Raw genomic sequence first — 54,422 nt, 5'->3', positions numbered from 1 at the left:
TATAGCTTCAACCTGGATGGTAGTATGATGTATATGACCTTTGCCAGTATTGCCATTGCACAGGTATATGGCATTCACCTGGACCTGGGTACTCAACTTACAATGTTATTGGTGCTGATGCTGACAAGTAAAGGCATTGCGGGCGTACCAAGGGCTTCGCTGGTGGTAGTAACTGCCACTTGCGCCATGTTTGGTATTCCACCCGAAGGCATTGCTTTAATATTACCAATTGACCATTTTTGCGACATGTTCCGTACAATGACCAATGTGGTGGGCAATGCATTGGCCACCAGCGTCGTTAGTAGGTGGGAAGGAGAACTGGGTCCCGAACAGGTGGACAATGTGGCGGCAGCATAAAAATACAAGCAACGAACTGCGAGCTGTGTGTACTGGCAGCTCATAGTTCGCAGCTTTTCTAAATACCTAATCTTCACGTAGTATGAGTTTGCTGGACATGATCTTATTGGATTTTCATTGGAAACAATTACTTAACCCGCAATTTTATATAGAGAATGGCGGCTTGTGGCTGTTGTTGTTTGTGGTATTTGCTGAAACCGGCTTATTTGCCGGCTTCTTTTACCAGGCGACTCCTTATTATTTGTAGCAGGCATCTATGCACATGAAGGGGAAGGTGGAAAGCCTGGTATTACTTATGAATTACTGAATTTATTGGGCATGGGCCAAGTCCGCAATGAATGGCTCGACCTCATCATCCTATGGCTGCTCATTTCATTGATGGGGATATTGGGCAATATGCTAGGTTATTGGACGGGACGAAAAATAGGGCCGGCCATGTATCACTGGAAAGACAATATGCTGTTCAAAAAGCATTACCTGCACCAGGCGCATGATTTTTATGAAAAAGAGGCGGCAGCGCCATTGTGATCGCCCGTTTTCTGCCCATCATCCGCACCTTTGCTCCCATTGTAGCCGGCATTGTACAAATGGATAAAAAGAAATTCACCTATTATAATATAGTAGGTTGCCTGGCCTGGGTATTCAGTATGCTCTTTGCCGGTCACTTCCTCCAGAAATGGATCCTGTCGCAATTCAACTTCGACCTCAAACAACACCTGGAAGTGATTGTGATAGGTATCATATTAGTAACTACTGCTCCTGTATTGTATAAATTGTTCTTTGGGAAAAAGAAAGTAATAGACGACAAACTGCCACCTTCCAACCAAACGCCTGAATAAATTGCCATGCAACAGAAACCTGCTTCTGTTTTTAACATTGCTGTCATTGTAGCTGCCCTGGGATATTTTGTAGACATTTACGATTTGCTGTTATTTACCATTGTCCGGGAACCCAGTCTTGCGGCATTGGGGGTAGACCTTAAGAATACCAAAATGGTCATTGCCGCCAGTACCAAGATTATTAACTGGCAAATGATCGGATTGCTGATCGGTGGTATTGTGTGGGGTGTGTTGGGCGATAAAAGGGACGATTGAGTGTATTGTTTGGCTCTATCTTATTGTATTCAGTAGCCAATTTTCTTACCGGGTTCGTTACTACTACCGATCAGTATGCTTGGGCGCGTTTTGTTGCCGGGCTGGGTCTGGCAGGTGAACTTGGCGCCGGTATTACCCTTGTGAGTGAATTGCTACCTAAAAATAAAAGAGGTATTGGTACCTCCCTTGTTGCCGGTATCGGCTTGTTCGGTGCTGTATTCGCTTACTTTACCTTTCAGTTTACGGATGAGGATTGGCGACTTTGCTATAAAATAGGCGGTGGCCTGGGCATCATACTGCTATTACTCCGTATCAGCGTAGCTGAAAGCGGGATGTTCAATTCTGTCAAAACGCAGGAGAATGTACAAAGGGGCAACCTGCTCATGTTCTTCAATAATGGCGAACGGTTCAAAAAATACATACTAGCTATTCTTATCGGGTTACCTACCTGGTATGTCATTGGCATATTGGTCAACCTCAGCAACCGGTTTGCCAGTGAATTTTATGGGGAAAACCAAATAAAATCGGGCAAGGCCATTATGTATGCCTATGCTGCCATTGCAATAGGAGATATCCTGGTAGGTCTCGTAAGCCAGTACTTTAAAAGCAGGAAGAAGGCTTTGTACCTGTTTTATTTCTTTTCTATTGTATCGGGTATCTTCTTCTTTAGTGGTAGTATCCAGAACGATGCGACCATGTATGCTGCCTGTGCAGCGCTTGGTTTTAGCACCGGCTTCTGGGCCATCTTTGTTACCATGGGGGCCGAGCAGTTTGGGACCAATCTGCGTGCCACTGCGGCTACCACCATCCCCAATATGGTGCGGGGTGCCCTGCCACTGATCAACATGATGTTTAAAGATGTATTCCAGGACTCCTGGAAATGGACGCTCATCCAAAGCGCTATTGTGACCGGCATTATTGTAATGGCTGTATCGCTGGTAGCTGCTTACTTTACGAAAGAGACATTCCATAAGGACCTGGATTATGTAGAAAAATAGTTCGGAAGAGTAGTCCGAAAGTCTGTAAGTCTGAAAGTCCGGAAGTAAAACAGCGCCAAGCGGTTTTGCTTTCGGATTTTCCGTTCCGATAGCTATCGGGACGGACTTTCCGACCTTCCAGGCTTCCTGGTCTTCCCGACTTTTTCGACTTTTCCGACTTTCGGTCTTATTTTCGCATCCATGAAATTCCTCATCATCCGTTTCTCTTCCATCGGTGATATTGTATTGACTACACCGGTTGTACGTTGCCTGAAAAAACAGGTAGTAACGGCTGAAGTACATTACCTCACCAAACCAGCCTTCCGCACCATCGTAGAGACCAATCCCTACATTGATAAGGTGCATTACCTGCAGGACGATTTTAACGCCATGATCGCCTCCCTGCAGGCCGAAGATTTTGATTACGTGATCGACCTGCATCACAACCTGCGAACACTGAAAGTAAAACGTGCCCTGGGCAAACAAGCCTTCTCCTTCAATAAGCTCAACATTCCCAAGTGGCTGCTGACCAATTTCAAGATCAACAAGATGCCCGACATACATATTGTTGACCGCTACCTGGGTACCCTCCAGTCTTTTGGCATACGCAATGATGGGGGCGGGCTGGATTATTTTATTCCGGAGACCGACAAGGTAAAGGAAAGTGATATTCCCACAGCTCATCATGCTGGTTATATCGGCATAGTGATTGGTGCAGCGCTGAATACCAAAAAATATCCGCTGCATAAACTGCAGGCCCTGTGCGCTTCTATTCAGCATCCCATTATATTACTGGGTGGTAAAGAAGATGCAGCCCAGGGTGACGCCATTGCTGCTGCCGACAATGTGAAGATCTACAATGCCTGCGGCAAATTCAACCTCAATGAATCGGCCGACCTGGTACGGCGGTCCAAACTGATCATTACCAACGATACGGGTTTAATGCACATCGCTTCGGCATTCAATAAACCCATTATATCCTTATGGGGCAATACGGTACCGGAATTTGGCATGTATCCCTATATGCCTGCCCGGCAAGGATTGTATGATATCATGGAAGTAAAGGATCTTTCTTGCAGGCCTTGTTCCAAGATAGGTTATAACAAATGCCCTAAGAAGCATTTTAAATGCATGGAACTGATTAAGCCCGAAGAGGTGCTGGAGAAGGTGAATGCAAGATTGGGAAGATCGGTTTAAGGAGCCAATCTGCAATTTGTTACCTGACCAGTTTTACAATCGTAGGAATGGGTAATGCGTTTATCAGTTTTACGGTATTTTCTTCAGAAATATTGACTGTGGTAAACCGTATCAGGGTTTCGCCTACGGGTATGTCTATCTGGATTTCGGTCATCTTATTTTCTCCGATCTGGTCCTTTGTCAATTTACCCTTCAGCCCATGAACTTTGATCAGTTTGTCTTTACCCGTACCATAGGCATTATTGTTAAAGTATTGATTGATGAGTGCAATATTGGGTGAGTTGCCCTTGATCTCCAGGGAGGCATTGGGAAAACCCGCTCCCCAGGTTCTGCTGGTGCTTGATCCTGCAAAGCCTGTATTGCCGGTTATTTCATCAGCCTCTGTTACCACATTGAGGGAATCGAGTTTCGTTGGCAGCATTTTCAATATTTGTTCGGCAATCTCACGCTCAAGTTGCTGCATCATTTGCAACATGGAATAATGCGATTCCTCCAGTTTCCCTGTTTTATAAAGATTGCGTGCTGTATCAAGGTGCGTAGAAAAATTTTGCGCCTGCACAAAAATGCTTGCTGTAATCAAGAAGATCAATAAGCTACCTGTTTTCATACTGCGATTTTAAAAGCGTTATCGTTTAGTTTTCTCCCATTAATTTTACGATTGCATTCACATCAAACGTGTTAACAGCCTGCATAATGGCTTGCTCATTGGCAAAATTAATCCCCTTCCAGGTGATTAGTGAGGTTTGTCCTACGGCTACGCTGACGGTATAACCTTCCGATTTTTCGTATTCTATAATGCCCTTGCGACCTTTTACCTTAATTTCTTTCCAGTTCAAATCTTCATTGTTCGATTGCATATTGCCATCAAAATATGATTTGTACAGCGCGTGTTTTTCATTGGTACTCCCCATGACGATATCCAGTTGCTGGTCGTTCTTATAATATTGCCTTTTGATCACCACATTAGACCATCCCCAGGAACTGCAGGAAACAATGTCCTGTGATGAATCTACCATCAGGCCAGCCACTGTAGCTGGTAAGCTCCTGAGCAACTGTTTTCCCATCTCCATTTCCAGGCACCTCAATGCCTGTTGCAGGGCATACCGTGTATCGCTGAAGCTGCCCACTTTATAAGCACTGTCCATTTCCCGGAACAATTGAGGGACATTGGGGAGTGAAGTATTTTTCAAACCTTCACCTCCCTGGTTTTTAGGCCTGGTACGCTCATTGCTCATAGCAGGTGCGGGTTCTTCACCCAATTCTGATATTTCCGTACTGGCCCGGGCAGTATCCTTTTTGTCCTGTTTTTATCCAGCACTTTACCGGCGGCGGCCGCAACTTTTCCTTAAACTTTTTCAGTAGCTGTGCATCGCTTGTGGAAACCATAGCCAGCAACAGGACCGCCAGCATGACTTGTATTTTTATCATAAAAATGTATTTAGTGGCTAGTCGATTTTTCTGATCCGGATATTGGCTATATAAGCACGACTGTCTTCAGCAAGCTCTGCTATCCACTGCACTGTGTTGTAATTAGCTTCCCCGAAAAAGGCAGGGATATCGAACATCTTTTTGCCATTCAGTACCAGTATAAACTTCCGTTGGGTTTTAGTAATACTCACAGTTACTTTTCCGGAAAGAGAATCCTGCACCATGCTTCTGGTGGACTGAATATTACCAGCTGAATTTCTGATGGCAAGGCTATTGTATCCAATAAAGCTCAGGTCGGTATAAGGACCCTCCGGGGTAAATTGTTCTTTGTTCTTTAGCGATAGAAACCTGAGATAAAAATTAGTGCGCTGGGTTTTGCTTTCCCTGAAAACAATATCAAAATCGAGTGTAAAAGAATTCGGTAACTCATTTTTCAGCTCAGGTGTGTACACGTAACCCTGGACCATTTCAAGCCATTGCCCGCTTTGTCCCTTAACAGTCGCCACTTGTCCGGAACCATTGGTAAGCCAACCTGCTGGAAATTCACCATTTTTTGTCTTTTGAAAATTATCTGTATAGATTGGCTCCTGCTTAGGGCTAGTCACTTTGGGAGGAAGGGTAGTACCAGGATCAACTGTAGTATTGTTAGGTGGGAGAGTAGTGTTTTCGGAGGTGGGTGTGTTGGTAGCAGAAGCGGGGCCAAAGGCACCACTCCAGAGTCTGTTTAAGGCCATATCCCATCCAAAGCTATAGGGTGTACCCAGCGTACCTTCGGGGGTAAGCGGAGTATATTGCCATGCCGCAAGGGTCGATTTCAGGACTACTTTAATGACAGGGTCAGCAGCATTTTTAAAGTGATCCGTCAGTTCAACAATTTGGGGCTCCATCAAGCGTACCATATAGAATTCAGCATTTTGTACCGCGCCATTTTTGCGTACTACAATATCTGCACTTTTGAAGGGCCTTTTACTGAACAGGGCTTCTCTTAATACTTTAAACACCTTATTGGGAACCATCGTGAAAACAAACAAGGAATTATTACCGGGGTCTTGGTCAAAACTCAGGGCTTCAATTTCGTTTAGGTGATGTCTGTCTTTCGATTCGCCCGCTATCAGGACATTATTGTAATCCCTTAACATGATAAAAATTTCGAAGGATTGCCCATAAGCAGTGGCGCCAGATAAAAGCGTGCATAACATGAATACACCTGAAAACAGTAATGGATGCATTTTCATAGCTGCAACCTACATATCTGGAAGGGGCTGCGAAATAGCACTTTAGTTGTAGGAGGAAGGTGTCGGAAGGGTTAATTACCGCTTGTAATACTTGTTAATCGCCTCCGTGCGGTTGCTCACATGCAGTTTTTCATAAATATTGAAACAATGCCGGCGCACTGTTTCGGGGCTGATGCCCATAAAGCTGGCTATTTCTTTATACAAAAGCCCTTTTGCCAGTAATTGTAAGGCCTCCTGTTCCCTTGCTGTGAGGGAATATTCATGATGGTCAGGATTGTTTTTTGAAATGCAGTAACTACTTTCCTCGCCACCTGGCTGCTCATGGGGGCGCCTCCCTGCATGAGTTCCTGTATGGCTTCTATGATCTTATCGGGCGTGGTGGTCTTTAATAAATAGCCATGTGCTCCAGCTTCCAGGGCATGAAACACCTTTTCGTCTTCATCATAGGCTGTACACATCATGCAGAGTATTTGGGGAGCGGCTTTGTGTAGCCTTTGCACCAGTTGAATACCGCTCATGCCAGGCAGGCCAATGTCCACCAGGCCGACCTGTGCACCAAAGGCAGGCAGCTCTTCAAGGGCCTTCTCGCCATTGCTGTAAGCTCCTACACACTCCATGCCAGGCGTTTGTGAAATGAGCAATTGTATCGCTTCCCGGTATGAATCCAGGTCCTCTATAATAGCTACCTTAATCATAAGCTATCAAACATAGGGATAGTATTACATATTTCAACTAACACTTTTGTGTGATAACAAGGTTATCGGGATCATAAAGCAACAGGTTGTTCCTGCACTGCTTTTCAGGTCAAAACGGCCGCCAATCTCTTCCATCCGTTTACCCATATTGAACAATCCATTCCCCTGCCCAGAGGTAAAGGAGGTCGGCAGGCCCTTCCCATCATCCTGAATACTGATCATCAATTCATCCTCAATAGTAATAGTGATGGTTACTTGTTGCGCTCCTGCATGTTTTACAATATTATTCAGCGCTTCTTTTACTAACAAAAACACATGACGCCTGATATTTCCTTTGACAGCAATATCGGGAATTGCCTCTGGTAACACTACCCGGCAGTCAATACCCAACTCATCGAGGAATTGTACAGCATATTGCCGCAGATAAGCTATCAGGTTGGACAGTTTGTCATTATTTACATTGAGGGCCCAAACTATTTCATTCATGCGTTGTACCAGGCCACGGGATGATTCGGAAATTTTACCTAACTGGACACTGCTTTCCCCACCCTGACGGTGCATCATTTCCGTAACAAGCCTGATAGAGGATAATTCTCCACCCAGGTCATCATGTAATTCAGCTGCAATACGCATACGTTCCTTTTCTATAACCAGGTTGCTTTCAATAATCTGCTGCTGCTTGCGCAATTTGCCTTTAACATATTGCCGGATAAAAAGCCAGATCAGCCCACCCGTGGTGACCGTAAGTAGCATAAAGAACCATACTGTTTTAAACCAGGGCGGCCGGATGGTGAATTGAATAGAAAGAGTATGAGGGCTTTCAACACCCGATAGCAGGATTGCTTTAACCTGCAGTTGATAATCGCCAGGTTTTAGTTGTACCAGATTTAATTGATGCTGACCTCAATATTGACCCATTTGTCGGATTCCTTTAATTTATACCAATAATTGATCTCACCCGTGCGGTTATAATCAAGTGCTGCGAAGGTGAGCGATACATTGTTTTGACTGGCGGACAATTCAATATCCGGCCCCGAAAAAAAAGCCTGCACTCACCTCCTTATCATTCACAGTGGCACTGATAACCCGGAGCGGTGGGTGAAATGGCTGGTCTTCTATTTTTAATGGATCAAAAAACAAAGCCCATTCGTGCTTCCAAAAACAGCCATCCGTTTTCACTGGTATAATAAGCATTGGTATTAAATTCTTTGGTGGGTATTCCGTAAGCTGTTGTATAATTGGTAATTCGATGTGTATAGATGTTGAACCGGCTGATGCCATTGTTACTGCTGAGCCATAAATTATCATCCCGCCCCTTTATGGCTGCATATATATAATTGGAGGGTAATCCCTGCTGTTCTGTAAACCAGGTGATAACCTGTGAGGTAATATCCAGTTTGGCTAAGCCTTTTACAGTAGCCAACCATATAACAGTGTCATTAATTGCAAAAATACTGTTTACCCTGGTTGAGAAAGGAATAGCCTTCAACACCTTTATTTCAATACCCGCTACGTCAAAAACAATGATCTCTCCACCGGTGGTAGCCATCACAAATAACTTTCCGGGCATTTTATGAATAGCAGCTACCCCTTGCCTGGTAAAATTAGATAACTGCAAATAAGGTTGACCATTTTTATAGCGGATGATCCATACACCCTCTGAATGTCCCAGCAGGACTTGCCCCGGCCCCGACTGACAAAAGACATACATATTATAGAAGTCTAAGTCACGGTTCTTTAGAAAGTGTTTAAAGGTAGTTGCTTTGTCGGACGAGAAAAAGATACCATAATCAGACCCCGTCCATATTCCTCCCGCATCATCTGTAAACAAGGTATTGGCAGAAACCACTTTTTCATATTCCGGCAGGTAAGTCATTTTCTTTTCTCCGGTGGCAGGGCAATACCGCATCAGCCCTGACTGATTAAAACTTACCAATATGCTGTGGCTGTCTAATTTAGTAATACCATATGCTGAATTGCTGTAGGCATAGCTGGCTGACCGGAAATCAAACTTCAGCATATTGAATTGTTGCAGGTTGGTATTGATCTTGTCAATACCCGTGGGGTCTACATTCATCCAGATATTCTCATCCCGGTCCACATATACCGTAGTAACAATGTTTTCGGCAATGGATTCCTTGTTAATAGGATTCTTGAGGTATTGCCCGGTAAATTGTTTCTTTCTGGAATCGAAAACATATAGCCCAAACCCATCACTACCCAGCCAAAAATTACCTTTGTGATCGGGATAAATAGATACCAGGCTTTTAACGGAATTGTGATTGTTATAAACCTTAAACCGGTATTGAAAAGTATGGTACTCTATAAGCCCTGTATCCGCTACCAGCCAGATCGTTGAATCGTTTTGAGGGTAAACCTCACTGATGTTCATGCCCCTTTTATTGGAGGACGAAAACAGGTTATGTACTGTTTGGGTTTTGATATTGGCCAGGCAGAGCCCTGCCTGCCCACAGATATATACTTTTTCAACCGGCCTGAATGGATGGATCCCATTGTTGGTGCTGGCGAAGGAAAACATATTGCCGTGTACAAATGGTTTTTCCGTAAAAAGGCCAGATGCCGGATCAAAAGTAAACAGATATGTTTTGTTGACAATGATCCATAACAGGTTTTGATCGTCTACGTAAAAGCAATTGTAAAAACCGGTGAGTAATTTCCCCTGCCTGGATACAAAAAAACGCCTGAACTGGTTGATGGAAGGATCATAACGGTTAAGGGATTCATCCGTTCCTATCCATAAATGTCCCTGCTTGTCTTCTACAATTCCCTGGATATTACCTCCGGCCAGCGTGGTAGTATCGTTTGGATCGGGTTTATACACCCTGAAGTGGTAGCCGTCAAAACGGTTTAATCCATCCCAACTGCCAAACCACATAAAACCCCTGCTGTCCTGCAGCATATTGTATATAGTACCCTGGCTGAGGCCATTTTCTGTGGTATAGTGGCTGAATCGTAAGGCAGATTGGCTAAAAGTAACAGGGATAGGACCAGTAATAAACAGGTAAAGAAGGTAGCTTTTTAAAATAGAATACCACTTGAACATGAGTTGATGTCTGTGAAGTTTAGCAGTACCGTTCTACACACTACAAGTATTCGAAAAGTGTAGCCCCTGAAAATAGGAAACTTTTGCGGAAAGAAAAACCCGTAAAATGATAAAACGGCTTAGCTTGCGCCCATGGGCGAAAGAATATATCCTTACCAACAGTTATTTGTTTTTACGAGATCGGTATTTCAGCATATAGGATGTACGGAAGCAGATGCACAGTTGGCCACCAAGGTATTGTTATCGGCCGATCTGCGTGGCGTAGATTCTCATGGCGTAGCACGCCTGAGCGGGTATGTGCGCTTGTGGGAGGCCAAACGGGCCAATACCCAACCCAATATCCTGGTCATCCATGAAACACCCTCTACAGCCGTCGTAGACGGTGATGGCGGACTGGGCCTGGTAGTAGCGCCTTTTGCTATGCAAGTGGCCATCGATAAAGCCAAACAGGTAGGTACGGGCTGGGTGAGTGTACAAAACAGCAACCATTTTGGAATAGCCGGTTACCATGCGATGATGGCGCTGGAGCAGGATATGATCGGTATTGCCATGACCAATGCCAGTCCGCTGGTGGCGCCTACCTTTTCAGTAGAGCGTCTCCTGGGTACCAACCCCATCTGTGTGGCCATACCGGCAGGGGAAGAACCCGCTTTTGTAGCCGACCTGGCCACTACCACAGCTGCCAATGGCAAACTGGAAATATTGCAACGCAAGGGTCAGGAAACGCCTACAGGCTGGGTGCAGGACAAAGCCGGCCATCCTTCCACCAATCCACATGAATTGAAATCGGGCGGGGCTTTACTGCCCTTGGGAGGCGACCGGGAGCATGGCAGCCATAAAGGATATGCCCTGGGTGCTGTTGTAGACATATTCTCGGCAGTATTGAGTGGCGCCAATTATGGTCCCTGGGTGCCGCCTTTCCCGGCTTATGTGCCCATGCCTACCGAAATGCCGGGCAAGGGAATAGGCCACTTTTTGGGGCCATGCGGGTTGATGCTTTTCGCCCGGCGGCCGACTTTAAATTCCACATGGACAAATGGATACGCCGTTTTCGCAGTGCTACACCCGTAGCTACTGAAGAACAGGTACTTATTCCCGGTGATCCTGAACGGGAAATGGAAGCCAACCGCCTGAAAGCGGGCATCCCCTTGCTGAATTCGGTAGCAGAAGACCTGCTGTTACTGGGTGAGAAGTTTGGGGTACAGCTTTGATTTTTAAGACAGTATTTAGGGTTTCAATGGCTTTTTAAAGGTCCGTTGTTAATATATCCACTAGTCAGATAGACTAAAAAGTACGGTCGATTAAATTTCTTGCAAGATATTGCGCGGGAAGCATCCGAAATTCTAAATCGGGAGGCCACATTGCATCTTCCCTTATCTTTGCGCCTGCCTTGCAAATATTATTTTCCCACTAAAACATTCCGCCAGTAGCGGAACAGGAGAGTAAATCATGAAAATTATGAAATTCGGCGGTACCTCGGTAGGTAAGCCGGAGCGTATGCATCAGGTGGCAGAATTGATCACCAAAGATGCAGAACCCAAAATTGTAGTGTTGAGCGCCCTTAGTGGTACTACCAATTCCCTCGTATCTATTGGAGATGCCATGGCTGCCGGCCAGCGTGATGCTGCCAAGGAACAAATTGAAAAGCTGGAAGCACATTACCAGACTTTTATCCGTGATCTGTTAAAGACAGATGCTGCTTTGGAAAAGGCGAAGCGGATCATCAGCGAGCACTTTGAATTTCTGACCATCATTCTCAAAATATCATTCAGTGAAGCGTTGAGCAAGGATATCCTGGCACAGGGCGAACTACTATCTACTAAGCTATTCAGCGTATACCTCGAAGAAAAAGGCATTGACCACGCTTATCTGCCTGCACTGGAGTTCATGAGCATCGATATTCATGATGAGCCGCAAGTACCTGCTATCAGGACTAAACTGATGCCCATCCTGGAGCAAATGAAGGGGAAAAAGCTCTTCATTACACAAGGTTATATTTGCCGCAATGCCCGGGGTGAGGTAGACAACCTGAAACGGGTGGTAGCGATTATACAGCTTCGCTGGTAGCTGCTGCTGTCAATGCTTCCGTATGTGAAATATGGACCGATATTGATGGTATGCACAACAACGACCCCGGGTAGTGAAAAAGACCTTACCCATTGAACAGTTGAGCTTTGAAGAAGCGGCAGAGCTGGCCTACTTCGGCGCCAAAATATTGCATCCTACCTGTATTTGGCCTGCACAACAGCAAAAAGTGCCCGTGAAATTGTTGAATACCATGCAGCCCCAGGCGGCAGGTACGGTCATTACCCAGGAAGCGGGTTCGGTAGGTGTAAAAGCGGTAGCCGCCAAGGATGGTATCATTGCCATCAACATCAAGAGTAGCCGCATGTTGCTGGCCTACGGTTTCCTGCGTAAGATATTTGAAGTGTTTGAGAAATACCGTACCCCCATTGACATGATCACTACTTCTGAGGTAGCGGTTTCGGTAACCATCGACAGTGGTGCGCATCTTAAAGCCATTGTAAAAGAATTGGAACCATTTGGTACCATTGAAGTAGAAGATAACCACACTATTATTTCTGTAGTAGGTAACGAAATTGCTCAAACGCAAAACGTGTTGAGCAAGTTGTTTGAAGCCTTAACCCCTGTTCCTGTAAGGATGGTGAGTTATGGCGGCAGTAAGCACAATGTGTCAATCCTGTTGCCTTCTACTTATAAGACCCAAACCCTGCAATTGCTGAACAAGGGCTTATTCGGACTGGAATAATTGGGTTAAAATTTTGTTACCGGATAATTGAATTTATGGCTTGAGCGTTGATCATTGAGGTATTCAGTATCAACGCTCAATTTTTATTATATGGAGAAAATGACTAAGATCATCCTTACACGTAAGGGAGAATGGTTGAACCGGGCAAGGTCCTATAAAGTACTTATTGATGAACAGAAAACCGGTATTATTAAGAATGACGGTACTGAGGAGTATGTGGTAGAGCCTGGAAAACATAGTATTCGTTGTACCATTGATTGGTGCAGCAGCCCTGTTTTACAATTAGAGGTGGATCGTATACCTGAAAGTGAAGAGCGGTCTTAAGTACTATTGGCCTTTGTTTATTTTGCTGATAGCCGGTTTAGTACTGAATTTTGTATTTGTGGGCAATCCGGTCAGCAGACCCGATTGAGTGTATACCTGCGCATGGTATTGCTTTTACCAGCCTTGCTATATATTATTTATTTTCTTACTGCCGGCAGGAAACGCTACCTGCTGATTGAAAAAGACAAGGATAATCTTTTCGGATAAACTGCCTCCTCCATAACTTGTTTTATTATCTTAGCCGGTATGAAATGTATACCGGCTTTTTTGTGTCTATCCGGGTATAACAGCCCCCATGGGACGCATAGCTGGTAAATTACCTTACCTTATTGTAATTCATTGAGAAATACCTTTACCATTGCTTGTTTTGCAGGACTGCTCTTGATCGTTACCTTATCGGGCATGGCCCAGGGCAGTAACCGTATTACCGGTATTGTGGTGAATGCCACCAACGGCACGCCTATTGCCAGCGCCAGTGTTTTCATCAGCAATACTTCCTCGGGTACGATGAGCAATGCTGCCGGCCATTTTTCCCTGACCGATATTCCCAAAAAGGTTCTTACGAGCTCGTCATATCTTCTGTAGGGTTTACTACCCTGGCTTTCCCCTTTAGCGGCGATTCATTACCCCTGAACCTCACAGTTAAATTAAAACCCAAGGTAACTGAATTGGAATCGGTGGTGGTAGAGCCCTGGGAAAAGATGGTTGGGCTAAATGGGGGCGGGTATTTACGGAGAATTTTATTGGGACTACCAGTGCTTCCCGTCAATGCGCCATCAAAAACTATAAATCACTTAGGTTCCGGTATTCCAGGAAAACGAATACGTTGATAGCAGTTGCAGATGAACCCCTGATCATAGAAAACCGGGCGCTGGGGTATCGTATTAAATACCAACTGGAAGATTTTATCTATAACATGTCGGAGCGAACGCTCTTGTATGTAGGTTATACCTTGTTTGAAGATATGGCTGCCGACCGTAACCGTATACCCCGCAGGTGGGTGGTGGCCCGTAAGCATGCTTACGAAGGCTCAATGATGCATTTTATGCGTTCCTTGTATACCAATAAGTTGGACATGGATGGTTTTGAAGTGCAACGTATGGTGAAAGTTCCCAACATTGAAAAGCAGCGGGTAAAGAAAGAGTATGCTTCTTTGTGGCGAAGGAATATTGGTACGGGCAGCCGGATCGTCATGGGACGGGGAGATTCTGTTTCAGTAGTGGGCGATTCGACTGAATACTATTCCCGCATTCTCCGTCAGCCCGATTTTAAAGATGTGATCAATCCGCTCTTACTGACCGCCGATAGTGTTCTTACCAGGAAAGATTCATCACGCATCCTCCATTTTTCCGATTACCTGCATATTTCTTATAAAAGGGGCTGGAAGAGGAGGAATACCTCCGCAGGTTTGGTGAAATGAGTAAGCCCTGGCATCCCCGTTCTGATATCGTACTTTTAAATAGCACTCCCATCCTGGTAGAGGCTTCAGGTACTTACTTTCCTCCGCAAGAGCTTTTTCACTGGGCTATTGGGCCTGGAGTGAAAAGATTGCACAGATGTTGCCCATTGATTTTGATCCGGAAAAACTCAAATAAACCCAACAGCTACTTGATCCACTTATTGGTTCTCATCCACTGCTCCAGCAGGTCCATCCATTTTACCTCGCTGGTCTTATTATTCATTCCAAAACCGTGACCGCCTTTTTCATAGAGGTAGATCTCTGCAGGTACTTTATTTTTTTGCAGGGTCTCATAAAAACGCTGGCTGTTTTGAACCACCACTGTTTTATCGTCCTTGGCATGCACCAGGAAAGTGGGTGGAGTGTGTTTGGTTATTTGCAACTCATTGGAGTAGGTAGTGATTTTATCTGCAGCGGGGTTTTCGCCCAGTAACCGGGTGCGCGAGCCTTTGTGCGCCAGGCTGTCGGAAAAACTGATCACCGGGTAGATCAGGATCATAAAATCGGGACGTACGGGTGTATTGGAGGCGGCCTTTTTATAGGGTTGCCCGGTCACATAGTTGAATTGAAAATGGGTGCCGGTAGTTGATACCAGGTGTCCGCCTGCCGAAAAGCCCATAATACCTACCCGGTCCTTTTAATACCCCATTCGGCCGCTCTTTCCCGCACTACCAGGAGGGCTTTTTGTGCGTCCTGCAAAGGGCCGATCTCTTTATTGAGCATGGTAGTATCATTGGGTAGGCGGTATTTTAACACAATGGCTGTAACACCTATCTCATTGAATTTGCGGGCTACATCCGATCCCTCATGACTGGCCGCCAGCATGGAATAGCCGCCGCCCGGGCACACGATCACTGCTGTACCAGTAGCTTTTTCTTTAGGCGCCTGGTAAATGGTGAGGGTGGGCCTGGTAACAAAACTGATGCGCAGCTTGCCATCGGCACCCACAACCGAGCTTTCTTTATCTGGAACAGGCTTGGAATTGATGATGCTGTCTGCGTATAATGGAATGGTGATTTGTGACATGGCAGATTGTGCAAAACAGAAAAAGGATAATAAGGCCAGCGTACGTTTCATTTGGTTTGAGTTGTTGATCAAATATAATGCAAAACGGATCAGGAATTAATCCCCCGTTTTTACCTGCCAATCCATTTACTTTTCTTTCACAGAATGTTAAGTTAAAACAGGGGTGCTGGCCATTGACTCATGTAACTTATAGATATACCTTCAAGTCATACAATAAACCAGCGTTTATGAAAAAGCTATACTCTCTTTCAACATTGCTTGTAGTGCTGATTATCTTCACCGGTTGTAGTAAAGATGTTTTCAAACCTTATGATGACCGCATCGAGGGTGTGTGGGAACTGACGGATGTGAACAAGGTAGGCTGGGGTAGTACCAACCTCAACTTTACCGGTGGGCGGTTTACCTTTTACGGAAACGGACAGGTGGAGTATGAAGATGGCTATGGTGGGTTTTATGAAGGCAGATGGGATATCCGCACCCGTAACATCCCTGATTGTTATATTGATGAAAATGGCAACTCATTCTGTGATGGCCGTAATGTACGTACCCTGCAGATCAATGTGACCGACTTTGTAACCCACGACGTACGGTCAGAATATTTTGATGAAATTGTATTTACTGGTACCAACCGTTTCAAAGCTTACCTCTACGATGGTAACAGGACCTATGTGTTTAAGTTCAAGAGGTAGGGCATAACGGTCGAAATGTTAACCATATATACTGAAAGGTGAAGGAGTAATTTTCTTCACCTTTTCGTTTTTTAACGTGGTATATTAATGTTAAGTATGAAATTATTACTTCTTTATTTTAGGAAATCCAGGCCAATAGAAATTAAAAAATTCGAGGTAGGTCATTTTTGAAATAGAGAACAAACAGCACTTACTTCTCATACTTCCTCAACAATCCCTCATACAATCCCTCAATTTGCCTCGTCATAGTAGCGGCGCTGTACGTGGAGCTGATGGTGGCCCTGGCTTCGCGGCCCAGGCGTTCACGCAGAGCGGGATCGGTTAATTGAATAATGGTTTGTGGTAGCGTACTGTCCAATGTTTCTACCGGCAACAACAGCCCATTTACATTATGCCGTATCACTTCAGAAGTGCCGTCTACCTTCGTACCGATAATAGCCTTGCCCATAGCCATGGCTTCCAGCAATCAATAGGCAATCCTTCCCATAAGGAAGGCAATACAAAAATATCAGCCACTGCCAGCACATCCGGCACATCCTGCCTGAAAGGTGCAAAGATCACCTGATCTGCAATACCCAGCTGTTTTACCATCTCCAGCGCTTCCGGTTTTTGATCGCCATCGCCCACCATTAATAAGCGCAGGGAGGGCAATTGCTTCACCGCCTGGGCAAAAGCAGCGAGAAGCTTCAGCGGTTGTTTCTGATGAATAAAACGGGCTACAAACAATACCAGGGTTATATCCTTGGGTACATTCAATTCACTCCGCACATCCTTGAAGGAACGGGCAGGATCGAACTTGTTTTGATCAATGCCATTGTTCACTACTACCGACTCAAACCCTTTGAAGGTCTTTTGACCACTTAGCTGGTTGGAGGCGGATACAGAGATATTGATATCTGATTTTTTGGTGAGCAATTGTTCTCCCATCACCCGCACCTTCTTGATCAGCGGGTTCTGGTCGTCATGGAATGACCAGCCATGGATGGTGTATACCAGCGGCAGCTGTAGTTTTTAGTAGCCCAGAATACGTTGGAGTTAGCACGGGTACCATGGGCATGTACCAGCTGGATATTATTGGCCTCAATAAATGCCTTTACCCTTTTCCACTTGCTGATGTCAAAGGGTTTCTCCGTATAGATCACTTCCGTTTGTATGCCCATTGCTTTCAGCCTGTCAACCATGGGGCCTTCGGTAAAAGAAAGCACTACTGGTTCATAGCGGTCTTTATCCAGGTTTTCTACCAGGCTTAATAAATGACTCTCTCCACCACCGATCTGTCCCTGACGGATGGTTTCCAGGATGCGTATTTTAGGGGAATGGCTCATAACGATTGCGAAAGTAATACAAGCAGCCAAGAGATGAAAGGGTTGAAAGGGAAAAAGAGTAAATCCCCATTCATCGCAGAGCGGGTCATCTGTGTCAATCCGCGTCATCTGTGAGCCCATTTTTCGCACTTCTGCGTGGGCCGGCAAAGAAAAAGCCCCACTTACGTGAGGCTTTCTATTATCAGGTTGTTTGAGCGGGAGGAACCCGGAAAGGGCCATCCACTACACAAAACGAGATTAGATCACGATCATGGCATCGCCATAGCTGAAGAAGCGGTACTTATCTTTGATCGCTTTTTATAAGCTTCCATAGCCAGGTCATAACCGGCAAAAGCGCAGGTCATGATCAGCAGGCTGGTCTTTGGGAGGTGCAGGTTGGTAACCAGCGCATCGGCAATGTTGAACTGATAAGGAGGATGGATGAAAATATTCGTCCAGCCTTCAGAAGGTTTCAACAGTTTTTCTGCGGTATAGGAAGATTCCAGTGCACGCATGGTGGTAGTACCTACAGAACAGATACGGTGACCGCCTTCAATGGCCTTGTTCACGATCTTGCAGGCAGTATCTTCTATACGGTAATACTCGGCGTCCATTTTGTGTTTGCTCAGATCTTCCACCTCAATAGGGCGGAAAGTGCCAAGGCCCGTATGCAGGGTTACTTCGGCAAAACGGATACCTTTAATTTCCAGTCTTTTGATCAGCTCTATGCTGAAGTGCAGGCCGGCAGTGGGAGCCGCTACAGCCCCTTCATGTTTGGCATAAACAGTCTGGAAGCGCTCTTTATCTTCTGCTTCGGGTTTACGTTTAATATATTTTGGCAGGGAGTTTCACCCAGGAATTCCAGCATCTGGCGAAATTCATCGTCTGTACCATCCCACAGAAAACGGATGGTACGACCACGGAAGTGGTATTGTCAATTACTTCGGCTACCAGCTCATCGTTTTCGCCGAAATAGAGTTTATTACCAACGCGGATCTTACGGGCGGGATCAACAATTACATCCCACAGGCGGTTGGGCTTATTTAATTCTCTTAAAAGGAATACTTCAATTTTAGCACCTGTTTTCTCCTTGCGGCCATACATACGAGCGGGAAACACTTTGGTATTGTTGACAACAAAAACATCCTTGTCATCAAAATAATCCATGATGTCGCGGAAGTGCTTGTTTTCAATCTGGCCGGTTTTACGATGTACCACCATCAGGCGGGCATCTTCACGTTTCTTCGTAGGGTGTTGGGCAATGAGATTAAGCGGTAAATCAAATCTGAACTGTGACAGTTTCATGTGAATTATAACAATTTTATTACGGTAGGTAGCCACATGATACCAAGCGGTAGTAAGAGCGGGTACATCGGGGAATTTGCTCCGGACAAACGAGGTCTTACGGCACCAGGTTTGATAGCATGTAAGGCATAAATTTCAAGCGGGCGAAGGTAGTAAAAAGATGTATATGAAAAAATAAAGAATAGGATCACGGCTTTTATGACCAATTGCATGATAAGCCGCACTTTAGGTGAACAAAAATGACCAATTCCCGGGATTTTGAGGCCTATTACCTAAGTTGTAGGTGGTGCCACCCGATTGATGGGCCTGAGTACCGCATCCGGTTAAGCAATAATACCTTTCGGAATGGAGGCAATTAGCTGTTGGGTATAGGCCGACCGGGGATGAAAGTATACCTCATCGGCACTACCCATTTCTTCGATCTTTCCTTTATTCATGACCATTATCCGGTCGCTGATATAACGTACTACCGATAAATCGTGCGAAATAAAGATGATCGTAAACCCGAACTCTTTTTAAGGTCATTCAGCAGGTTCAATACCTGGGCCTGTACACTTACATCCAGGGCCGATACAGATTCATCGCACACCACAAAAGAAGGATTGAGGGCCAGGGTTCTGGCAATAACGATCCGTTGCCGTTGACCACCCGAAAATTCATGGGGTAACGGTCAAAATGCGCCGCATTCAGGTTCACCTTTTCCAACAACTCTACTACCTTATCTTTTCTTTGTTTGCTGGTGGGCAATAATCGATGCACTTTAAGGGGTTCGGCAATCGCCTCTCCAATGGTAAGCCGTGGATTGAGCGAAGAGTAGGGGTCCTGAAAAACGATCTGTATATCCTTACGGAGGGCTTTTAGCTCATCTCGTTTTTTGGCTGTCAGGTCAATCCCATCATAGCGTATGGTGCCTTTAGTAGGCTCTATCAACCGGAGTATCGTTCTGCCCAGGGTTGTTTTACCGCAGCCCGATTCGCCTACCAGTCCCAGCGTTTCCCCCTTGTATACATCAAAACTCACATCATCTACAGCCCTGGTATATTCCAATGCCTTACCCAGGAATGTTTTTTGGAAGGAAACCATACACTAAGCTGGTCTACCTGAAGTAAAGGTTGGAAGCCTGATGGCTGGGATCAGAAGTCTGCGACCTGAAGTCTGAGGTCTGAGGACTGATGCCGGAAGTCTGATTGCCGACTGCCGATTGCCGACTGCCGAGTTCCGAATTGTATTCCTCTGTATGCTGTATTCTCCCTCCAGGAAATCACTCACCACCGGCAATCGCTCTCCTTTCGGATGCAATATCGGCCGGCAGGCTAGTAATCCTTTGGTATAGGGATGTTGGGGATGGCTGAATAGTTGGGCAACGGAACCTTGTTCCACAATATTCCCTTTGTACATAACCACCGCTTTATCGGCAATCTCTGCTACAACACTTAGATCATGGGTGATGAAAATTACACCCATCTGTTCTGTTTCCTGCAACGACTTGATGAGTTGTAAAATGGTTTTCTGTACCGTTACATCGAGGGCCGTTGTGGGTTCATCACAGATCAGCAGATCGGGTTCACAACTCATGGCCATGGCAATCATGACCCGTTGTTTTTGTCCGCCACTCAACTGGTGTGGATAGCGGTGAAATAGCTGGGCCGGATTGGGAAGTTTTACTTTCTCAAACAGCTCTATCGTTTTTTGCGTAGCTTTTTCTTTGGATAGTTTACGGTGGAGGCGAATGGCCTCCATCACCTGGTCGCCACAGGTAAATACCGGGTTGAGCGAGCTCATCGGTTCCTGGAAGATCATGGCCACCTGGTTACCCCGTATGGCGCGCAGTTGCTGCGGCGTTTGAGTAAGGAGGTTAACAGCTGTTTTCCCATCGGGCGAAAAAAGGATATTACCCTGAGTATACCTGGCCGGTGGGGTAGGCAGCAATTGCAGGATCGACAGGGAGGTGACCGATTTGCCGGAACCCGATTCTCCTACAATGGCAACAATTTCACCACGCTGTACTTCCAGGGAAATATTATTCACGGCGGTAGTAGTGCCTATTTCGGTTACGAAATCTACCTGCAGGTTATTGATCTGTAAAAGGGGATGGCCATGTAGGGTACAAATACTTTATCAGAATTTCAAATGTCGTACGGTGAGCCCGTTATTGATCAACTGTTTCAGGGAATCGATGCCTATACGCAGGTGACGTTCCACATAGTTGGCAGTTACCGTTTTATCACTTTCTTCTGTTTTTACGCCCTCTGGTATCATAGGCGAATCGCTCACCAGTAGCAGGGCGCCGGTAGGTATCTTATTGTAAAAGCCTACTGAAAAGATGGTGGCTGTTTCCATATCAATGGCATAGCTGCGGATGCGTTGCAGGTACTCCTTGAAATGCTCATCGTGTTCCCATACCCGGCGGTTGGTGGTATAAACGGTCCCCGTCCAGTAATCTACTCCATAATCCCGTATGGTGGTCGATACTGCTTTTGCAGGGCAAAGGCTGGCAAGGCCGGCACTTCGGGCGGAAAATAATCATTGGAAGTACCTTCTCCCCTGATCGCAGCAATGGGCAGGATCAGATCGCCAATATTGTTGCGTTTTTTAGTCCGCCGCATTTACCCAAAAACAGTACAGCCTCGGGTTCAATAGCTGTGAGGAGGTCCATTACCGTGGCAGCAGTAGGGCTACCCATACCAAAGTTGATAATGGTAATATTTTCGGCCGTAGCACATTGCATCGGTCGGTCGAGTCCAATAATGGGCACCTTATTCCATTCGGCAAACATTTTTACGTAGTTGCTGAAATTGGTCAGCAGGATATACTTGCCAAAGTTTGCCAGGGCTTCTCCCGTATAACGGGGCAACCAGTTTTGAACAATATCTTCTTTTGTCTTCATATTAAGGGTTAAATTTCGTTTATTTTGACTAAGAGACAAAGAGAAAAAGGGCCAGGTATAATGGCTCTTTGGTCCTATTGTCTGGCCTCCAATCCCTTATCTTGCTAAAACCTTCCTCTTTATCTCTTTCCCCCTTTAACCTCTTAGCCCCTATTTCTCTTTTCCCTCTTTAATCTCTTAGCCTTAGATTTGGCGCATGATCCGCATAGAGTATCCACCATTTCCATTCCGTATCCGTGAAGAGGAGGGCAAAGAGTTCATCTTTGATGAACTGCGCAGGCAATGGGTGCGTCTTACTCCGGAAGAATGGGTACGGCAGAATTTTTTACAATACCTGGTGCAAACCATGCGTTATCCTGCTTCTCTCATAGCTATTGAACGGGAGTTGAAGTTGGGGAGCTTAAAAAAGGTTTGATGTATTGGTGTATAACAGGCAACACCAGCCTTGGCTAATGGTAGAATGCAAAGCCATGGAAGTACAACTGGATCAGGATGTATTACAACAGATTTTAAGGTATAATATAGCCATACCCGTTCCTTTTCTGGTGATCACCAACGGGCATTATTGTGCGGGATTTGAAAAACGTGGGCAACAGTTGCAGTTAATGGAGGCACTACCTGTATTTGAAAATTAGCGTTCTTTTAACGCTTAATGTATTTTCTTTAAAGTAACCAATACTGCCTCTATGGCTACACTGCAGGAAAAATTGATGCCCTTACCCGTCATATTAGTGAACTGGCTGCGCAACAAAACCACTTGGGCAAACAGCTACTGGCCCTCATGAATGAACTGGATGAGCTGAAAGCACTGGCGGCGGCTTCCGTTACCACCAGCCATTCGCAGGAATCCATCAAAGAAAAGGTGATTGAATACAAGGAAGTCATCACAGCCCCCTCCTCCAGGCCCGTAAGGCCCGGCGCCGAACCAGGAAAGAAGGAGCCGGTACGCTCCGGTCCCTCCCATAAGGTATTTTCCTTTGAAGAATTTATTGGTAAGAACCTGGCCAGTAAGGTTGGTATCCTGGTTACCCTGGTAGGTATTTTTATTGGCGCCAGGTATGCCATAGAACATCAGCTGGTAAGCCCGGTGGTGCGCATTATAAGTGGTTATGTCTGTGGGGTGGCCCTGATAGCCATTGCTTACCGGTTGAAGAAGAAGTATGAAAGTTACAGCGCTGTTTTAATGGGTGGCGGATTATCGGTACTCTATTTCATTACCTATATAGCCTGGAGTTTTTATACCTTGTTACCACAACTGGCCGCCTTTGGCAGCATGCTGGTCATTTCAGCTGCCATTGTATATGTTGCCTTGTGGTACAACCAGGTCATCATTGCCCACCTGGCTCAGGTAGGCGCTTATGCCATTCCTTTTTTGTTGAGCAATAATTCGGGCCGGTATGATGCTTTATTTACCTATATGCTCATCATTAATGCCGGCGTATTGGTATTATCGTTTTACAAGTATTGGAAATCTTTATACTATACAGCCTATATTGCTTCCTGGCTTATTTATGGCGTCTGGTACTTCACTGGATACGGTGGAGGGCAGCATTTTACCTTATCCTTCGTTTTTCTATGTGCTTTCTTTTTGATGTTCTATACTACCTTCCTGGTGTATAAACTGATCCGCAAGGAACAATACAATATCGGCGATGTATTCCTGCTCCTGACGAATGCTTTTATTTTTTATGGATTGGGTTATAGCCTGTTGAGCGATCACAGTACTATCCAATATTGGCCTGCTTTGTTTACCATAGCCAATGCACTTATCCATCTAATGGCGTGTATCATTATCAAACGGCTGCAACTGGCCGATAGATCGCTCTACTATTTTGTGTTGGGCCTGGTGGTCGTTTTCCTCACCATTGCTATACCGGTGCAGTTAGATGGTAACTGGGTTACCTTGTTGTGGGCGGCCGAAGCTGTGCTGTTGTTTGTGATCGGTCGTACCAGGCAGGCGGAGCTATATGAAAAGTTGGCCATAGGATTGGTGATCCTGGCATTGGGCAGCCTCCTGCAGGATCGTGGGCAATTATCGCAACCTGCTGAAATTGGTTATCCATTCAGGAATATGGTTTTCTATACCAACCTGTTTGTGATAGGAGCATTTGGGGCGATCACCTGGATCAGTTGCCAAAAGAAATGGAAAGTAACCCCGGAGAACAGAACAGGCGTCCATGCTTTTTTGATTTCATAGTACCGGTAATACTGGTCCTGACCAGCTATTATATCCCTTTTCTGGAATTGAGAGACGCGGTGGGCATGGTGCAAACCGACTGGCAGTCAACTGCCGGAGGGGGCTGGACTGCGGAAGGGGCTTTATTGGTGGAAACTTCCTTGTTTCTCTATTCCGCAACCTTTGGCGCCCTGGTATTGTTCATCAATCAACGCTGGATCAGGAGCCGCTGGCTGGCCGTTGCCTCTTTGTTAGGTATTGGTCTGTTGTGCTGTCTTTTCCTTGCAGGCACCTTTCCTTTTTCAATGAGACAACCATTGGCTATTTTAATTATGGAAGCCAATCTCATTTGGGCGCCTGGCATATCGCAATGCGTTATGCTACCATTGGTCTCATCGCCTGGATCATGGTGATGGGAACCCGTGTCGTAAAGCAATACATTACCGAGTCTATCTTACAGCAAGGATGGAACTTATTGCTGTATATTACCACTTTAGGTATCATCAGCTATGAATACATTAACTGGACTGCCATAGCCGGCGGACAAGATCAATACAGAATTGGCCTTAGTGTTGTATGGGGATTGTTTGCCCTGGCCCTGGTGATCAATGGCATCCGCAAAAAACAGAAATATAAGAGATTGGTTGCCATCGCATTATTTGTGGTCACCATAGTAAAGCTGTTCCTCTATGACCTGGCAGAAGCAGGCACACTTACCAAAACCATTTCCTTCATTGCCATGGGCGTGATCTTGCTATTGGTTTCTTACTTATACAATCGGTACAAAGAAGTGCTTTTTGGAAGCAGTGAAACGTGAGACCGCAGACGTGAAACAGCAGATGTGAGACGTGAAATACCTCAATGCTGCGAGCCGTTTGCTTCGAGTAGCTACTTGGGTTGTCTCCTTTTCGTTTTCCTGATTGCCGACTGCCTATTGTCGACTACATCAGCACCTTTCGTTCTTCAGTGGCTGTTCTGACCTCTTTAAAGCCGGCTTTCTTATATACATGCAGGGCATTGGGATGGTCGAGTGAGCAGGTATTGAGCTGGATATGTTGGGGTTGATAGTTCCAGGCTGTTTGTATCACCGTTTGCAGGAAATAATGACCATAACCTTTACCAATAAAAGCTGGGAGCAAGCCAAAGTAAAGTATTTCCACATAGTCTTTTTCCCGCACAAATTCCGCAAAGCCGGCCGGCTGGCTTTCTATGTATAAAGCATAAATATCTACATGGGGGGCATTGATCTTTTCAAACAGGGCTGCGTCCTCCATCATCATACGGTCGAGCCAATACCATTCTTTACCTACACCATAGTAATAACCCCGGTAATCCTGTACGGCAATGGGTTTGGGTTGCAATTCAAAATCCATTTTGAAAGCTGCTGGTATGGTATTTACAGGTTGTTCATGCATTTCCAGGAAGGTCACCTGTACAGGTTGTAATACAACACGAGAATTATCGATGCTCATTGTAATTGTTTTTGACAGTGAAAGCCAATGATCTTATAGCCCTGGTTGAGCCAGAACCGGATGCCTTTATCATTCACTACATAACAATTGAGTTCCGAGGCAATACAGCCTTGGGAGCGACCGTATTCATATACCCAGGCCATCATTTCTTCACCTACTCCTTTATTGCGATATTCAGGCAATACCATCACATTATCTGGCTCAATGTGCTTGCCTACATAGTATTTATTGAGGATCCATAAACCGCAAATGCCAATCAGGCGATCATTATCATATACACCTGCACATTCATAATTGCGTTGCATCATGTCGGCCAGGCGTTCCTGCAGCGTATCTTCAGTAATAGCATTATTCAACAAGCGCAGGAAGGGAATAATGCTGTGGAGTTGATCTTTGGGAATGAGGCTGATCTGGTACATAGGTTATTCTTCTGCATCTCGAAATTAGGGTTTTTATTTTATCCGCCTGTACTTGTTAACAGCTTTGCTGTTACCCCGCCAGGTCAATCTTATACCAACAGGTTAAAGGACACCAGGATGATGGTAAGGGCAATGCAGATGAGGGCCACCAGGAATATGATATCGGCCAGCTGCTCCAGTTTTTCAGATCGCATTTCTTTTTGCGATCGGATCGAGAGAAAAGAAAGGATACAACTGATCACCAGTAAGATAGCCGCCATGCCGGTAATATCATCTATAAACGTGGCACCGCCCGTTTTAGATATCTTGATAGAAGTTAATACAATGAGGCAAAACCCCAGCAGGTTGGAGGACGTATTCAGTATATGTGGTGATTTATGCTGACTCATAATCCTTTCTTGTGCAGTTTGCCGCAAATGTCTTTGAGTTGTTCCAGCTGCTCCAGTTGTTCTACCTGCATATCATACAGTGCCTTGATCTGCTGCTGTTGCAAAAGATCCACCTTTTGTTGCAGACTGCGGATCTCCAACTCTGCTTTCATATTAACCAGGTAGTCATTCTCTGCCCGCTTCCGGTCTTTCTCTTCCTGCCTGTTCTGGCTCATCATGATAATGGGTGCCTGGATGGCAGCAATGCACGACAATACCAGGTTGAGCAGAATAAAAGGATAGGGGTCAAAGTTTTCTTTTTTGCGGGCTTATTATATTGTACAGTATCCAAATAAAAGGATCAGCATAAAAGAGATGATGAATTTCCAGCTGCCGCCAAAACGGGCTACCTTATCTGATATCCGTTGCCCCCGGCTTAGCATATCCGCGGGAGGGTGCAAGAGGTTGTTGATCACCAGCTCTTCTTCTTCAATGGTGGCTGCCACAATATCCTGTAGCTTCTTTAATTGATCATCTTCTACTGTCAGGCGGGTCTTTAATTCATAATTTGCCATAAAGAATCAATTTGTAAATGTTAGGATTTTCTGATCCTGAATTTACGCCGAATATACTGTATGGCCATCTTAATCGCCTGTTAACGGGAAGGGCTGTGCTGTAACAGCTAGTGCAGCCAATCGAGCGCTACTTTGTCCCAGTTAAATGCATTGTAGTTGGTGGTGCTATCTGGGTTCACACCAAAGAAGTTATGTTCTGTGCCAATATAACCTTTGAAGGTGAAGTTGTTTTTATACCGCCGGCTATTGACGACAATGGAGGCAATCCTTCCCATAGGATTACCGCCTGAGTAGATGAGGTGTGTGATCCGGGGAAAAGTGGAAGCCAGTTTAGCCACAATCGTAGCGCCCTCAGAGTGTCCGGCTGCTACCAGTGTAGAACGCAATATCCAAGGTTGTTTTTGCAGGTATTTAATCACTTCGATGTTCCGGTTCACATAATAGTCCAGGTAATTCCGGTCACTGTATGCTTTCGGATAGGAGCCTGTACTGTCTTTGTAAGTGAGATCGGACAGCATGGTCACATCTTTGATCAGGGGAACAGCGGGCTTACTGAATAGCGAGGTGATAATACGTAGTCAGGCTATCCGGCTTGAATGGGAAGGTTCCATACACGCCATCTTTGCTGTCAATGATCAGGGGAACAGGCTGGCTGCCCTGGCAAAACAAGAACAGGGGTTTGGGCTTTTGTTCTTCTCCCTTTTAGATTTGATCAGCAGCTGTACCGTATCACTCTTATACAGCATTTGCAAATGCCGGAAGCCATAATCGGCCGGCGATTTTGTTTGCGTTACGGCTTGCAGGGTATACAGGGATAATAAAAACAGGAAGCAGGTTTTCATGAGCTGAAACATACTTCCTAAATTAATTGCTTTTCCTTCAACTTCCTGTAGTGGCACTAAATATTTCTAATGCGCATATACGCATAAAGAGCGCCTGTACCGGGTATCAGGAAACCTAGAAGGTGCTGGGGTCAATATTGGCAAAGATAGAAGGCGTTGTTGAAGTAGGCACTTGTTTGGATGAAGGATACAACTTTTCAAATACTTCAAAGATGCTGTCTATTTCCTGACTGGTAGGAGCATGCACCGTAATATCGGTATAATTGTTACGGGCATACCTGATCTTAAAGATCACTTGTTTGTAAGTTCTTTTCAGGAAGGAGTTATCATGTTCTTTCCGGTATTCGGTAAAATATTCCTTTTCATTATCAAACCGCCAGGATTCATCGCCCCGGGTGAGGTAATAGAAACTGGTGGGCTCTTCATTTTTTTGTGTGGTGATCACCTTGCTTAGGACCTGTTCAATTTTTCGGCAGGAAAATACGCTTGTGGGTAAAGTTTTGATTTTTCCATATAACAGCAGTTTTAAGGTATCTAAATCTAACTTATTTTTCCCAACTCCGCCATAAAAATCCTATTCACTATAAGGCGAATGGGATCAATGTATTAGATATGACTCGGATCACATCAGCTGGTCACACCCTGGCTTTGCAGGTACTTCCTGAAATTTTTGAGGTGAGTCAAACAGTAGGAGTGATCAATTTGTTTAAGCTGTTCAAACGTGGTGATATCAGTAATGCCCTCATATCTTGCAGTTCGTGAGTAGGTAAATAAGTTTTTATACTCTCGCCAAGCTCCCTTTGTTATGCGCATACGTGCATTATGTCTGTCGGGATTTACATTTCGCTCTATATCAAAATGGGTTTCTCCGATATCAATACCTTTCTTGGAGGCCAAAGCTTTAAGGTAATGAATGGCAACATAAAATAATACAGTGATCTTCCAATCGTAAAAATGGCCGTTAAACTGGGTCTCTATGCAATCGTGGAAGTTTTGGTTATGCGTGGCTTGTTCTAAGTGCTGCTGCATCGAATCTAATCAAGTTTTAGTTCTTCGGAGTAGTTTATTTTTCTACTAGTTCAATGGGTACAAACTGAAAATAAACGGGGTATTTGCTGGAAATATCGAGGAGATCATATTTATCAAAGAAGTCAAAAACCTTATTGCGGTTAGTTATATTGTCATCGTTCAAAACGATAGAATAGTGCAGATCATTCAGAGAAGTTTTACTTCTATAGGCGGCGGTGATAAGTGGTTTCTTAATCCGTAGGAATGAGTTAACGAATTTGTCTATAATATGCTTTACCTGGTCATCAATATTATTGGAAACATGGAATACACTATCAACCGGATTGGACAAAGTGGCTTCTATTTTTTTACTAAGCTCTGTGAGTTCTCCAATCTTCAGGAGTTCATAGCTGCGGTCAACCTCCTCTTTAAACTCTTCCAGTTTATTTTGTAACAGGTATAGAATGCTTTTCAACTGACCAAGTTGCTGTTCTGCAGTTGCTGATATACCTGCTTTCTTTCCATATCCAAACCTACAATAAAATTATTAAAATAAATAATTTATAATATTTTTTAATAAAAACCCATTCGTATAGGCGAATGGATTTCAATGTTATATACACCCGAAACGGGTCAAATACTTTATGGGAATATGCCCAATTCGGCATAGCTGGTAGCCACTTTATTGATGGCTACTAAGTAAGCTGCTGTACGCATATCCGGCACCTGTGGATTGGCTTTCCAGGCATCCATGATTTCGCGGGTAGCGGTGATCATGGTTTCTTCCAGTCCACTACGTACCAGGTCTACTTCATCCGGACCATGCATGATGAACTCACGCTCTTTGGTACCTACCTGCTTGCCGGTAAGGCCTTCAATTTGTCCCAGGATATGGGTATTGAGGTTTTCGGTAAAGCGTTTTTCCATACGGCCATAACGTACGTGGCTAAGGTTTTTCAACCACTCAAAGTAAGATACCGTAACACCACCTGCATTGAGGTACATATCCGGTACTACCAGGATGCCACGTTTGGCGAAAATATCATCGGCTTCGGGTGTTAAAGGACCGTTGGCTGCTTCTCCAATGATCTTTGCTTTTACATTGGGTGCATTGGTGCCATTGATCACATTCTCCAGGGCTGCGGGGATCAATACATCACACTCCATTTCCAGGGCATCAGTATTCTTGGCAAAATTGGTACCATCCTTGAAATTGAGGATGGAGCCTGTTTTTTTACGGTGTTCAAATACGGCATCTACATCCAGTCCGTCATTGTTCCAGATAGAACCTTCAAATTCGGCCAGACCAACGATCTTGGCGCCTGCTTCCTGGAAGAACTTGGCAGAGTGGTAACCCACATTACCCAGCCCCTGTACTACTACGCGCTTGCCTTCCACACCAACACTCATGCCCAGCTTATCCATCTGGTCTTTCATGTTCAGTACTTCGCGTAAGCCATAGAATACACCCAGGCCGGTAGCTTCACGGCGACCGCGAACACCACCCTGGGTAACAGGCTTGCCGGTAACGCAACCCATGGCATCAATTTCGCCGGGGCGCATACTGGTATACGTATCCACGATCCAGGCCATCTCACGCTCACCCGTACCATAATCGGGTGCAGGAACGTCGATGCCGGGGCCGATAAAGTTTTTCTTGATCAGCTCGGAAGTATAACGGCGCGTTATCTTCTCCAGCTCATAAGGCGTGTATTTTTAGGATCGATGGTGATACCCCCTTTAGCACCAGCAAAAGGAACGTTTACAATGGCGCATTTGTAGGTCATCAGTGCTGCCAGGGCCATTACTTCGTCCAGGTTAACACTCATGGCAAAACGGATACCTCCTTTACAAGGCAGCTTATGGTGTGAGTGCTGAACCCGGTAAGCCTTGATCACTTCAATCTTTTCGCCAATCTTCACCGGAAAGTGCATCCGGTATACGGCATTACATTGTTTAATTTGCTCCAGGACTCCGGGGTCCCACTTGGTAAACTGCGCGGCTTTATCAAAACTCTTTTCCACCGCGCCAAAAAAACTGTACTCTGACATGATTAGCAATTTTTATGGTGAATCGTTAAACACAAGATCAGCAAGCATCCATCATTCGGCAATGCTGAACGATCAATGATTGGTTATTATTGGGAACAAGCGTAAATATTTTTAGTTCAATGGATTGCTTAAAAATGGTCAATCCCGAATAGGATCGGGACTGCAGTTATTGGTTATATGGCCATTGACTATTCACAACGCACTATTGTCCTTTTTCCAGCTTCGTTATTTTCCGGTCCAGGCTTATCAAATAAATGATCAATCCCAACAGGATGGTAATGGCTACAGCCAACACCACATAGATCTTTCCACCTGCTCTTAAGCCGGTACCTTGATCAGCTCCAGCACCATTTTCCTGGGCACTGGCCCATACTGCCGGTAGTAGGATAAACAGGGTAATGAGTAATTTCTTCATGCGCATAATTAATGGAAATGTTTTTTCTCTTCCAGTGTTTTCAATCGCAGATACAGGGTGGTGATCCATACGCCCAACAGGGTCCAGGCCACAACAGCTGGCCAGAATACCTTGCGCATCTCGGGGTCAAGGTCCTGCCCGTTCAATCCGGGATTACCTTCTACGCCTTTTCCCCGGGGTGCAGGGATTCTACCAGGCGGGGCAGGATCAGGATCATGGGAATATAGATAAAATAAGCAAATATGTTATAAACAGCCGCCACACGGCCCCGTTTATCAAGATCAGTCATAGAATTGCGGAGTACAAAGTAGGCGAGGTAGATCAATAAGGCGATCGCCACCCCAATTGTTTGGGATCATTGTTCCAGGGCGTACCCCAGGTATAATTGGCCCAGATCATGCCGGTTATCAAGCCAAGAACGCCCAATACCGTACCCGTTTGGGCATACTGCCAGGCATACAGGTCATATTTTGGTTGGGGTTACGCAGATACTTGATGGAATAGACCAGCGAAACTGTGACCAGCACCAACTGCGCAAACCACATAGGTACATGGAAAAAGAGATTCCGGATGGTTTGATAAAGGTTGCCTATTTCAGGTACTTTCACTAAAAACCTGCAGTGAAAGTGTAGAGCAACAAAACGATACAAAGTATTTTCCACCAGTACTGGCGCATATATTTCCGGGCTATTGGTGATAGATATTGGCGATTGAAGGATCGGGGTGAGACTTGCCAACTACCTGAATTAGGGGGCAAAATTAGGGAAAAGAATCAGTCTTTCCAAAGAAACGGGAATAAGATAACAGCCAGTGCTATCACCATGATATCCAGTCCTACCAGCATCAGCACGAGACTGGTTAACCCCGCTTGGATCACATCCGAGAAGGCCGTATTGGAAATGCGCATCAGCAGCAATACCTGCGGAATGATGAGTGGAAAGCCCATAATGGCCATCAGGGCGGCACTTTGCTGCGCCCGTGCAGCAATGGCTGCCAGGAAGGTAAATACCAGGCTCAGGCTGCAGCCGCCCAGGCATACAATGCCTAGAAACCTGAAGGGATTATGTACCGGATTGCCCATGAACAACTGGAAAAGCAATAGACTTACCAGGCTCATGAGTACCATGAGTATCACATTAAAGATCAGCTTGGACAATACAAAGTCACGCGCTCCGGCAATGGTATAAAAGTACAACATCCGCCCCCGGCTCTCGGCCAGGAAGCTTTTAGCCACCGCATTGATACAAATAAAGAGCTGGATCATCCAGAACAGGCCATTCCATACCTTTTCCTCCGGCCCTTCACCCATGGCCATGTACAATACAAAAATGGTAGAAGCCACATACAGCAATATGCCATAAAGGTATATTGCTGCCGGATCTCCAGCAGGAAATCCTTTTTACCAACGCCCAGATATGATTCACTTGTTTACCAGCCATAAAGGATTGCGCGAAAATAAATAGTTCATTGGGTTATTCCATTTACTTTTTCCAGCATCTACCTGTAAAACTATATTAATCATGACCACCAGACTGCTTTTGTTTGCCATCCCGATCATTACCCTCATGGGTCTTTCCTGCCATACCAACACCAGCCCCCGGCCCTGGCAATTACAGCCGCCAGCCGATAGTACCTGGCATTTTGTGGCTCAATCCATCCTGATACCGAATACCCAATATAAGCGGACCGACACAATAACCGTTTCCTTTAACCTCCGTTCAATAAAAGGGCCCGACAGTTTGCTCACTTTTCATCTTAAGGTAGAGGAGTTTAAGCGCCCGGAATCCAATATTGGTATGATCCTACCCTCTAAAAGTGCCGAAGAGTTGGAAAATGAGCTGCAGGAATGGAAGGCATTCAAAGACTCCTGCCTGCAAGTTGTCATCAACGATTCCCTTATGGCAAAGTGGAGTAGCAAGGGCGAGCTGGTGAGCGTGAATGGGGTAGAGCGGATATTGAAGAAAATTGCCCGTACTACCGGGCATGATAGCCGGGATGTATACAGCAACCTGGAGGATATATTCAGTACAAGGGCTATGGAGGACCTGCTTAAACAATGCTTCTTTTACCTTAGTAGCCGGCCCTTGCAGGTGGGCGAAAATTGGGTAAACAACTATACCCTCAAAGCCAAAGCGCCCATGAAATACAGTAACCTGATTACCCTGAAGCAGGTACAGGGCGATACGGTGGAATTGGCCATTAAAACAGCCGTTTCGGCCTGGACGGGAGAAGGCGGGAGGATATTTGCAAAAGGCGATCAATGGGGTAAGGTGCTTGCCAGCCGCACTACCGGTATGCCCTACTATTTTTCAGTAGAGGATACAATGGTCACTAAAACTGATTATTACAATGTAACGAGCCGCCGTGTATTTACCCTGCAGGCACGATAAAAGGTGACACCTAATAAAGGCAAAAGGTGGGCCACCCTGAAGCACTGCTTTGCGGGCAGCAGGGTGACTCACCTTCATGTTGAAAAGGTGACACCTTTGCCCTGCATTGCATGCGAAAGGTATCAACCTTAATCCTTAAGGCTTTTCATAATAACATTTCCGGCACCGGGGTTCATAGGAATCTTTTGCTCCCAGCAATAATTGGGAAGCTTCCGGCACTTTGCGAAAGGAGTAGTTGGCAATATTGCCGCAACGCACACAAATAGCATGCAGTTTGGTAATGAAATCGGCCTTGGCCAGCAGATTGGGCATTTGGCCAAAGGGCTTTCCTTTGTAATCCATATCCAATCCCGCTACAATAACGCGGATGCCTTTGAGTGCTAACTGATCACATACATCGGGCAACTGATCATCGAAAAACTGAGCTTCATCAATACCCACCACATCTACTTCACCTGCCAGTAACAAAATAATCTGCGAATTATCGATGGGCGTTGATTGAATGGCATTTTCATCATGCGATACAATATCCATTTCATGATAACGTGTATCTACCCGGGGTTTAAAGATCTCAACCCGCAGGTTGGCAATGCGTGCACGCTTTAATCGGCGTATCAGTTCTTCTGTTTTACCAGAAAACATAGAGCCGCAGATCACTTCAATAAAGCCGCGCCGTTCGCCTGATATATTTGGTTCTATGAACATGTTAACGGAAATAGGTATAATAATTGTTAACTTTATAGTCAATAACTAACCCATAAAGTGCCCACTTAATCTATTATGGAGCGATTAAAACAATTGATCGGCAAATTAAATGAACAATTTGAACAAAATGCCGATAATAAACAACTATTAGTAACCACTCAACTCATTGAGGCGGAACTAATGCGGCTGTCAGCTGCCTCCCGCGTATCACAGGGTACCTCCAAGGTAGCTGTAGTGATGCCGGCAGCACGTACAGTATACAATACGGTGGTAGTGGAAACACCTGTATTGGAAGAAAAAGTTGTGGAGGAAGTAGTGTTACCTGTTGAAAAACAGGAAGAAAAGCCCGCAAAGAATGGCAATGGTACCCATACACCAGCAGCAGCTGTACAAACAGGCATCCCCTTCAATCCGCTGATAGAGATACCCACTTTGGCCCACCAATCATCGGCCAAAGAGCTCAATGAAATGATGGCATCGGCCCAGGCTTCTCTTAATGATAAGTTAAAAGAAGATCGGGTAGAGGTAGGCCATCGCCTCAATGATTCACCCGTGCGCGACCTTAAAAAGCCATTGGTATCAATGACCGTTTTGTTTTTATCAGTGAATTATTCAGGGGTGATGAAGTGATGTATGAGCGCAGTGTGAAAACCATCAATAGCTTCCGCATCTACCCCGAAGCACAATATTGGATAGAAAGAGAGTTGAAGATTAAACTGGGCTGGGACGATTCCAAAGAGATCACCCGCCACTTCTATCAGTTGGTTAAGAGACGATTCTCCTGAATAAATTGCAACACGGCGTCTGTAGCGCCTGTTTTAGCATGAACATATTGGCCTGCCTGGTGGCAGGCTTTTTTATAGGCTTCCTCATCGGCTAATAAGTTATCCAGCACTTTCTCTAACTCCAGGGCCGTTTTAATAGGAAAGGCCCCGCCTTCATCTACCAACTCTGCTGCTTCTATATACTTTTCATATACTGGTCCAAATACCACAGGTTTATGATATACAGCGGCTTCCAACACATTGTGCACTCCATCATCGCCCAATCCCCGCCTATATAGGTTATGGTAGCATATTTATATAGCCTCGACAGCATGCCAATATTATCAATGATCAGCGTATTGGTAAGTTGCTGTTCGCGGCTTACCGTTCCCGGAACCCGTTTTTGCAATACCGAATAACGGATGGTATGCTTAAATAACTTTTCGATCTCCTTGAGGTGGTTTTCATGAATTTCATGCGGAGCAATAATAAATCGCATATCGGGATGCGTATTGGCATAGTGGTCCAACTCTTCCTCATCTTCGGGCCAGGTGCTGCCGGCTACTACCGTAATATGGTTGCCGCAAAAGTCTCAACAACCGGTATGGGGCTGAACTTTTCAGCAATCGTGGCTACCCGGTCAAAACGTGTATCTCCATTCACCGTTACATTGCTTGAAAAACCAATACCGGCCAGCAGGTCTTTGGAATCCGGAGTTTGTACAAATAAACGGATAAAACTCTTCAACAGGCGTCGATGCAGGCCGCCATACCATTTGAAAAATGGTTGATCGGGCCTGAAAATACCAGAAACCAATAGTACAGGGATTTGCCGCTTTTTTAAAGTAGTCAGGTAATGATACCAGTACTCGTATTTTATCCAGATTACCAGGTCGGGTTGTACCATGTTGAGGAAACGGCGGGCATTGGCCTTTGAATCCATGGGCAGGTAGAACACATAATCGGCTCCTTCATAATTCTTGCGCACCTCATACCCCGAAGGCGAAAAGAAGGTGAGAAGGATCTTTACACCCGGGTATTGACCGCGTAAGGCCTCCAATACCGGCCGGCCCTGCTCAAACTCCCCAGAGAAGCGCAGTGCATCCAAACCAGTCGTGAATCGTGAATCGTGAATCGTGAATCCTTTGCTTCCTCATTACTGCCGATTGCCGATTCACGATTGCCGACTTCCACTTTCAGCTTCTCAAACAATCCTTTCCTTCCTTCCACCCACAGTTTGGCTTTGGGATTCCAGCGCGCAGCCAGGCGTACTCCCAATAGGTAGAGCCGGCAAAAATGGTATAAAAAAACAGGTGCACGGGTTAATAGATTAACCGCAAAAATCGGGAAAACATTAAGAAATTATCATTTTCTCCCTTGGAAAGATGTATCCAGCCAGGCATAAGATATTGAAATACATGGAAAATTGGCAACTATACCGGTCACAGAACGGCCTTCAATCGGGGGTAGATAGTGGCCAGGAAAAGTACATGTTGCCCTATAAGCAGTATGTAATAAGTAGATAAACTAATAATAAGCCGTAGATAAGCCGCCTATCATAAGGACGGCTTATCTACGGCTTATATACAGCTTATATACGGCTTATCTACGGTTTATGCTGCTTGTTGACACGAATTTGACTACTTCTTGAAGCGGTATGAACAGGGGGAGAAAGAAGTAGGAGAATACCTAGAAGGATAGGCACAGTATATATTATAGTGATAAAATAATATATGACACTTTCAGGCCTATGGCCTTAACATGAATAATGTGAAGGAGGGAGGCAGGGTGGGGAATGGGTAAAATACGTAATTTTTAGGGGCTGATCAGCGTAAGGATACGCTTTTATATGGGGTTTGTCCCTGATTACCTGCGTTACTTACTATCTGCCCATTGCATAAACCAGTTTTTGTGGTAGGTTTGTGCCCGTTTCAAAAGAAATCGTTGAGTATGCGGCCGATACAAATGGTGGATTTAAAGCAGCAGTATGCAAAGATCAAGACAGATGTTGATGCAGGTATTCAGGAGGTACTGGACACTGCGGCATTTATAAATGGAAAAGCTGTTGCCAATTTTACGGCCGGCTTAGCGAAGTACCTGGGCGCCAAGCATGTAATACCCTGTGCCAATGGTACAGATGCCTTGCAGATAGCCATGATGGCGCTAAACCTACAACCCGGTGATGAGGTAATTACACCTTCTTTTACCTATATCGCCACCGTGGAGGTCGTTGCCCTCCTGAAGTTGAAGCCGGTTTTTGTAGAAGTTGATCCCAAAACGTTTTGCATCGATCCCGCTGCTATAGAGAAAGCGATCACACCAAAAACCAAAGCTATTGTTCCAGTACACCTGTACGGACAAAGTGCCGATATGGAAGCTATCATGGATATAGCCAGCCGGCATGGTTTGTATGTGATTGAAGATACGGCACAGGCCATTGGCAGTTCGGTTAAGTTCAAAGATGGCACCGTGAAAAAGGCGGGTACCATCGGAACGATAGGCGCCACATCCTTCTTCCCATCCAAAAATTTAGGTTGTTATGGAGATGGTGGGGCAATATTCACCGACGATGACGCGTTAGCCAGCCAGATGAAAATGATTGCCAATCATGGTCAAAGTAAACGTTACTACCATGAAGTGGTGGGATGCAACAGTCGCCTGGATTCTTTACAGGCTGCTGTACTGAATGTGAAATTGCCATACCTGGATAGCTATATTGCTGCACGCCAGGCGGCGGCTGATTATTATGACAAGGCTTTTGCCAATCATCCAAAGATCACCACCCCTGCACGCGCTGCTTATAGTGACCACGTATTTCATCAATATACCCTCTTGTTGGAAGGTGTGGACCGTGATGGATTGAATCAATACCTGGCCGACAAGGGTATCCCCTCCATGATCTATTATCCTGTACCCGCTCATCGGCAACAAATGTTTGAAGCATTCGGCGGTTCATCCTATATCCTCGAAACAACCGACTGGCTTACGGAAAGAGTGATCTCGTTACCCATGCATACAGAGCTGGACGAAGAACAACTCCTTTTCATTACCAGCCATGTGTTGGAATTTATTAATAAACATTCATAAACCTTAGCCTCCGATATAGGCTTTGTTGAACCCTAACAAAAACGTTTCAATATGAAAATTGCTGTTGTTGGCACCGGTTACGTTGGATTGGTGACCGGAACCTGTTTCGCTGAAACAGGAAATGATGTTACCTGTGTAGACATCGATAAATCGAAAGTAGATAAACTTACGAACGGTCAGATCACTATTTATGAACCGGGCCTGGAGAAATTGTTTCTCCGCAATTTGAAAGAAGAACGTCTGCGTTTTACCACGAGCCTGGAAGATGGTATCAAAGATGCCACTATTATTTTCCTGGCCCTGCCTACTCCTCCTGGTGAAGATGGTTCTGCCGACCTGAAATACATATTGGGCGTGTCCGATCACCTGGGTAAGATCCTGAAGGATTATAAAGTAATTGTAGATAAGAGCACGGTACCTGTAGGTACTGCTGAAAAAGTACATGCAGCTATTGCTAAAAATTATAAGGGTGAATTTGATGTAGTATCCAATCCCGAGTTTTTGCGGGAAGGGGTAGCGGTAGAAGACTTTATGAAACCCGACCGTGTAGTTATCGGCGCTTCTTCCGAAAGAGCCAAGAAAGTAATGAGCGATCTGTATGGACCGTTTGTACGTTCTGGTAATCCCGTGATCAATATGGATGTACGTTCGGCCGAGCTGACTAAATATGCTGCCAACTCATTCCTGGCCACCAAGATATCTTTCATGAATGAAATTGCCCAGTTGTGCGAGCGCCTGGGTGCCGATGTAGATATGGTGCGCCGTGGCGTAGGTAGTGATGAGCGTATTGGCAAACGCTTCCTGTTTCCTGGTATCGGGTATGGCGGTAGCTGTTTCCCCAAGGATGTACAGGCACTGGTAAAGTCTTCCAGGGAAGTAAGTTATGATTTCCAGATCCTGAATGCAGTAATGGATGTAAATGAGCGTCAGAAATTGCACCTGATGCCCAAGATCAATAAATATTTCAAGGACAACCTGAAAGGCAAGAAATTTGCTTTATGGGGCTTGGCCTTTAAGCCCAATACAGATGATATACGGGAAGCACCGGCTTTATATATGATCGATGAGCTGACGGCGGCCGGCGCTACGCTAAGTGTATTTGATCCTGAAGCGATGCCCAATGTAAAGGGTGTTATTGGTGATAAAGTTGAGTATGCCGAGAATCAGTATGATTGCCTGGAAGGCGCTGATGCGTTGATCATTGCCACCGAGTGGAATGAGTTTCGCACGCCCAACTTCCTGAAGATGGTGACTGCGCTGAAGAACAAAGTGATCTTCGATGGCCGTAACCTTTTTTGAAGGCAATGCAGTGAAAGAATTAGGCTTCTATTATGAGAGTGTAGGAAGGGCTACAGCAGTTCCCGGACAGAAATAATTCCCTTGTATCACTTCCTACAAACAACAACACCATGGCAAGAAAGAGAGTACTTATAACCGGTGCTGCCGGATTTCTCGGATCACATTTAAGTGACCGTTTTATCAAAGAAGGTTTTCATGTTATTGGCATGGACAACTTGATCACAGGCGACCTTAAGAATATTGAGCATTTATTCAAACTGGAACAGTTTGAGTTCTATAATCACGACGTTTCTACATTTATTCATGTGCCGGGCAACCTGGATTATATCCTGCACTTTGCTTCTCCGGCCAGCCCCATCGATTACCTGAAAATACCTATCCAAACATTAAAGGTAGGTTCATTGGGTACGCACAACTGCCTTGGATTGGCAAGAGCCAAGGGCGCCAGGATCCTGGTAGCCTCTACTTCAGAGATCTATGGCGATCCTGTTGTTCACCCGCAAAATGAGGAATACTGGGGTAATGTAAACCCGGTAGGGCCACGTGGTGTATACGATGAAGCCAAACGTTTCCAGGAAGCCATTACCATGGCCTATCATACCTTCCATGGACTTGAAACGCGTATTATACGCATCTTCAATACCTATGGCCCACGTATGCGCCTCAATGACGGCCGGGCTTTACCTGCCTTTATTGGCCAGGCTTTGCGTGGTGAAGACCTGACTGTATTTGGCGATGGCTCTCAAACAAGAAGTTTTTGTTATGTAGATGACCTCGTAGAAGGTATCTATCGCTTGTTGATGAGTGATTATAACCTGCCGGTAAATGTGGGCAACCCCGATGAGATCTCCCTCAAAGATTTTGCAGAAGAGATCATTGCACTGACTGGCACCAAACAGGAAATCGTATATAAACCCTTGCCTGTAGACGACCCCAAACAACGTAAACCGGATATTACCCGTGCCAAACAAATACTGGGTTGGGAACCAAAAGTAGGCCGGAAGGAAGGATTGAAGATCACTTATGAGTACTTCAAATCACTGAAACCGGAAGAATGGTTCAAACAACCGAAAGAATTTGTTAGCCGGTAAAAAAACTAATAGAAGTCAGGCTGCTTATAGCGGCCTTACTTGTTTTTAAACTGAACCGACAGGTTGATCGAACAGGCAGGTTGTGTACAACAATTTGCCCAATGCTGTTGGGCTAATAATATTCGGACATGTACCAGGAATTAGTTGATCAGAAAGCCAGGTTAGCTGTTATTGGTTTAGGCTATGTGGGCCTGCCAATAGCATTGAATTTGCCCGCAAGATATCCGTGATCGGTTTTGATATTAATGCCAAGCGGGTGGAATTAATGCAGCAAGGCATTGACCCCAGTAAGGAAGTTACCGCAGAGGAATTCAAGGGAACCAATATTGTATTTACCAACGACCTGGAGTTATTAAAGCAGGCCAATTTCTTTATTGTGGCCGTACCTACACCGGTTGATAAATACAATGTACCCGATCTGAAACCTTTGATCAGTGCTTCCGAAACGGTAGGCAAGGCATTGAAGAAAGGCGATTATGTGGTGTATGAGTCAACAACCTATCCGGGTTGTACAGAAGAAGATTGCTTACCGGTATTGGAAAAGATATCGGGCTTACAAATGGGCACTGATTTCAAGCTGGGGTATTCGCCCGAGCGTATCAACCCGGGCGACAAAAACATACGTTACGAACAGTAATAAAAGTAGTATCGGGCAATGATCCGGAATCGCTGGATGAAATAGCGAAGATCTATGAACTGGTGGTGGAAGCTGGTGTGCATCGTGCCTCCTCTATCAAGGTAGCCGAAGCTTCCAAGATCGTAGAGAATACACAGCGTGACCTGAACATCGCCCTGATGAACGAATTGTCACTGATATTTGACCGCATGGGGGTCAATACTTATGATGTGATCGAAGCGGCCGGTACCAAATGGAATTTCCTGCGGTTCCAGCCGGGCCTGGTGGGCGGGCATTGTATAGGAGTAGATCCTTACTACCTTACCTACAAAGCTGCCTCCCTGGGTTATGAATCAAAAGTGATCACTGCCAGCCGGTATATCAATGATGATATGGCCAAATATGTGGCACGTAAGATCATTACCCATGTATTGCGTAATTCCAATGATCCTAAAGTGTTGGTGAAGGGAGTTACGTTCAAAGAAAATGTAAGTGATATCCGCAATTCAAAGATCGTAGATACGGTAAAAGAATTGCTGGCCTTCAATATTCAGGTAGATGTGGAAGACCCTTATGCAGAAAATGAAGAAGTGCATGAAGAGTATGGGGTGCATTTGGTAAAACAGCCGGCTACGGATTACGATGCCGTGATTGTTACGGTACCACATAAACCTTATACCACTTTGTGTGATGCAGATTTTGCAGCTATTACGCGAGAACATGCTTTGATAGCGGACCTGAAAGGAATCTATAAACATACAATCACCAGCAGAAAATACTGGAGTTTATAATGGCTAATTACACTAAAACCCTGATGATCACAGGCGGCGCCGGTTTTATCGGTTCGCATGTGATTCGGCTTTTCGTCAATAACTATCCCGGATACCGTATTGTAAACCTGGATGCCCTCACTTATGCCGGTAACCTGGAAAACCTGGTGGATGTACAGGATAAACCCAACTATGTTTTTGAGAAGGGAGATATTACGGACGAGAAAAGGATCAATGAGCTGTTTGAACAATATCATTTTGATGGCATTATTCACCTGGCTGCCGAAAGTCATGTAGACCGTTCTATCATTGATCCGCTGGCTTTTGTTCGTACCAATGTAATGGGTACGGTAACCCTACTCAATACCTGCCGGCAATTTTGGAAAGGCAAGATGGCCGGTAAACTGTTTTACCATGTATCGACCGATGAGGTATATGGCTCCTTGGGCGAAACAGGCTTCTTTACAGAGGAAACATCCTACGACCCGCGCTCACCCTACTCTGCTTCTAAAGCTTCCTCCGATCATTTTGTGATGGCCTATCATCATACCTACGGATTGCCGGTCATCATGAGCAATTGTTCTAATAACTATGGCTCGCACCACTTTCCGGAGAAGTTGATTCCCCTCATGATCAACAATATTAAAAATAAGAAACCTTTACCTGTGTACGGTAAAGGGAGAACGTACGTGACTGGCTGTATGTAGAAGATCATGCACGGGCTATTGATACCATCTTTCATAAAGGAAAGGATGGTGAAAAATACAATATCGGCGGTTTTAATGAATGGAAGAATATTGACCTGGTACACCTGCTGTGCAATATCATGGATAAGAAGCTGGGACGTAATGCTGGTGAATCGGCCAGCCTGATCACCTATGTAACCGACAGACCAGGTCATGATTTGCGCTATGCTATTGATGCCACCAAGCTAAACAAAGAGCTGGGTTGGTCGCCCTCCCTGCAGTTTGAAGAAGGATTGGAAAAACAGTTGATTGGTACCTGCAGCATGAAGATTGGATAAAACATGTTACTTCCGGCGATTATCAACATTATTATACAGCGCAGTACGCGAAGAGATAAGAGAAGAAGTCGGGAAGACCGAAAGACCGAAAGACTGTTAAAATTTGATCAAAGATACTTTCCGACTTTTCGGACTTTCCGACTTGCGGACTTGTATTTTAAAATTATACACATGCCTTTTATTGAAACAGGATTCTCTGGATTATTTGTTTTTGAACCGGTAGTATTTGAGGACAGCCGGGGTTATTTCTATGAATCCTATAATGAGCATACTTACCTCAAACAAGGCATCAGTACCAGGTTTGTGCAGGACAACCAGTCTTCTTCTTCCTATGGTGTGATCAGGGGCCTGCATTATCAATTGGCGCCTTATGCTCAAACCAAACTGGTACGTGTGCTGAAAGGATTGATAATAGATGTGGCAGTAGATATCCGCAAAGGATCGCCCACTTTTGGTAAAGTATATGCGTTGGAATTATCTGCCGAAAACAGAAAGCAGCTGTACATACCAGCCGGCTTTGCGCATGGTTTTTCGGTATTGAGTGAAACAGCCGAAGTATTGTATAAATGTGATGCCTTTTATAACAAGGAAAATGAAGGGGGATATTGTACAATGATCCTGCTTTACAGATAGACTGGAAGATACCTGCAGGCAAGGCCATCATATCCGACAAGGATAGTATCCTGCCTGCCTTGGCTGATTGTAAAAATAATTTTGTATTTGAAGCGCAGCATAGTTATGACAAAGCCTAAAATACTGGTTACGGGCGCTAATGGTCAGGTGGGCATGTCGCTAAGGGATTTGGCTGCTGCTTATCCTTCCTTTGATTTTATCTTTCTCACCAAAGATGAATTACCTATTCACCGGTTTGAGCTGGTAAGTCAGTATTTTGACATGGTGCGGCCAGCTTACTGTATCAATGCGGCTGCTTATACGGCAGTAGATAAAGCCGAGACAGATAAAGAAACGGCTTTCCTGGTAAATGGCGATGCGGTAGGTGTACTGGCATCAGCATGCCATAAATATGGCGCCAAATTTATCCATATTTCCACCGACTACGTTTTTGACGGCAGTTCTCCGGAGCCTTATAAAGAGAATACACGTACCAATCCTATCAATGTATATGGGATCTCTAAATTGAGGGGAGAGGCTTTGTGTTTGTTGTACAATCCTGATGCGGTGATCATTCGCACCGCCTGGGTATATGCAGAGCATGGGAACAACTTTGTGAAAACAATGTTGCGGCTGATGAAAGAACGCCCTGAGATCAAGGTGGTGAATGACCAGGTAGGAGCGCCTACCTATGCGGCCGACCTGGCAGCTGCGATGCTGGACATCGTCAATCGTCAATCGGCAGTCGGCAATGAGCACCCGGGAGCCAGCAACGGCTCATCCATTACTGCGTGGCAGCCCGGTATTTATCATTACAGCAACCAGGGGCGTATTAGCTGGTATGAGTTTGCCCTGGCCATAAAAGAGCTTTCCGGCAGTGCCTGCACGGTACATCCTATTCCTGCTGCCCAATATCCTACGCCTGCTAAAAGGCCTTCTTTTTCTTTGTTGGATACCCAAAAGATACAATCCACGTACCAACTGGTAATACCAGACTGGAAGGATAGTCTGCAACATTGCCTGCAGCGTTTATTATAAGAGGTTTACTGTGAGAGGAGACACCTTTCCTTTTTTTCGATGCAGGCGAAAGGTATGACCTCTAATAAGTACATATATGAACAGACATTGCGATATCATTTGTTTTACCTTATCAAGATGGGATGCAACCATCTCTTCCCCTGCACTGGCACTGGCCATTGAATTTGCCAGGCATAACCGGGTATTTTATGTAGAGCATCCTTTTTCCTGGAAAGATTATGCAGGTATGCGCAATGATCCACAAATACAACGCCGTAAGCCAGCTTTACTGAAGGGGCGGGATATTTACAGCAATCCACCTTCCCTGCCATCAAACCTGACGGTAGTAACTCCCCGGCTTACCATACCGGTTAATTTTTTGCCACCTGGGGTTTTGTACAATGGTTTATCGAAGATCAATGATATGATCATATTGCAGGCGATCCGTCGTTTAATAAAGGATTATCAGGTAAAGGATTTTATTTATGTCAATTTCTTCGATCCTTACTTTGTACGCAGCATACCGGCCGATATACAACCCTTGTATACGGTTTACCAATCGATGGATGATATTTCACAGGTAGCCTATTCCAACCGGCATGGCAGTAAGTTGGAAGAAGAGATCATCCGGAACTTTGATTTTACCCTGTGTACTTCCAAAGAACTTACCCGATTAAAAAGCGCTTTTTCGCCCAATACCTGGTTCCACCCCAATGCGGCGGATATTGATATATTTAAAAAGCAGTTACAGAAATATTACCCAAACCGCCCGAGCTGCAAAACATTACCAAACCGATCATTGGTTATACGGGTAGTATTGAATACCGGTCGGATTTTGAATTGTTGAAAAAGATCGCGGAGTACCATAAGGATAAAATATTGTTCCTGGTGGGGCCTATACAAGGCGATGAGCACAAAGCAGCAGGGCTTGATACCCTGCCCAATGTGGTTTTTGCAGGGGCCCGGAAGATCACTGAATTGCCCAATTATCTCCAGTATTTCGACTGTGTGATCATTCCTTTCAAAAAAGAATACGCTTACCAAAAGCATTTACCCACTTAAGATCAATGAATACCTGGCTGCCGGTAAGCCGGTAATAGCCACGCATTTTTCAGAAGATATCTATACCTTCCGGGAGGTAGCTTATGTGGTAGACAGCCATGAGGAATTCCTGCAAACCATTGATAAAGCCATGGCTGAAAACAATGAAGCGCGTAAGCAAGCCCGCATTCAGGTGGCGGCTACGAATACCTGGACAGCCCGGGTAGAACAGTTTTGGCAAATACTGGAAAAGGGAAAGAAAGGTTGATAAGTGGACGGATTGAAAGGAGCTAATAGCCAGTAACTAAAAGCTAACTGCTTGTTTTCTGCTCGTGGCTCGAAACCTGCTTTTTCGCTATTTTTTACAGCAGCGGAGTCTTTAGGGGCTCCTGGTTTGCCGGGATTGCGCCAGCCACCTGTCATGCGGTTAACAATCTCCTTCACCACGGTATCAAATTTCAATACCTGTTCGGGCTTACAGAGGGCGCGTACGCGCTGGAAATGCTGGAAGGTGATGAGGTCCAGTTGTTTTTGTAATATGCCTATTTCATCAGCTTTTACCTGCAAGAGGGAGTCTTGTGGTGCGGGTTCCTTTAAGAGGTCGAAGAATCTCTTTTTTTGTATTGCGGATAGAATCCATGAGGGGCTTCTGCCGGCTGATCATGGTATCTCTCAATTTCCAATAAACAGCTTCCTGGTCCTTATCCAGTTTCAGTTCATTGACCATAAATTGTCCCATTTTCCGGTTCCTATCGCCATCACCCTGACCACCTTTTGATGATCGTTGGTTTTCATTGACCAATAAATGGACAATGTAATAATGTTGGTTACCAATAAGATGGCTACTAATAACAGTAACCATTTTTGCTTTGGAAATTTGGTCATGGTACTACTGGGGTTTCATCGTATACGGGGTATGTACCTAACGCGTAATCGGATGCTAAAAGTTGCTGTTGCGTGTTTTCAACAGTGACGGATTTTTCCTGGTGCCACATTTCCATAATGGCAGTGGTATTCAGGATGAGGATGATCGCTGCCAGGCTCAATGCCAGGGCAGGCCGGGCTAGCCAGCGAACGATAGGGCCACCTGTATTTTCCAATTCCCGTTCCATCCGGCCCCGGAGGCGGGTATAAAAGAACGCGGGCGCCTTGGCCCGTTGGATACCCTCCAGGCTGTTGAGCACCTCATCGATTCCTTGTGGATTGTTCGGCTTGGTTGACATGCTATTGTAATTTATGTAAACTATCTTATTTGACGTTATCAGATTAGAAAACCTGCGAATATCAGCCCCCTGCTGCAAATGTTTTTCCAGTATTTTCCGCAGGTTTTGCCTGGCCCGGAAAAGTAGGGATTCAACAGCCGAAACAGAAAGTCCCATCACATCTGCAATCTCTTGATAACTAAGTTCTTCTGCTTTGTGAAGAGTAAATGCCGTTTTCTGGTTTTCAGGCAGCTGTTCAATGGCTTTAAAAAGCAGCGCTGCCTGTTGTTTTCGGTCTAATGCTACTCCCGGATGATAAAAGTCAACCGGGTCATGCAAGAGCTCATTATCAGCTCCAAACAGGCTGGTCAGGAACGCAAACCGCTTTTTCCGTTTTTTACTCCGGATATGATCCAACGCTTTGGTGGTGGTAATACGATATATCCAGGTGGATAGGCGGGCATCTCCTTTAAACTGGTCGATTGATTTGTAAACCTGGATAAATACCTCCTGTGCTACATCTTCCGCATCCGATTCATTCTGCACCACACCTAGGGCGGTATTAAACACCATATCCTGGTAACTTTCTACCAATGTTTTGAAAGCCAGCTCATCACCCTGCCGGAGAAGTAGTATTAGTTCCTGTTCATTCAAGAAAAATCGCCCGATTAGAGTTTGGCGCTACAACTTACGAAATCCTTCGGAATAACAAAGAGTCCCTATATATAAACTTGTCATTCCGTATATAACCGGTAATATCCCAGATCTGATGCCGCTATCTTTCCAGAAGTTAAACGAAGGTTTTGTACTAGCTTGTATAAATAATGGGAAAAAAATGGCCGCCCCCTACGGGGAGCAGCCTGTTATGAAACCCCGTCCTGATCAAAACTTAAATTGATGAATATGGCCTGTGGAGGTCCACCCGTATACGACAGGCGCTCCATTGACGGTAACCATGGCTACATGTTTGATAGCTGGCGCCTGATCGCCACCGATCACTACCCGCCAGGTACCACCGTTTGCATCCGGAGTATATTCCCATACATTTTTATTGACCACGAAATAACCTTTATTTCCTAAGCTAAAAGCAGCGGTGGTTTGAGCAGGGTAATCCTGGGGCATATCCGTAACCTTTGTAAGGCCTTCACCTGCTTTAAACTTATAGAATGTATTACGGGTTTGTAACTGGCCTGTAAGTGCTCTTCCTAAATAGGCTTCATTGCCCAGTATAACGGCTTTGCCATCGCTTAATTTTTCAAAAGATGCGATTGCTTCCGGCGACCAGCTGCCCCTGCTGTTGTTGCCTGCCGGATTAAATTCGTACAGGCTCTTTTGGTACCACCAAAGCCTGTATAGATCTTATTATTCAAAGTGAAGGTAATGGCGTTAACAGTAGGCTCCGGATAATCCGTGAGTTGAGTGGCCGTATTGGTTTCCGGATGAAATTCCCACCATTTGCTATAGAAAGTGGATGGAGTAGAATGGATCATACCTGTGCCGAAGAATACACGGTCGTTGTGTACAACAGCGGCAGGGCCGTACAATTTGAGGGGCGCCATTACCAAGGGTGCTTCCTTGATCGTTGCCCAACCATCTGTATGCTTTGACGGGTCATATACTGCATACCAGGCGGTATCGTTGCCGGTGAACATTTCGGTAAATCCCCAATATATTTTGTTCTTATACACAAAAGACAGGCCTCCGGTAAAGAGCGGGTAATCCTGGTAAATGAGCCTGATCATTTTGTCTTCCCAGTGTGCATATGGGCCTGTGTGTGTAACAGTGAACGATTCCTGTGTTTGTACCGTATAGACGCCGGAGACTACTTCAATCTTATGACTGGTCAAGGTTGTATTTAAGGGAATGGCAAAAGTCAACGAAGTACTGGTTCTGTTGGTTGGGAGACACTCAATACCATTGAATTTTATTTTTGCATCAAATAAATTGGAGCCCGTAATATTAACCGGTGTACCGATTGGACCGGAGGCGGGAGAAAATCCTGCAACAGCGATCATATTGGGGTCTACAGTAAAATCAGTGGCGGTAGTATCCGATTGGTTACCTGTTTTAACAATGATCTTACCAGTGGTTGCATCCAGGGGATTTTTACTTTTAACCGGGTGGTGGTGGCTTCCAGTACAGCATAGCTGGCTGGTACGCCATTGAAATAAACCGTGTTGTCTATTATATTATCCTTGAAATGCTTACCCTGGATGATCACTTCGCCGCCCGGCATGCCTGTGGTAGGTGCAAAAGAGGTAATTTCCAGTGTAGGGTTGCCGGGAGTACCCGGTTGGGGATCAGGGCCTGGTTTGGGTTTATCTTTCTTCCCACAACTTTGTAATGCCAGTGCTGCCAATAAGATCGTTAATACCTGTAATACTGCTAATGCCTGTCGGTTGTTCATGGTTGGTTGCTATGCTTTATATTGATATATTTAATTAAACTTCAGTTCATACAATCGTCCCGATGGATTCCAGCCATATACTACCTGTGCTCCATTGATGGTCAATACAGCCGTTTTGATGATGGTTGGTGTAGTAATGACAGGAGCATTATCAGCACCGAGGACCGCCCGCCAGGCGCCACCAGCAGCATCTGGTGTATATTCCCAAAGATTTCTGTTGATAGCGAAATAGCCCTTATTGCCAATGGTGAAAGTGGGTGTAAAAAAGGTAGGAAGATCTTCAGGCATATCTGCCATTCTTGTGATGACGCCACCTTCTGTATACTTATACAAAGCATGCCGCGATTGAAAATGAGCCGGAAGGGCCCTTCCAAAATAAGCGGCATTGCCCAATACAATAGCACCACCTGAATTTAATTCACTAAAGGGTGCATTGGAAGTATGAAGCCAATTGCCCTTGTTGTTATTAGCTGTTGGATCGAACCGGTATAAGTCCTTATTGACTTCGCCAAAACCTACATACATCTTGTTGTTCAATGTAAAAGCTACTGCGCCATTTACCTCCTTTGGGAAATCGGTTAACCGGGTACAGGTGCTGTTCTGTGTAATAGAGCAGGATGAAATTCCCACCATTTACTATTGAGTCCAGATGCAGTGAGGCCGGTACCAATAAACACCCTGTTATCATGTACAAGGGCTACTGCATTCATCAAATCAGGAGGGGCCATTTCGGCAGGAGGCGGAAAGTGATAGATCCATCCCTTGTCATGCTGAGTAGGGTCGTAAACTACATAGTCGGCAAAGGTTTCATTGTAACCCATGCCTGTAAAACCCCAGTATATTTTATTTTGATAAACAAACGATAACCCATGGAAGAAAGCGGGCAATCCATCCTGAAAAAGAGTTACATTTTTATATTCCCAACGGGCATAAGGGCCGGGAGCGGTAACCGTAAAATTTTCAGTAGTTCCCAGGCTATCATTATCTGATAGTAAGGTGATCTTGTGGGCGGTGAGGTTGGTATTGACTGGTATTTTAAAAACGATTTTTGTAGTACTGCGGCTGGATACCTTGGCTGACACGCCATTTAATTTCACTTTGATGGTATTGCCAAACATGGTTCCCGTAAGGGTAACCTCGGTACCAAATGGCCCTTGTTTGGGGAGAAATCGGTAATGGCAGTTACTGCCGGATCGACAATAAACTCTGTGTCCGTAGTATCCGATAGATTGCCTACTTTAACAATGAGCTTTCCAGTTACTGCATCTTCGGGTACTTTAACCTTCAATTCGGTAGTAGTGGCCTGGTTGATGAATGCTTCGTATATGGCTCCGGAAAAGCGAACGTAATTTTGCAATACATTATCCTTGAAATTTTTACCTGTAATAGTTACCTCTGTGCCGGGCGCTCCCCTGGCTGGACTAAAGGAGGTGATCTCCGGTTTGGTGTTTACTATAGGAGTGGGAGGGGGGGTATCCGGTTGGGGCTCATCGGGAATTGGATCCTTACCACAAGCGTGTACTATTGTCAATAACACTAATAATGACCAAAATACCCGCCGTTCACTGAATAGCTTACTTTTTGCGTTGCTCATACTCCTGTTACAGTTTTTTTAATGATTGAATGATTCAGTGGTGGTAATCTCTATATCGCTAAAAATGAATGACTGGCGGAGGGTTGGATGACCACTTTAAGGTAAAAGAGGCCGGCATATTCAAATGAGAATGGAGGGGATCCTTCTATAACCATGGAAGTGGCGCTTGTGGCAGGTACCTGTTTTTATCAATGGCCAGGCTTTTACGTACTGGTTGGAATCCTGCAAAAAAGGATATCGTCAACGTAATAAAACATAAGCCGGCAGGTTTGCCAACGAAATGGGTAAACCAAAAAGCTTTAAAGCCTTTATTGATATGCCAGGCATATTTACTACCGGGCAGGTAAATTACTTTGTATCCTCCCAGGAGGTTATACATGGATGGTTGCTTGATCATGATCTATACTTCATCAGCGGGTAAGCCGTATGGCATAGCCAATGCGGAAATACCCTCGGTTAATAAACAAGTTGTTGTTTATCACGATGGATACATGCCTATGATAGAGAAATCTATCAGAAGCCAATATGGATTTTTGCGGGAATCTTAAATGGAGGGTGTATGCATTTTTGATTCAGCATGGCTGCGTTTGCAGCTTTTTGTCACCGGACCTGGCCTGAGGGTGGGTAGTGAAGCCTTAGCTTCCGGTAGGAGGGTGACAGTTTATTAGACGCAAACGTTGCGCCAATGTGAACACAATACCGATAAAAAATAATTATTTAGCGTGTTTTGGCCGTCATACTATTGACGTGAGCACTAAATGTATGGGGTGCCTGCAAATATACGCAGGTGGTCGCCAAACTTGTTTAAATAGTAGAAATAATACGTCCAATCTACTTTTTGCTACCTATGCTACACTTAATTTTAATTTTTGCACGCAACACGTAGTAAAAACAAATTCACTTGTCTTTTAATAGTTACGATATGAATAACAATGCCATCATCATTACCAATGGTTTACTTTCGGATAAAAGTGCCAAAACGGCCCATGGCTTGATCCGGAGTTGCGACAGGTTTCGCATCCTTGGTGTAATTGATGCAACTCATGCAGGTAAAGATGCCGGCGAAGTGATAGACGGCCGCTCGCGGGGATTCCTGTATGGGCCAACCTGGAAGAAGCCCTACATAAAAGTGTTGAACCCATTCATTACAGTATCATTGGTATTGCTCCCAAGGGAGGTAAACTGCCCCTTGAGTTAAAGCAGGTATTGGAGGCCAGTCTTAGTAACCGGATATCAGTGATCAATGGGTTGCATGATTTTATGACGGATATACCCGAAATGGTATCACTGGCCAGCATCCATGGCGTTACCATAACGGATATCAGGAAACCCAAGGACAGGAATGAGTTGCATTTTTGGACAGGTCGTATTTATGAAGTAAAATGTCCCATCATAGCTGTATTGGGACTGGAAACCAATCTTGGTAAACGAACTGCCACCCGAATGCTTACCGAAAGCTGCCGGGTAAATAATATACAGGCTCAAATGATATTTACTGGCCAAACAGGTTGGATGCAGGATGGTAAATATGGGTTTGTACTAGACACAACGGTGAATGATTTTGTAGCCGGAGAACTGGAACATGCTATCTATACTTGTTACCAGGAAACGCATCCCCAGGTGATCTTCCTGGAAGGGCAATCAGGATTGCGTAATCCAACAGGCCCTTGTGGTTCGGAATACCTGGTATCGGCCAATGCACGTAAAACGATCCTGGTATTTTCACCCAAGCCCCAATATTTCAGTAATAACCCGGCCTGGGGTAAGGTACCATCCATAGAAGATGAAATAGCCCTTGTAAAAATGTACGGTAGTGAGGTGATTGCCCTGGCCCTCAATACGAAGGAATGTACAGAAGCAGAGGCTTACCAGTTCCGTGAACAATACGAACAACAACTGGGCATTCCTGTATTGTTGCCTTTACAGGAAGGAGTAGATAGGTTATTGCCCGTGATCCGCTCGATCATATAAGAAGGATAAAATATACACCGCTTATTAAACAGGTATATCCATGAAGATTCAATCCATTGTAGCCAGTTGCGAAGACCTTCAATTAACAAGGCCCTATAGCATTGCTTATAAGACGGTGACACATGTGGAGAATGTAGTAGTAAAGGTTCAATTGGAAAATGGGATCGTAGGTGTTGGTACGGCTAATCCCAGTAAATATGTGGTGGGTAAGGATACGGCTGCTACTTTGAAAGCCTTGCAGGGAGATGTACTGACAGAACTTATTGGAAAAGATATTCGTGCATTTTATTCCCTCCTGGGCACTATGCACGCATTGTTTCGCGACGAGGTTGGTGCCGCCGCGGCACTGGACATCGCCTTGCATGATGCGTTTACCCGTTGGTTGGGCATACCCCTGGCAGCTTACCTGGGTCAAACCATCACCGCATTGCCTACCTCTATTACCATTGGTATTAAAAACGTAGCTGAAACATTGGCCGAAGCCAAAGAATACCTGGATCGTGGCTTTCGCATACTGAAGGTAAAATTGGGGAATTCACCAGAAGAAGATATAGAGCGGCTGATAAAACTGCGGGAAACCTTTGGTAATGATATTTTGATCCGGATAGATGCCAACCAGGGCTATACTGCAGGCGAATTGCTTAATTTTTATAAACAAACCTTATCACTAAACTTAGAGCTGATTGAACAACCCATGCCGGCCAATGCCATAGCCGAAATGAAACAATTGCCGATTGAGATCAGAAAATTGATTGCTGCCGATGAATCATTGGTTAGTCCGGTCAATGCCTTTCGACTGGCTGAGCAACCTATTGCCTGTGGTATTTTTAATATTAAACTGATGAAATGCGGTGGCATACAACCGGCATTGGAAATTGCCACGATAGCTCAGCAAGCGGGTATTGAGCTGATGTGGGGATGCAATGATGAAAGTATTGTAAGTATCAGTGCTGCCCTACACGCAGCCTTGTCATGCCCATCTACCCGTTACCTGGACCTGGACGGCAGTTTTGACCTGGCAAAAGATATTGTGAGTGGTGGGTTTATGCTGAAGGATGGTTTTATGTTGCTTACCGGCCAGCCTGGTTTGGGTGTTGATCTTCTGACCTGATTGCTTTTTCCATTTATAATTTTATTTCAAACTTTTTTGGGGCGCCATTTCCCAATCTATCTTTCTTTTGACCAACCAAAGCTCCTTTACATCTTTGACCATGATCAGGAATTGCGGGTAAAACTCTTCGTTGTCGCTAATCGCTACCAGTGTTTCAGGATCTTTTTTGTACAACCTTTTTACCAGGATGTCGTTTTCAAGCACGATTACATAGATGTACCAATTGGCTATTTGGTACCACTGGTCCTGCTCAATGCGTTCACAAACGAGGTGATAGCCTTCTTTGTAGGTAGGCTCCATGCTATCGCCTTTTACGTCAAATACTCTATAACGTTCTCCTTTGTAAGGAAAGCCCGGAAGATGTGTTTTTTCCAAATGATGAAGGTATAAAGGGTCATGGTACCGGGTGGAGTATCCTGCCTGGGCTGGAATGGGAACATATACGATTCCCTCATTTTCTGGTTCAGGTTGGGTCTTCTGTTTACGTCGGGTTATTAGGTAGGGAGATTTTGGTTCCTCCATAATTGATTCATTATTGTGCATTGGAGAATAGTCTATTGAATCTCCATAAATGTAGGCTTTGAT

The 54,422-nt window shown here is 45.1% G+C and carries 84 protein-coding genes and 4 pseudogenes (2 of these 88 only partly in view); 36 read left to right on the top strand and 52 right to left on the bottom strand.

Translation table 11 applies throughout. The annotated features are described in order from the left end of the window. From RS881_RS45900 to RS881_RS45870, 7 genes are all read left to right on the top strand, one after another. On the top strand, positions 1-357 hold the final stretch of the coding sequence (locus RS881_RS45900; RefSeq protein WP_315816927.1) for a dicarboxylate/amino acid:cation symporter. It extends 756 nt beyond the left edge of the window; only the last 357 of its 1,113 coding nucleotides appear in the window; the start codon falls outside the window, past its left edge; it ends in the stop codon at positions 355-357. Between the two features lie 82 nt (positions 358-439). Then, the gene (locus RS881_RS45895) at positions 440-604 is read left to right on the top strand and encodes a hypothetical protein (protein ID WP_315816926.1); all 165 of its coding nucleotides are present in this window, start codon (positions 440-442) and stop codon (positions 602-604) included. Positions 605-675: 71 nt separating this feature from the next. Next, entirely contained in the window at positions 676-885 is a 210-nt protein-coding gene (locus RS881_RS45890; protein ID WP_315816925.1) for a DedA family protein, read from the top strand. Further along, on the top strand, positions 882-1,196 hold the full coding sequence (locus RS881_RS45885) for a DedA family protein (RefSeq protein WP_315816924.1): 315 nt from the start codon (positions 882-884) through the stop codon (positions 1,194-1,196). The genes RS881_RS45890 and RS881_RS45885 overlap by 4 nt, the downstream gene beginning before the upstream one ends. A gap of 6 nt (positions 1,197-1,202) precedes the next feature. Continuing rightward, positions 1,203-1,451 (top strand): hypothetical protein, encoded by a 249-nt coding sequence (locus RS881_RS45880; RefSeq protein WP_315816923.1) that lies wholly within the window; start codon positions 1,203-1,205, stop codon positions 1,449-1,451. Continuing rightward, positions 1,448-2,449: an MFS transporter gene (locus tag RS881_RS45875; RefSeq protein WP_315816922.1), complete on the top strand. Its 1,002-nt coding sequence runs from the start codon at positions 1,448-1,450 to the stop codon at positions 2,447-2,449. Before RS881_RS45880 ends, RS881_RS45875 begins: the two co-directional genes overlap by 4 nt. Positions 2,450-2,629: 180 nt before the next feature. After that, the gene (locus RS881_RS45870) at positions 2,630-3,625 is read left to right on the top strand and encodes a glycosyltransferase family 9 protein (RefSeq protein WP_315816921.1); all 996 of its coding nucleotides are present in this window, start codon (positions 2,630-2,632) and stop codon (positions 3,623-3,625) included. Between the two features lie 19 nt (positions 3,626-3,644). On the opposite strand, the gene RS881_RS45865 is transcribed toward RS881_RS45870, so the two are convergent. From RS881_RS45865 to RS881_RS45830, 8 genes are all read right to left on the bottom strand, one after another. After that, on the bottom strand, positions 3,645-4,232 hold the full coding sequence (locus tag RS881_RS45865) for a hypothetical protein (RefSeq protein ID WP_315816920.1): 588 nt from the start codon (positions 4,230-4,232) through the stop codon (positions 3,645-3,647). 25 nt (positions 4,233-4,257) lie between these two features. Further along, positions 4,258-4,884 carry a hypothetical protein gene (locus tag RS881_RS45860; protein ID WP_315816919.1) on the bottom strand — a complete coding sequence of 209 codons (627 nt, stop codon included), beginning with the start codon at positions 4,882-4,884 and terminating at the stop codon, positions 4,258-4,260. A 186-nt stretch (positions 4,885-5,070) separates the two neighbouring features. Further along, positions 5,071-6,192 carry an Hcp family type VI secretion system effector gene (locus RS881_RS45855; protein WP_315816918.1) on the bottom strand — a complete coding sequence of 374 codons (1,122 nt, stop codon included), beginning with the start codon at positions 6,190-6,192 and terminating at the stop codon, positions 5,071-5,073. A gap of 171 nt (positions 6,193-6,363) precedes the next feature. Then, positions 6,364-6,492, bottom strand: coding sequence for a response regulator transcription factor (locus RS881_RS45850; RefSeq protein ID WP_315816917.1), 129 nt, complete (start codon positions 6,490-6,492; stop codon positions 6,364-6,366). Continuing rightward, positions 6,477-6,983: a response regulator gene (locus RS881_RS45845; RefSeq protein WP_315816916.1), complete on the bottom strand. Its 507-nt coding sequence runs from the start codon at positions 6,981-6,983 to the stop codon at positions 6,477-6,479. Before RS881_RS45845 ends, RS881_RS45850 begins: the two co-directional genes overlap by 16 nt. A gap of 33 nt (positions 6,984-7,016) precedes the next feature. Next, complete coding sequence (locus RS881_RS45840) at positions 7,017-7,736, bottom strand: sensor histidine kinase (protein WP_315816915.1); 720 nt, start codon at positions 7,734-7,736, stop codon at positions 7,017-7,019. A gap of 134 nt (positions 7,737-7,870) precedes the next feature. Then, entirely contained in the window at positions 7,871-8,035 is a 165-nt protein-coding gene (locus RS881_RS45835) for a hypothetical protein (RefSeq protein WP_315816914.1), read from the bottom strand. 77 nt (positions 8,036-8,112) lie between these two features. Beyond that, entirely contained in the window at positions 8,113-10,047 is a 1,935-nt protein-coding gene (locus tag RS881_RS45830; RefSeq protein WP_315816913.1) for a ligand-binding sensor domain-containing protein, read from the bottom strand. A 132-nt stretch (positions 10,048-10,179) separates the two neighbouring features. On the opposite strand from RS881_RS45830, the pseudogene RS881_RS45825 reads away from it, so the two are divergent. From RS881_RS45825 to RS881_RS45795, 7 genes and pseudogenes are all read left to right on the top strand, one after another. Then, positions 10,180-11,258: pseudogene (locus RS881_RS45825) on the top strand (Ldh family oxidoreductase). Positions 11,259-11,505: 247 nt separating this feature from the next. Beyond that, positions 11,506-12,114, top strand: a complete 609-nt coding sequence (locus RS881_RS45815; RefSeq protein ID WP_315816910.1) for an amino acid kinase family protein — start codon at positions 11,506-11,508, stop codon at positions 12,112-12,114. After that, positions 12,108-12,188 (top strand): hypothetical protein, encoded by an 81-nt coding sequence (locus RS881_RS60845; RefSeq protein ID WP_350340326.1) that lies wholly within the window; start codon positions 12,108-12,110, stop codon positions 12,186-12,188. Before RS881_RS45815 ends, RS881_RS60845 begins: the two co-directional genes overlap by 7 nt. Beyond that, the gene (locus tag RS881_RS45810) at positions 12,188-12,817 is read left to right on the top strand and encodes an ACT domain-containing protein (protein WP_315816909.1); all 630 of its coding nucleotides are present in this window, start codon (positions 12,188-12,190) and stop codon (positions 12,815-12,817) included. Before RS881_RS60845 ends, RS881_RS45810 begins: the two co-directional genes overlap by 1 nt. 90 nt (positions 12,818-12,907) lie before the next feature. After that, positions 12,908-13,141 (top strand): hypothetical protein, encoded by a 234-nt coding sequence (locus RS881_RS45805; protein WP_315816908.1) that lies wholly within the window; start codon positions 12,908-12,910, stop codon positions 13,139-13,141. Between the two features lie 339 nt (positions 13,142-13,480). Continuing rightward, on the top strand, positions 13,481-13,726 hold the full coding sequence (locus tag RS881_RS45800; RefSeq protein WP_315816907.1) for a carboxypeptidase-like regulatory domain-containing protein: 246 nt from the start codon (positions 13,481-13,483) through the stop codon (positions 13,724-13,726). A gap of 241 nt (positions 13,727-13,967) precedes the next feature. Then, complete coding sequence (locus RS881_RS45795; protein WP_315816906.1) at positions 13,968-14,561, top strand: hypothetical protein; 594 nt, start codon at positions 13,968-13,970, stop codon at positions 14,559-14,561. 184 nt (positions 14,562-14,745) lie between these two features. Here the strand turns inward: RS881_RS45795 and RS881_RS45790 are convergent, their stop codons facing one another. Both RS881_RS45790 and RS881_RS45785 read right to left on the bottom strand, forming a co-directional pair. Further along, on the bottom strand, positions 14,746-15,219 hold the full coding sequence (locus tag RS881_RS45790; RefSeq protein WP_315816905.1) for an alpha/beta hydrolase: 474 nt from the start codon (positions 15,217-15,219) through the stop codon (positions 14,746-14,748). Between the two features lie 5 nt (positions 15,220-15,224). Continuing rightward, the gene (locus tag RS881_RS45785; protein ID WP_315816904.1) at positions 15,225-15,677 is read right to left on the bottom strand and encodes an alpha/beta hydrolase; all 453 of its coding nucleotides are present in this window, start codon (positions 15,675-15,677) and stop codon (positions 15,225-15,227) included. Positions 15,678-15,853: 176 nt separating this feature from the next. Between RS881_RS45785 and RS881_RS45780 the strand changes: the two genes are divergently transcribed. After that, positions 15,854-16,315 carry a hypothetical protein gene (locus RS881_RS45780; RefSeq protein ID WP_315816903.1) on the top strand — a complete coding sequence of 154 codons (462 nt, stop codon included), beginning with the start codon at positions 15,854-15,856 and terminating at the stop codon, positions 16,313-16,315. Positions 16,316-16,505: 190 nt separating this feature from the next. Here RS881_RS45780 and RS881_RS45775 read toward each other — a convergent pair whose 3' ends face one another. From RS881_RS45775 to RS881_RS45730, 10 genes are all read right to left on the bottom strand, one after another. After that, positions 16,506-16,763: a glycosyltransferase gene (locus RS881_RS45775; RefSeq protein WP_315816902.1), complete on the bottom strand. Its 258-nt coding sequence runs from the start codon at positions 16,761-16,763 to the stop codon at positions 16,506-16,508. After that, positions 16,733-17,242, bottom strand: coding sequence for a glycosyltransferase (locus RS881_RS45770; protein WP_315824821.1), 510 nt, complete (start codon positions 17,240-17,242; stop codon positions 16,733-16,735). Before RS881_RS45770 ends, RS881_RS45775 begins: the two co-directional genes overlap by 31 nt. A 17-nt stretch (positions 17,243-17,259) precedes the next feature. Then, positions 17,260-17,748, bottom strand: a complete 489-nt coding sequence (locus RS881_RS45765; protein WP_315816901.1) for a glycosyltransferase — start codon at positions 17,746-17,748, stop codon at positions 17,260-17,262. A gap of 140 nt (positions 17,749-17,888) precedes the next feature. Continuing rightward, positions 17,889-18,449 carry an S-adenosylmethionine:tRNA ribosyltransferase-isomerase gene (locus tag RS881_RS45760; RefSeq protein ID WP_315824820.1) on the bottom strand — a complete coding sequence of 187 codons (561 nt, stop codon included), beginning with the start codon at positions 18,447-18,449 and terminating at the stop codon, positions 17,889-17,891. After that, on the bottom strand, positions 18,445-18,924 hold the full coding sequence (locus RS881_RS45755; protein WP_315816900.1) for an S-adenosylmethionine:tRNA ribosyltransferase-isomerase: 480 nt from the start codon (positions 18,922-18,924) through the stop codon (positions 18,445-18,447). Before RS881_RS45755 ends, RS881_RS45760 begins: the two co-directional genes overlap by 5 nt. A gap of 466 nt (positions 18,925-19,390) precedes the next feature. Next, on the bottom strand, positions 19,391-19,549 hold the full coding sequence (locus RS881_RS45750; RefSeq protein WP_315824819.1) for a hypothetical protein: 159 nt from the start codon (positions 19,547-19,549) through the stop codon (positions 19,391-19,393). After that, positions 19,480-20,007, bottom strand: coding sequence for an ATP-binding cassette domain-containing protein (locus RS881_RS45745; protein ID WP_315816899.1), 528 nt, complete (start codon positions 20,005-20,007; stop codon positions 19,480-19,482). Before RS881_RS45745 ends, RS881_RS45750 begins: the two co-directional genes overlap by 70 nt. A 3-nt stretch (positions 20,008-20,010) precedes the next feature. After that, a complete protein-coding gene (locus RS881_RS45740; protein ID WP_315816898.1) occupies positions 20,011-20,952 on the bottom strand; it encodes an ABC transporter ATP-binding protein in 942 nt (313 codons plus the stop codon). Between the two features lie 90 nt (positions 20,953-21,042). Continuing rightward, complete coding sequence (locus RS881_RS45735) at positions 21,043-21,384, bottom strand: phosphorylase family protein (protein ID WP_315824818.1); 342 nt, start codon at positions 21,382-21,384, stop codon at positions 21,043-21,045. A 106-nt stretch (positions 21,385-21,490) separates the two neighbouring features. Next, entirely contained in the window at positions 21,491-21,811 is a 321-nt protein-coding gene (locus RS881_RS45730) for a nucleoside phosphorylase-I family protein (RefSeq protein ID WP_315816897.1), read from the bottom strand. Positions 21,812-22,007: 196 nt separating this feature from the next. Between RS881_RS45730 and RS881_RS60840 the strand changes: the two are divergent. The 3 genes and pseudogenes from RS881_RS60840 (at position 22,008) to RS881_RS45705 (ending at position 24,804) form a co-directional block, all read left to right on the top strand. Continuing rightward, a pseudogene (locus RS881_RS60840) lies at positions 22,008-22,446 on the top strand (type I restriction enzyme HsdR N-terminal domain-containing protein). Between the two features lie 122 nt (positions 22,447-22,568). After that, entirely contained in the window at positions 22,569-24,008 is a 1,440-nt protein-coding gene (locus RS881_RS45715; RefSeq protein ID WP_315816894.1) for a DUF2339 domain-containing protein, read from the top strand. 247 nt (positions 24,009-24,255) lie between these two features. After that, positions 24,256-24,804 carry a DUF2339 domain-containing protein gene (locus RS881_RS45705; protein WP_425476323.1) on the top strand — a complete coding sequence of 183 codons (549 nt, stop codon included), beginning with the start codon at positions 24,256-24,258 and terminating at the stop codon, positions 24,802-24,804. Positions 24,805-24,928: 124 nt separating this feature from the next. On the opposite strand, the gene RS881_RS45700 is transcribed toward RS881_RS45705, so the two are convergent. From RS881_RS45700 to RS881_RS45620, 17 genes and pseudogenes are all read right to left on the bottom strand, one after another. Further along, positions 24,929-25,459, bottom strand: a complete 531-nt coding sequence (locus RS881_RS45700) for a GNAT family N-acetyltransferase (protein ID WP_315816891.1) — start codon at positions 25,457-25,459, stop codon at positions 24,929-24,931. After that, positions 25,456-25,878: a GNAT family N-acetyltransferase gene (locus RS881_RS45695; RefSeq protein WP_315816890.1), complete on the bottom strand. Its 423-nt coding sequence runs from the start codon at positions 25,876-25,878 to the stop codon at positions 25,456-25,458. Before RS881_RS45695 ends, RS881_RS45700 begins: the two co-directional genes overlap by 4 nt. An 89-nt stretch (positions 25,879-25,967) precedes the next feature. After that, positions 25,968-26,267 (bottom strand): hypothetical protein, encoded by a 300-nt coding sequence (locus RS881_RS45690; protein WP_315816889.1) that lies wholly within the window; start codon positions 26,265-26,267, stop codon positions 25,968-25,970. Beyond that, positions 26,264-26,521, bottom strand: coding sequence for a DUF1003 domain-containing protein (locus tag RS881_RS45685; RefSeq protein ID WP_315816888.1), 258 nt, complete (start codon positions 26,519-26,521; stop codon positions 26,264-26,266). The genes RS881_RS45690 and RS881_RS45685 overlap by 4 nt, the downstream gene beginning before the upstream one ends. Before the next feature lie 57 nt (positions 26,522-26,578). Further along, positions 26,579-26,821, bottom strand: coding sequence for a hypothetical protein (locus RS881_RS45680; RefSeq protein ID WP_315816887.1), 243 nt, complete (start codon positions 26,819-26,821; stop codon positions 26,579-26,581). Positions 26,822-26,928: 107 nt separating this feature from the next. Beyond that, complete coding sequence (locus tag RS881_RS45675) at positions 26,929-27,339, bottom strand: hypothetical protein (RefSeq protein WP_315816886.1); 411 nt, start codon at positions 27,337-27,339, stop codon at positions 26,929-26,931. 117 nt (positions 27,340-27,456) lie between these two features. Beyond that, a complete protein-coding gene (locus tag RS881_RS45670; protein WP_315816885.1) occupies positions 27,457-27,675 on the bottom strand; it encodes a hypothetical protein in 219 nt (72 codons plus the stop codon). Positions 27,676-27,778: 103 nt separating this feature from the next. After that, on the bottom strand, positions 27,779-28,108 hold the full coding sequence (locus tag RS881_RS45665; protein WP_315816884.1) for a hypothetical protein: 330 nt from the start codon (positions 28,106-28,108) through the stop codon (positions 27,779-27,781). Positions 28,109-28,290: 182 nt separating this feature from the next. Next, positions 28,291-28,692 (bottom strand): HEPN domain-containing protein, encoded by a 402-nt coding sequence (locus RS881_RS45660; RefSeq protein WP_315816883.1) that lies wholly within the window; start codon positions 28,690-28,692, stop codon positions 28,291-28,293. 34 nt (positions 28,693-28,726) lie between these two features. Continuing rightward, a complete protein-coding gene (locus RS881_RS45655) occupies positions 28,727-29,146 on the bottom strand; it encodes a hypothetical protein (RefSeq protein ID WP_315816882.1) in 420 nt (139 codons plus the stop codon). Between the two features lie 167 nt (positions 29,147-29,313). Beyond that, positions 29,314-30,264, bottom strand: a complete 951-nt coding sequence (locus RS881_RS45650) for a Glu/Leu/Phe/Val family dehydrogenase (RefSeq protein WP_315824817.1) — start codon at positions 30,262-30,264, stop codon at positions 29,314-29,316. Positions 30,265-30,297: 33 nt separating this feature from the next. Then, positions 30,298-30,605, bottom strand: a pseudogene (locus RS881_RS45645) (Glu/Leu/Phe/Val dehydrogenase dimerization domain-containing protein); the annotation flags it as partial. A 319-nt stretch (positions 30,606-30,924) separates the two neighbouring features. Then, on the bottom strand, positions 30,925-31,143 hold the full coding sequence (locus RS881_RS45640; protein WP_315816881.1) for a CcmD family protein: 219 nt from the start codon (positions 31,141-31,143) through the stop codon (positions 30,925-30,927). A 2-nt stretch (positions 31,144-31,145) separates the two neighbouring features. Continuing rightward, a complete protein-coding gene (locus tag RS881_RS45635) occupies positions 31,146-31,283 on the bottom strand; it encodes a hypothetical protein (protein ID WP_315816880.1) in 138 nt (45 codons plus the stop codon). Positions 31,284-31,297: 14 nt separating this feature from the next. Further along, on the bottom strand, positions 31,298-31,477 hold the full coding sequence (locus RS881_RS45630; protein WP_315816879.1) for a hypothetical protein: 180 nt from the start codon (positions 31,475-31,477) through the stop codon (positions 31,298-31,300). After that, the gene (ccsA, locus tag RS881_RS45625; protein WP_315816878.1) at positions 31,459-31,563 is read right to left on the bottom strand and encodes a cytochrome c biogenesis protein CcsA; all 105 of its coding nucleotides are present in this window, start codon (positions 31,561-31,563) and stop codon (positions 31,459-31,461) included. The genes RS881_RS45630 and ccsA overlap by 19 nt, the downstream gene beginning before the upstream one ends. 346 nt (positions 31,564-31,909) lie before the next feature. Next, a complete protein-coding gene (locus RS881_RS45620) occupies positions 31,910-32,479 on the bottom strand; it encodes a heme exporter protein CcmB (protein WP_315816877.1) in 570 nt (189 codons plus the stop codon). Positions 32,480-32,657: 178 nt separating this feature from the next. Here RS881_RS45620 and RS881_RS45615 point away from each other — a divergent pair, with 178 nt between their 5' ends. Then, on the top strand, positions 32,658-33,527 hold the full coding sequence (locus RS881_RS45615) for a DUF6263 family protein (RefSeq protein ID WP_315816876.1): 870 nt from the start codon (positions 32,658-32,660) through the stop codon (positions 33,525-33,527). A 135-nt stretch (positions 33,528-33,662) separates the two neighbouring features. Here RS881_RS45615 and RS881_RS45610 read toward each other — a convergent pair whose 3' ends face one another. Continuing rightward, positions 33,663-34,232, bottom strand: coding sequence for a thymidine kinase (locus RS881_RS45610; protein WP_315816875.1), 570 nt, complete (start codon positions 34,230-34,232; stop codon positions 33,663-33,665). Positions 34,233-34,307: 75 nt separating this feature from the next. Here RS881_RS45610 and RS881_RS45605 point away from each other — a divergent pair, with 75 nt between their 5' ends. Both RS881_RS45605 and RS881_RS45600 read left to right on the top strand, forming a co-directional pair. Continuing rightward, positions 34,308-34,862 (top strand): hypothetical protein, encoded by a 555-nt coding sequence (locus tag RS881_RS45605; protein ID WP_315816874.1) that lies wholly within the window; start codon positions 34,308-34,310, stop codon positions 34,860-34,862. Beyond that, positions 34,859-35,017 carry a DUF8457 domain-containing protein gene (locus RS881_RS45600; RefSeq protein WP_315816873.1) on the top strand — a complete coding sequence of 53 codons (159 nt, stop codon included), beginning with the start codon at positions 34,859-34,861 and terminating at the stop codon, positions 35,015-35,017. Before RS881_RS45605 ends, RS881_RS45600 begins: the two co-directional genes overlap by 4 nt. Here RS881_RS45600 and RS881_RS45595 read toward each other — a convergent pair. From RS881_RS45595 to RS881_RS45585, 3 genes are read right to left on the bottom strand one after another with little or no spacing between them, the layout of a single operon-like run. Further along, positions 34,990-35,226 (bottom strand): hypothetical protein, encoded by a 237-nt coding sequence (locus RS881_RS45595; protein WP_315816872.1) that lies wholly within the window; start codon positions 35,224-35,226, stop codon positions 34,990-34,992. The genes RS881_RS45600 and RS881_RS45595 overlap by 28 nt on opposite strands. Beyond that, the gene (locus RS881_RS45590) at positions 35,193-35,525 is read right to left on the bottom strand and encodes a hypothetical protein (protein ID WP_315816871.1); all 333 of its coding nucleotides are present in this window, start codon (positions 35,523-35,525) and stop codon (positions 35,193-35,195) included. The genes RS881_RS45595 and RS881_RS45590 overlap by 34 nt, the downstream gene beginning before the upstream one ends. Before the next feature lie 35 nt (positions 35,526-35,560). After that, entirely contained in the window at positions 35,561-36,103 is a 543-nt protein-coding gene (locus RS881_RS45585; protein ID WP_315816870.1) for a 3-deoxy-D-manno-octulosonic acid transferase, read from the bottom strand. A gap of 842 nt (positions 36,104-36,945) precedes the next feature. Between RS881_RS45585 and RS881_RS45580 the strand changes: the two genes are divergently transcribed. The 12 genes and pseudogenes from RS881_RS45580 (at position 36,946) to RS881_RS60835 (ending at position 45,820) form a co-directional block, all read left to right on the top strand. Next, entirely contained in the window at positions 36,946-38,082 is a 1,137-nt protein-coding gene (locus RS881_RS45580; protein WP_315816869.1) for a DegT/DnrJ/EryC1/StrS family aminotransferase, read from the top strand. Positions 38,083-38,133: 51 nt separating this feature from the next. After that, positions 38,134-39,381: a UDP-glucose dehydrogenase family protein gene (locus RS881_RS45575; protein WP_315816868.1), complete on the top strand. Its 1,248-nt coding sequence runs from the start codon at positions 38,134-38,136 to the stop codon at positions 39,379-39,381. A 110-nt stretch (positions 39,382-39,491) separates the two neighbouring features. Then, positions 39,492-40,472: a UDP-glucuronic acid decarboxylase family protein gene (locus RS881_RS45570; RefSeq protein ID WP_315816867.1), complete on the top strand. Its 981-nt coding sequence runs from the start codon at positions 39,492-39,494 to the stop codon at positions 40,470-40,472. A 226-nt stretch (positions 40,473-40,698) separates the two neighbouring features. Further along, positions 40,699-41,109 (top strand): nucleotide sugar dehydrogenase, encoded by a 411-nt coding sequence (locus tag RS881_RS45565; RefSeq protein ID WP_315816866.1) that lies wholly within the window; start codon positions 40,699-40,701, stop codon positions 41,107-41,109. After that, on the top strand, positions 41,109-41,879 hold the full coding sequence (locus RS881_RS45560; RefSeq protein ID WP_315824816.1) for a nucleotide sugar dehydrogenase: 771 nt from the start codon (positions 41,109-41,111) through the stop codon (positions 41,877-41,879). The genes RS881_RS45565 and RS881_RS45560 overlap by 1 nt, the downstream gene beginning before the upstream one ends. After that, positions 41,879-42,882, top strand: a pseudogene (gene rfbB, locus RS881_RS45555) (dTDP-glucose 4,6-dehydratase). Before RS881_RS45560 ends, rfbB begins: the two are co-directional and overlap by 1 nt. A gap of 171 nt (positions 42,883-43,053) precedes the next feature. Continuing rightward, positions 43,054-43,515, top strand: a complete 462-nt coding sequence (gene rfbC / locus RS881_RS45550) for a dTDP-4-dehydrorhamnose 3,5-epimerase (protein ID WP_315816865.1) — start codon at positions 43,054-43,056, stop codon at positions 43,513-43,515. Then, entirely contained in the window at positions 43,488-43,634 is a 147-nt protein-coding gene (locus RS881_RS45545; protein ID WP_315816864.1) for a hypothetical protein, read from the top strand. The genes rfbC and RS881_RS45545 overlap by 28 nt, the downstream gene beginning before the upstream one ends. Then, positions 43,621-44,532, top strand: a complete 912-nt coding sequence (gene rfbD / locus RS881_RS45540) for a dTDP-4-dehydrorhamnose reductase (RefSeq protein WP_315816863.1) — start codon at positions 43,621-43,623, stop codon at positions 44,530-44,532. The genes RS881_RS45545 and rfbD overlap by 14 nt, the downstream gene beginning before the upstream one ends. 76 nt (positions 44,533-44,608) lie before the next feature. After that, a complete protein-coding gene (locus RS881_RS45535; protein WP_315816862.1) occupies positions 44,609-45,358 on the top strand; it encodes a glycosyltransferase family protein in 750 nt (249 codons plus the stop codon). After that, a complete protein-coding gene (locus tag RS881_RS45530; protein WP_315816861.1) occupies positions 45,352-45,573 on the top strand; it encodes a hypothetical protein in 222 nt (73 codons plus the stop codon). Before RS881_RS45535 ends, RS881_RS45530 begins: the two co-directional genes overlap by 7 nt. Then, positions 45,560-45,820 carry a glycosyltransferase family protein gene (locus tag RS881_RS60835; protein WP_350340325.1) on the top strand — a complete coding sequence of 87 codons (261 nt, stop codon included), beginning with the start codon at positions 45,560-45,562 and terminating at the stop codon, positions 45,818-45,820. Before RS881_RS45530 ends, RS881_RS60835 begins: the two co-directional genes overlap by 14 nt. Here the strand turns inward: RS881_RS60835 and RS881_RS45525 are convergent. From RS881_RS45525 to RS881_RS45480, 10 genes are all read right to left on the bottom strand, one after another. Then, the gene (locus tag RS881_RS45525; protein WP_315816860.1) at positions 45,742-46,119 is read right to left on the bottom strand and encodes a hypothetical protein; all 378 of its coding nucleotides are present in this window, start codon (positions 46,117-46,119) and stop codon (positions 45,742-45,744) included. The genes RS881_RS60835 and RS881_RS45525 overlap by 79 nt on opposite strands. Then, positions 46,103-46,414 (bottom strand): hypothetical protein, encoded by a 312-nt coding sequence (locus RS881_RS45520; RefSeq protein WP_315816859.1) that lies wholly within the window; start codon positions 46,412-46,414, stop codon positions 46,103-46,105. The genes RS881_RS45525 and RS881_RS45520 overlap by 17 nt, the downstream gene beginning before the upstream one ends. 19 nt (positions 46,415-46,433) lie before the next feature. Beyond that, complete coding sequence (locus RS881_RS45515; protein WP_315816858.1) at positions 46,434-47,408, bottom strand: RNA polymerase sigma factor; 975 nt, start codon at positions 47,406-47,408, stop codon at positions 46,434-46,436. A 228-nt stretch (positions 47,409-47,636) separates the two neighbouring features. Further along, positions 47,637-47,876 (bottom strand): hypothetical protein, encoded by a 240-nt coding sequence (locus RS881_RS45510; protein WP_315816857.1) that lies wholly within the window; start codon positions 47,874-47,876, stop codon positions 47,637-47,639. Positions 47,877-48,001: 125 nt separating this feature from the next. Then, positions 48,002-48,769: an IPT/TIG domain-containing protein gene (locus RS881_RS45505; RefSeq protein ID WP_315816856.1), complete on the bottom strand. Its 768-nt coding sequence runs from the start codon at positions 48,767-48,769 to the stop codon at positions 48,002-48,004. 8 nt (positions 48,770-48,777) lie between these two features. Beyond that, positions 48,778-49,161, bottom strand: coding sequence for an IPT/TIG domain-containing protein (locus RS881_RS45500; protein ID WP_315816855.1), 384 nt, complete (start codon positions 49,159-49,161; stop codon positions 48,778-48,780). Positions 49,162-49,191: 30 nt separating this feature from the next. Next, a complete protein-coding gene (locus RS881_RS45495) occupies positions 49,192-49,794 on the bottom strand; it encodes a Kelch repeat-containing protein (protein ID WP_315816854.1) in 603 nt (200 codons plus the stop codon). Continuing rightward, positions 49,740-50,279, bottom strand: a complete 540-nt coding sequence (locus tag RS881_RS45490; protein ID WP_315816853.1) for a hypothetical protein — start codon at positions 50,277-50,279, stop codon at positions 49,740-49,742. The genes RS881_RS45495 and RS881_RS45490 overlap by 55 nt, the downstream gene beginning before the upstream one ends. Beyond that, a complete protein-coding gene (locus tag RS881_RS45485; protein ID WP_315816852.1) occupies positions 50,255-50,755 on the bottom strand; it encodes an IPT/TIG domain-containing protein in 501 nt (166 codons plus the stop codon). The genes RS881_RS45490 and RS881_RS45485 overlap by 25 nt, the downstream gene beginning before the upstream one ends. A gap of 145 nt (positions 50,756-50,900) precedes the next feature. After that, positions 50,901-51,152 carry a hypothetical protein gene (locus RS881_RS45480; RefSeq protein WP_315816851.1) on the bottom strand — a complete coding sequence of 84 codons (252 nt, stop codon included), beginning with the start codon at positions 51,150-51,152 and terminating at the stop codon, positions 50,901-50,903. 504 nt (positions 51,153-51,656) lie between these two features. On the opposite strand from RS881_RS45480, the gene RS881_RS45475 reads away from it, so the two are divergent. The 3 genes from RS881_RS45475 to RS881_RS45465 are packed head-to-tail and all read left to right on the top strand — an operon-like array spanning position 51,657 to position 53,837. Then, a complete protein-coding gene (locus tag RS881_RS45475) occupies positions 51,657-51,953 on the top strand; it encodes a hypothetical protein (RefSeq protein WP_315816850.1) in 297 nt (98 codons plus the stop codon). After that, a complete protein-coding gene (locus RS881_RS45470) occupies positions 51,845-52,726 on the top strand; it encodes a DUF1611 domain-containing protein (protein ID WP_315824815.1) in 882 nt (293 codons plus the stop codon). The genes RS881_RS45475 and RS881_RS45470 overlap by 109 nt, the downstream gene beginning before the upstream one ends. Positions 52,727-52,766: 40 nt before the next feature. Continuing rightward, positions 52,767-53,837, top strand: coding sequence for a mandelate racemase/muconate lactonizing enzyme family protein (locus RS881_RS45465; protein ID WP_315816849.1), 1,071 nt, complete (start codon positions 52,767-52,769; stop codon positions 53,835-53,837). A 21-nt stretch (positions 53,838-53,858) separates the two neighbouring features. On the opposite strand, the gene RS881_RS45460 is transcribed toward RS881_RS45465, so the two are convergent. Then, positions 53,859-54,422, bottom strand: the 3' portion of a protein-coding gene (locus RS881_RS45460) for a S24 family peptidase (RefSeq protein WP_315816848.1). It continues 165 nt past the right edge of the window; 564 of the gene's 729 nt are visible here — the last part of the coding sequence; its start codon lies beyond the right edge, outside the window — the gene reads right to left on this strand; its stop codon occupies positions 53,859-53,861.

Origin of the sequence: Paraflavitalea speifideaquila (assembly GCF_032395985.1) — a bacterium.
Classification (GTDB): Bacteria; Bacteroidota; Bacteroidia; order Chitinophagales; family Chitinophagaceae; genus Paraflavitalea; species Paraflavitalea speifideaquila.
This window is presented reverse-complemented; position numbering and strand designations above follow the sequence as displayed.

Coding starts and splice junctions, on each gene's coding strand:
- RS881_RS45575 (WP_315816868.1), top strand. CDS start 38,134: ATGAAAATTGCTGTTGTTGGCACCGGTTACGTTGGATTGGTGACCGGA.
- rfbC (WP_315816865.1), top strand. CDS start 43,054: ATGCCTTTTATTGAAACAGGATTCTCTGGATTATTTGTTTTTGAACCG.
- RS881_RS45520 (WP_315816859.1), bottom strand. CDS start 46,414: ATGGTTACTGTTATTAGTAGCCATCTTATTGGTAACCAACATTATTAC.
- RS881_RS45815 (WP_315816910.1), top strand. CDS start 11,506: ATGAAATTCGGCGGTACCTCGGTAGGTAAGCCGGAGCGTATGCATCAG.
- RS881_RS45895 (WP_315816926.1), top strand. CDS start 440: ATGAGTTTGCTGGACATGATCTTATTGGATTTTCATTGGAAACAATTA.
- RS881_RS45840 (WP_315816915.1), bottom strand. CDS start 7,736: ATGCTACTTACGGTCACCACGGGTGGGCTGATCTGGCTTTTTATCCGG.
- RS881_RS45765 (WP_315816901.1), bottom strand. CDS start 17,748: ATGACGCGGATTGACACAGATGACCCGCTCTGCGATGAATGGGGATTT.
- RS881_RS45615 (WP_315816876.1), top strand. CDS start 32,658: ATGACCACCAGACTGCTTTTGTTTGCCATCCCGATCATTACCCTCATG.
- RS881_RS45870 (WP_315816921.1), top strand. CDS start 2,630: ATGAAATTCCTCATCATCCGTTTCTCTTCCATCGGTGATATTGTATTG.
- RS881_RS45700 (WP_315816891.1), bottom strand. CDS start 25,459: ATGAGCATCGATAATTCTCGTGTTGTATTACAACCTGTACAGGTGACC.
- RS881_RS45755 (WP_315816900.1), bottom strand. CDS start 18,924: ATGAAACTGTCACAGTTCAGATTTGATTTACCGCTTAATCTCATTGCC.
- RS881_RS45670 (WP_315816885.1), bottom strand. CDS start 27,675: ATGTTTCAGCTCATGAAAACCTGCTTCCTGTTTTTATTATCCCTGTAT.
- RS881_RS45485 (WP_315816852.1), bottom strand. CDS start 50,755: ATGAGCAACGCAAAAAGTAAGCTATTCAGTGAACGGCGGGTATTTTGG.
- RS881_RS45650 (WP_315824817.1), bottom strand. CDS start 30,264: ATGGCCTGGATCGTGGATACGTATACCAGTATGCGCCCCGGCGAAATT.
- RS881_RS45805 (WP_315816908.1), top strand. CDS start 12,908: ATGGAGAAAATGACTAAGATCATCCTTACACGTAAGGGAGAATGGTTG.
- RS881_RS45830 (WP_315816913.1), bottom strand. CDS start 10,047: ATGTTCAAGTGGTATTCTATTTTAAAAAGCTACCTTCTTTACCTGTTT.
- RS881_RS45790 (WP_315816905.1), bottom strand. CDS start 15,219: ATGGGCTTTTCGGCAGGCGGACACCTGGTATCAACTACCGGCACCCAT.
- RS881_RS45730 (WP_315816897.1), bottom strand. CDS start 21,811: ATGAAGACAAAAGAAGATATTGTTCAAAACTGGTTGCCCCGTTATACG.
- RS881_RS45510 (WP_315816857.1), bottom strand. CDS start 47,876: ATGCCCCAGGATTACCCTGCTCAAACCACCGCTGCTTTTAGCTTAGGA.
- RS881_RS45775 (WP_315816902.1), bottom strand. CDS start 16,763: ATGGGCAAGGCTATTATCGGTACGAAGGTAGACGGCACTTCTGAAGTG.
- RS881_RS45855 (WP_315816918.1), bottom strand. CDS start 6,192: ATGTTAAGGGATTACAATAATGTCCTGATAGCGGGCGAATCGAAAGAC.
- RS881_RS45865 (WP_315816920.1), bottom strand. CDS start 4,232: ATGAAAACAGGTAGCTTATTGATCTTCTTGATTACAGCAAGCATTTTT.
- RS881_RS45890 (WP_315816925.1), top strand. CDS start 676: ATGGGCCAAGTCCGCAATGAATGGCTCGACCTCATCATCCTATGGCTG.
- RS881_RS45690 (WP_315816889.1), bottom strand. CDS start 26,267: ATGAGTCAGCATAAATCACCACATATACTGAATACGTCCTCCAACCTG.
- RS881_RS45660 (WP_315816883.1), bottom strand. CDS start 28,692: ATGCAGCAGCACTTAGAACAAGCCACGCATAACCAAAACTTCCACGAT.
- RS881_RS45770 (WP_315824821.1), bottom strand. CDS start 17,242: ATGGGAGAACAATTGCTCACCAAAAAATCAGATATCAATATCTCTGTA.
- RS881_RS45490 (WP_315816853.1), bottom strand. CDS start 50,279: ATGTTTGGCAATACCATCAAAGTGAAATTAAATGGCGTGTCAGCCAAG.
- RS881_RS45745 (WP_315816899.1), bottom strand. CDS start 20,007: ATGGTTTCCTTCCAAAAAACATTCCTGGGTAAGGCATTGGAATATACC.
- RS881_RS45785 (WP_315816904.1), bottom strand. CDS start 15,677: ATGAAACGTACGCTGGCCTTATTATCCTTTTTCTGTTTTGCACAATCT.
- RS881_RS45500 (WP_315816855.1), bottom strand. CDS start 49,161: ATGAACAACCGACAGGCATTAGCAGTATTACAGGTATTAACGATCTTA.
- rfbD (WP_315816863.1), top strand. CDS start 43,621: ATGACAAAGCCTAAAATACTGGTTACGGGCGCTAATGGTCAGGTGGGC.
- RS881_RS45780 (WP_315816903.1), top strand. CDS start 15,854: ATGAAAAAGCTATACTCTCTTTCAACATTGCTTGTAGTGCTGATTATC.
- RS881_RS45580 (WP_315816869.1), top strand. CDS start 36,946: ATGCGGCCGATACAAATGGTGGATTTAAAGCAGCAGTATGCAAAGATC.
- RS881_RS45505 (WP_315816856.1), bottom strand. CDS start 48,769: ATGATCGCTGTTGCAGGATTTTCTCCCGCCTCCGGTCCAATCGGTACA.
- RS881_RS45570 (WP_315816867.1), top strand. CDS start 39,492: ATGGCAAGAAAGAGAGTACTTATAACCGGTGCTGCCGGATTTCTCGGA.
- RS881_RS45610 (WP_315816875.1), bottom strand. CDS start 34,232: ATGTTCATAGAACCAAATATATCAGGCGAACGGCGCGGCTTTATTGAA.
- RS881_RS45680 (WP_315816887.1), bottom strand. CDS start 26,821: ATGGCAAATTATGAATTAAAGACCCGCCTGACAGTAGAAGATGATCAA.
- RS881_RS45675 (WP_315816886.1), bottom strand. CDS start 27,339: ATGCTGTCCGATCTCACTTACAAAGACAGTACAGGCTCCTATCCGAAA.
- RS881_RS45695 (WP_315816890.1), bottom strand. CDS start 25,878: ATGTACCAGATCAGCCTCATTCCCAAAGATCAACTCCACAGCATTATT.
- RS881_RS45480 (WP_315816851.1), bottom strand. CDS start 51,152: ATGATCAAGCAACCATCCATGTATAACCTCCTGGGAGGATACAAAGTA.
- RS881_RS45845 (WP_315816916.1), bottom strand. CDS start 6,983: ATGATTAAGGTAGCTATTATAGAGGACCTGGATTCATACCGGGAAGCG.
- RS881_RS45640 (WP_315816881.1), bottom strand. CDS start 31,143: ATGCGCATGAAGAAATTACTCATTACCCTGTTTATCCTACTACCGGCA.
- RS881_RS45465 (WP_315816849.1), top strand. CDS start 52,767: ATGAAGATTCAATCCATTGTAGCCAGTTGCGAAGACCTTCAATTAACA.
- RS881_RS45495 (WP_315816854.1), bottom strand. CDS start 49,794: ATGGTGGGAATTTCATCCTGCTCTATTACACAGAACAGCACCTGTACC.
- RS881_RS45605 (WP_315816874.1), top strand. CDS start 34,308: ATGGAGCGATTAAAACAATTGATCGGCAAATTAAATGAACAATTTGAA.
- RS881_RS45880 (WP_315816923.1), top strand. CDS start 1,203: ATGCAACAGAAACCTGCTTCTGTTTTTAACATTGCTGTCATTGTAGCT.
- RS881_RS45535 (WP_315816862.1), top strand. CDS start 44,609: ATGAACAGACATTGCGATATCATTTGTTTTACCTTATCAAGATGGGAT.